The following is a 45767-nucleotide window of genomic DNA, read 5'->3' as shown; positions in this document are numbered from 1 at the left end:
CAGCGCCGACGAGATGAGGCGGAACAGCGGCGGGTCCCAGAACTGTACGCCCGCGCTCGGCAGCCCTTCGACGAATGGCGCGGGCCTGGCGATGGCGAGGCCGATGATAGAGGCCGGCAGCGCGACGGCGAAGCCCGCGAGCGGCCCGGCGATGCCTATGTCAAACAGCGCGCGGCGCGACGTGATGGGCGCTTTGATCTTGATGACCGCGCCGAACGTGCCGAATAGCGTGACGGTCGGCGGCGCGGGCAGGAAGAAGGGCAGCGTCGCGCGAATGCCGTAGTAGCGACACGCGAAGTAATGGCCGAACTCGTGCGCCGCCAGGATCGCGAGCAGCGTCGCGGTGAAGATCAAGCCTTGCGTCAGCGGGAAGAAGTTGCCCGTCAGCGTCTCGTGGATCACCGCGAGCGGCGGCCCGGCGATAATGTCGAACAGAGAGTCATCGGGCGCGCGCACGACCCACGACGCGCCGGTCAGGGTGGTGGTCACGCAGGTGACGAGAAAGAGGAGCGTGTGAATCAGGACGCGCCGCGCCGACAGTTCGCTTTCGGGCGCGGCGATGAAAACCACTTCGCGATCAAACGCGGCGGGCGTGACAGGGACTTCGCTGAGACGATACGGCTCTGAATTTTCCACACATCAAGCATACATCTGTGGAGCGGCGGGATGTCAACAGCCGTGGTCATCTGCCCGCTGTCAGTTGCCAGCATGGGTAACTGGCGACTGACGGGCGGCAACTACGCTTGCAGTTCTTTGCCGGGCTTAAAGCGGATCGTCTTGCCGGGCGGGATGTCTGTGACTTCGCCGGTGCGCGGGTTGCGGCCGACGCCGCGCTTGCGCGGCTTGACGACGAAGACGCCGAAGCCGCGCAGCTCGATGCGCTCGCCGCGCTGCAAGGCGTTCTTCATCGCTTCAAATAGCGACTCGACGGCAACCTCCGCTTTGGTCTTGGGTACACCGGTCTTGTCGGCGACTTGATTCACAATGTCCAGCTTAATCACATTACCCTCCGTTTTGTATGCTGCGATTGAACAACCTTGAGCGAGCTTGAGAAGCGGGCTCATTATAAGTAGGTCGCTGCCGGGTGTCAAGAAACCCTGCGGGCCGTAAACTCATTTCGATTGTTCGAGTTTCCCGCGGCGCGGCGGCTTTGCTAGACTGTCACTTCCGAATTCAACCAATCTAACGGCGCCGCCGCCCGCAAGGATTCGAGGAACACCGATGGCAACCACAGAAGGGAAACTTGAATTGAACGATCACAACGATGGCCTGAAGACGCTCGCCGAAAAAGATGCCTCGGCGATGGCCGGCGGCGGCGCCTCGCGCATCACTCGCCAGCACGCCGCCGGCAAGCTGACCGCCCGCGAGCGCATCGAGTTCCTGCTCGACGACGGCAGCTTCGAAGAGTTCGACCGCTTCAAGAAACACCGCTGCCTGGATTTTGGCATGCAGGATCAACAGTACCCCGGTGATGGCGTGGTCGCCGGGCACGGGTTAATTGATGGGCGGCAGGTCTTCGTCTTCGCGCAGGATTTCACAATCTTCGGCGGCTCGCTCTCAGAAACCAACGCCGAAAAGATCTGCAAGGTCATGGACATGGCGATGAAGGTCGGCGCGCCGGTCATCGGCCTCAACGATTCGGGCGGCGCGCGCATACAGGAAGGCGTCGTCTCGCTCGGCGGTTACGCCGACATCTTCTTGCGCAACACGCTGGCGTCGGGCGTCGTGCCGCAAATCTCGGCCATCATGGGGCCGTGCGCCGGCGGCGCCGTCTATTCGCCGGCCATCACGGACTTCAACGTCATGGTCAAGCAGACTTCTTATATGTTTATCACCGGCCCTGATGTGATCAAGACCGTCACTCACGAAGAAGTCAGCAAAGAAGAGCTTGGCGGCGCGATGACCCATAATTCGGTTTCGGGTGTTGCCCACTTCGCGGCAGAAAATGACGAAGACTGCTTGCGCTTGATTCGCGAGTTGCTGTCGTTCATTCCGTCGAACAATCTCGAAGACGCGCCGCGGCTGGCGAGCGCCGACCCGGCTGACCGCCAGGACGAGCGCTTGAACCAGATCGTGCCCGAGTCGCCGACTCAGCCTTATGACATCCGCGACATCATCCACGCCGTCGTAGACGACGGTCACCTGTTTGAAGTCCACGAGCATTACGCCAAGAACATCGTCGTCGGCTTTGCGCGGCTCGGCGGTCGGCCGGTCGGCATCGTCGCCAATCAGCCGGCGCACCTGGCCGGCGTGCTGGACATTGACGCGTCGGTCAAGGCGGCGCGCTTCGTCCGCTTCTGCGATTGTTTCAACATCCCGCTGATTACTTTTGAAGACGTGCCGGGTTTCCTGCCCGGCGTGTCGCAAGAGCATGGCGGCATCATCCGTCACGGCGCGAAATTGCTGTTCGCGTTTGCCGAAGCGACCGTGCCGAAGCTCACCGTCATCACGCGCAAGGCGTATGGCGGCGCGTACTGTGTCATGGCTTCAAAGCACATTCGCGCCGATGTGAACTTCGCGTATCCGACCGCCGAGATCGCCGTGATGGGCGCAGAGGGCGCCGTCGAGATTCTTTACCGCAAAGAGATCGCGCAATCGGCTAACCCGGCGGTCGAAGCGCGCCGCCGCGCCGACGAGTTCCGCGCCAAGTTCGCTTCGCCTTACATCGCCGCCGAGCGCGGCTTCGTTGACGAAGTGATCGAGCCGAAGACGACGCGGCCCCGTTTGATCCGCGCCTTAGAGCTGCTCGAAACCAAGCGCGACCAGAACCCGCCCAAGAAGCACGGCAATATTCCTTTGTAGGGGCCAATGCTTAGTAGGCAGGAAGCAGGAGGCAGTTATCAGTTGTCAGTTGTCAGTTGCCAGTAGGCAATAGTCCCGTAGGGACGCCATGTTTATAGTAATCGGCATAGAAAAGACACCAAGCCCCGTCGGGGCGAAATGTTAGACATTACGCTCCTACGGAGCTTGCATCATTCATAGCATCGGTGACTATAAACATCACGCTCCTAACGGAGCTAGGGAATCTGCTGACAACTGACAACTGCTTCCTGCCTCCTGCTTACTGGCCCCCGGCCCCCGGCCCCTTGTATAATCAGTTCGCCTCGCGGAGGACGTCATGAAAGAATGCCCCACTTGTAGAACCCTGTACCCCGATGAGATTAGCTTCTGCTCGGCGCATGGCGAGCGGCTGATTCGCTCGGTGCAGAGCACCAGCGACCTTGATGAGAACAAGAGCCGCCGCAAGATTCCGCCGCCGCCCGAGCCTCTGCCTATGCGCATGACGATCATCGATCAGGGCGACGAAGGGCACCGCTCGCGGGTCATCGAAGGCCGCGTGCTGGATGCTGGCCAACAGGGCATGCGGCTTCAGACCGGCACGGTCGAGACCGGCCAGTTGCACATCATCCGCGATCATACGGTGGCGTTTAAGAACAAGCTCGAAGTCGAAGTTGATCTGCCGAACGGCACCGTGCGGCTGACCGGCTTTGCCGCCTGGTACAGGCCCGAAGCCGAGGGCATCTTCTGGGTCGTCGGCCTCTACATCCGCGAGATGCCGGCGGCTGACCGGCGGCTTTATGACGAGTACTTGAAGCGACTCGCCGATTCGCAGGCCGGCCAGCCCGCGCCCGCGTGAGTGTCGGCCACGGCACGAGTTTTTCTGCCGCGCGTGTCAGCCCGACGCTGGGCGTTGCGTCAGAGGCGGCGATTTTTACTTAGGGAGGAAACTGCTAATGAGTGCGAACCAGAGCGACCAGCGCAACTGGCTTGAGCGGCTAACCAGCAAGATTCCCGGCTACAGCGGTTATGTTGACCGCGAAACCCGCCGCGACTTTGATAAGCGCCACCGCGAGCATCTGGCCGACCGCCTGCGTCGCGCCAAAGAGCCGCTGACCGAAGTGATGCGCGAGCTCACGAACGGCGGGCGGCTATTTGAAGTCACGCCGGTCGATTCGGCTATCAAGAAACTCGACAAGCTCGAAAACCGTATACGATTTGCGACCTATGGGTATGCCGGCTTCTTCGATATTCAGAAGATCGAGCAGCCGCAGCTCGACGCCATTTATCGTTTCGATCTGGCGCTCGTCGAGCATGCCGAAAAGATTGAAGCGAAGATTGCGAACCTGCAAGCCCAGGCAGGCACCGCCGCCGGCTTGAAAGCGGCGGCCACGGAAGTCGCCGCGGCGATAGACGAGGCCGACCGCGCTTTTGATAATCGCTATCAGGCGATCAATGGCTTTGGCGAGGGGCAGCCGCCCGGCCAGCCGCTTTTCCAGTGATGCGTGATGAGTGACGAGTAATGGGTAGGCGGCTCTTACTCGTCGCTCATCACTCATCACTCAGCACTTCGTTATGACAGAAATTTGCAAAACGTGTGGCAGCGAGTTGTTTGCGGGGCAGCGATTCTGTCGCGCCTGCGGTAATTCCACCGAAACGCTCGATAGCGGCGAAGCGCCGACGCAGCAGTTCGGGGATGATCCTCTGTCGTCGCGGGGCGAAGCGACGACGCGGCAAATGCAGCCGCCGGACGATTGGGGGGCGCGCTCGGTCGGCAACACCGCCCCGCAGGCACGGCCCAATACTAACCCGGTCGGCAAACCACCCGCCGGCTATCAAGCGCCGAGCGCCTACCAAGCGCCGCCGACTTCATATCAATTGCCGCCACCGCCGCCCGCCTGGCGCCCGCCGCAGTACGCGCCGCCGACGACGACCACGTCGCGCGGTAGCTCAGGGTGGGCGATCTTCCTGGCCATCTTTCTGGCGCTGATGCTCGGCGCGATGGTCGTCGGGCGCGCGGTCTTTCGCCGCGTCCGCGACCGCATGCCTGTCGCCGGTCCACAAATCCCAGGGCCCGCGACTGCCGAAGATTTGAAAACGTTCACGTTGGCCAAAGGCGCGGCGGTGGCCATCCAAACCATCAACGGCAGCATCACGGTGACGGGCTGGGACGGGCCGCAGGCCGAAGTCCACATCCTGGCAAGTAACGGCGCCAACCCTTCTGACGTGAGCATTCGCAGCGATAACAATTCGCTCGCCATCTCGGCCCCGGCCAAAGGCAAGATCAGCTTTGAAGTGAGGCTGCCGCGCGAGCTCGGCAACGTTGTGTTCAACTCGACCAACGGCGGCGTCACGGTCAGCGACGTCAGCGGCCAACTGACGGTCGAAACCGTCAACGGCAGCATCAGGCTCAATCAAGTGTCAGGCATTGACCGCGCCAAGTCGGTCAATGGCGGCATTGAGGCGACCTTGCGGCAGGCCGTGAAAGACCGCCCGATGACCTTCGAGTCGATGAACGGCGGCATCGATCTGAGGTTTCCGGGTGACTTCAACGGCACGCTCGACGCCAGCGCCATGCACGGCGGGATAAAGGTTGACGACTCCTTCCCCGAGGTGAAGTCCGAGAAGACATTCCCGGTAGGGATGCGCGCCGGCGGCCCCATCGGTACGGGCGGCTCGACCGTCACCGCCAGAACGACCAACGGCGGCATCAAGATTGGCAGGTAGCTTAACGACGCAAAGGAGACACAGAGGATGGCCATTGAAGTCCTACAGTATTTCGATAACTCCGGTCAGGAGATCGTCCATCGCATCCCGGAAAGCGGCTCTGCCGACATCAAGCTCGGCGCGCAGTTGATCGTTCAGGAGAATCAAGCGGCGGTCTTCTTCCGCGACGGCAAGGCGCTCGATGTGTTCGGCCCCGGTCGCCACACGCTGACGACGATGAACGTGCCGCTGCTCACCAAGCTGCTGTCGCTGCCGTTCGGCGGCACCTCGCCGTTTACCGCCAGCGTGATGTTTGTGGCGCGGCATACATTTCAGGATTTGAAGTGGGGCACGAAAGAGCCGATCACCTTTCGCGACACCGAGCTGCGCTTTGTGCGGCTGCGGGCGTTCGGCAAGTACAGCTTGCGCGTCGCCGATCCGCAGTTGTTCGTCGCCTCGGTCGTCGGCACGCGCGGCGTCGTTTCGACCGAAGCCGTCGGCTCGTTCCTGCGCGACATCGTCGTGGCGCGGCTCAACGACCTGCTCGGCGAAAACCTGAAGACGATCTTCGACCTGCCGGCTTATTACGACGAGCTGGCCGCCGGTTTGAAATCGCGCGTCGCCGAAGACTTCAGCAAGCAGGGGCTTGAGCTGGTTGACTTCATCATCTCGGCCATCACGCCGCCCGAAGAAGTGCAGAAGATGATCGATGAGCGTTCGAGCATGGGCGCTATCGGCGACATGAGCGCTTACATGCAGTTCAAGGCGGCGCAGGCCATACAGGACGCCGCCAAGCAGGAAGGCGGCGCGGCGGGCCAGGGCATGGGTTTCGGCCTCGGCATGGGTTACGGCCAGGTGATGGCCGGCGCGTTCAGCGGCCAGCAACAGCACCCGCAGCAAGGCGGCGGCGCGGCGCAGCCGCAAGGCATCCCTTGCCCGAAGTGCGGCACGGCGAACGCCCCAGGAACCAAGTTCTGCTCGAACTGCGGCGCGCCGCAGCAAGCGCCACAGGCGGCCACCGCCGAATGCCCATCGTGTCACGGGCCGGTCGTCGCCGGCTCGAAGTTCTGCAACAACTGCGGCCAATCGCTGGTGCCGCAAGCCTGCAAGAACTGCCAGACGCCTGTGCCGCCGGGCTCGAAATTTTGCGCCAGCTGCGGCACGCCCGTGTCCTAATCAGAAGGGAGAGTCAATGTCCGCTTCTCAACAGACCGAGATCAAGGCTCACGACAAGCTTTACATCAATGGCCAGTGGGTCGAGCCCGCCGGGACGGGCCGGCTCGACGTCATCAACTCAACCACCGAAGAAGTCATGGGGCGCATCCCCGAAGGCACGCCGGCAGATGCCGACCGCGCCGTCGCCGCCGCGCGCGCCGCTTTCGACTCATGGTCGCAGCTTGCGGCGGGCGAGCGCGCGGCATACCTTCAGCAGATTGCCGAGCGGCTTCAGGCGCGGCAGTCGGAGATCGCTGCGATCATTGCCAGCGAAGTCGGCATGCCTTTGCCGCTCGCAACCGCCGTGCAGGCGGGGCTGCCGGCGATGGTCTGCGGGTCATATGCACGGCTGCTGGGCGATTATCAATTTGAAGAGCAGATCGGCAACTCGCTGGTCGTCAAAGAACCGGTCGGCGTCGTCGGCTGCATCACGCCGTGGAATTACCCGCTGCATCAGGTCGTCGCCAAAGTCGCGCCGGCGCTCGCCGCCGGCTGCACAGTGGTGCTGAAGCCGAGCGAAGTCGCGCCGCTCACGGCGTTCGTTCTCGCGGAGATTTGCGACGAGGTCGGCTTGCCGGCGGGTGTCTTCAATCTGGTGACCGGCCTCGGCCCGGTCGTCGGCGAAGCGATGGTCGCCAATCCGGACGTCGATATGGTGTCATTCACCGGCTCGACGCGCGCGGGCCGTCGCGTGAGCGAGCTGGCGGCGCATACCGTCAAGCGCGTCGCCCTTGAGCTGGGCGGCAAATCGGCGAGCATCGTGCTTGATGACGCGGACTTTGAGAAGGCGGTGCGCAGCTCTGTGAGTAATTGCTATTTCAATTCGGGGCAAACCTGCTCGGCACACACGCGCCTGCTGGTGCCGAGAGATAAACAGGACGAGGCCGCGCGGATTGCCAAAGAAACGGCTGAAGGCTTCACCGTCGGTGACCCGCGCGAGGGCCGCGCCAAGCTCGGGCCGCTGGTTTCAGAAACCCAGCGCGAGCGGGTTCGCCATTACATCAATAAGGGCATCGAAGAAGGCGCGCGGCTGGTGACCGGCGGCGCGGATGCGCCTGAAGGGTTAGAGAAAGGTTACTTCGTGCGCCCGACCGTCTTCGCAGATGTGCGCGATGATATGACCATCGCGCAGGAAGAGATTTTCGGGCCGGTGTTGTCGATCATTCCTTACGAGGACGAAGACGACGCTGTGCGCATCGCCAACGGCACGATCTATGGATTGGCGGGCGGCGTCTGGTCGAATGATGTCGAGCGCGCCAAGCGCGTCGCGCGGCGCTTGCGCACCGGGCAGGTAGACATCAACGGCGGCAAGTACAACCCGCTGGCACCGTTTGGCGGCTATAAGCAATCGGGCAACGGGCGCGAGCTTGGCCGCTACGGTCTCGAAGAATACCTCGAAGTTAAATCGCTTCAGTTGTAGACCCCGCTTGAGCATTCAATCAGCCGGGCGTGATCTGAACGGACCCGCCCGGCCTGTTTTTAAACCAAAACACAAACCGGATGTTGCCTGAGCGAGAGGCCGTTTCACCTTGTCTTTGTTTGCTCGACTGTGATGTACCCGCCGCCCTCATCACATCAATCTCAACCCTTGAGCGGCAGTGGCGCGCCAGCTCACCGATCAGAGCGCGGTCTTTAGGGCAAGTAAAGCGGCTGCTTGACACGATGAATCGGCCTTTCTAGAATCGTACCCGTCAAAAGCAAGATCACCGCTGTCATTTACCGTTACCTTGAAATCAACCTCAACTCGGACCCTAGCTCTGTCGCTAAGAAACATAGGCAAGCCTTGAGATTGCGCGTTGAAAGCTATCGAATACAAGGAAAATCTATGCTCAAGAAACTTACCCCTTCCCCGACCCCTTCAGCAGAAAGGCAGCCGTTTATCTCTATTCATCAATCGCTTTGCTGGTGGCAATCGTCGGGATTGGCGCGTCAATCAGAACCGGTGGCGCTACGTCGTCGGACCGACGAATGCGCAATATGCCTGCCCTTGAAGGTGAAAAAGCGATAGCGCATCTCAAGCAGCAAGGGCTTTATGCTTCGCTGGCTGAAGCGATGGGCGCGGCGCGGTATTCGATCAATCTGGTCGAGCAACCGGGACAACTCGGCCTTGAGCGCGGCTCGTTCTACGCCAACAATCCGGCGCAGAGTTACCGCGCGTTGTTCACCCGCGACGACGTGCGGCTTGTGTCTCAAGCTGAAAGCCAGGCGTGGCAGGCGGCGATGCGGCTGGCGAGCTACGGTTATGGAGACAGATTGAAGGCCGTCGGCAAAGCGGAGTTGAAAGCGATGGCTACGCGGATTGAATACCAGCGCAAAGACGAATTAGGCGCGGCGATTGTCGAATGGTACGAGAACCGGGCCGAAGGCTTGGAGCAAGGCTTTACGATAGCCGCCGCGCCGATGGAGAAACACGCAGGCGAGCGGCTGGTTGTCGGACTTGAGCTTTCAGGCGACTTGAAGGCGAGGGCGAATGAAACGGGACAATCCCTGACGCTAGAAAAGCAAGACGGCGCGGGCTTGCTGAGTTATGACAGGCTCGTTGCGACGGATGCAACGGGCCGAGTGCTTGAGGCGCGGATGAGCGTTGATGGCAGCAGAGTGCGGCTTGAAGTGGACGACGCGCAGGCAAAGTATCCGGTGACGATAGATCCGATCTTCTTACAGCAACAGAAACTCATCGCCAGCGACGCGGCGATTTTTGATAGTTTCGGCGGTTCGGTCGCCATCAGCGGCGAGACGTTGGTGGTGGGCTCTCCGAACCATGACACCGCGGGCGGCGCCAACGCAGGCGCGGCTTACGTCTTCGTTAGGACGGGAACCACCTGGAGCGAGCAACAGAGGCTGACCGCCAGCGATGGCGCAGCCGAGGATCGTTTCGGCGCTCCAGTCGCAATCAGTGGAGAGACCCTCATCATTGGCGCTCCGCTTAATACTAACGTGAGGGGCTTGTTCGCGGGCGCGGCTTACATCTTCGTCAAGACCATCAGCTGTCTGAGCATCGCCTGCCCCGGCAACATCACGCAGGGCACTGACTCCGACAAGTGTGGCGCGGTCGTCAGCTACGCCTTGCCGAATAACAATCCCGACTGCGGGACGATCACCTGCACGCCGGCGCCCGGCTCGGTCTTCCCTGTCGGCACAACGACGGTGACCTGCGTCAGCTCGGAAGGGCCGACCTGTTCGTTCACCGTCACGATCAAAGACGATGACGCGCCGCTGATTATCTGCCCGGCCAATCTCACCGCCGTTGCGCCATCGCAATGCCCAGACGCGACTAGCACCGTAGTCAATTTCCCGCCGCCCACGGCAACCGATAACTGCGCGGGGGTGACGACGACTTGCACGCCGCCTTCAGGTTCTATGTTCTCCGTCGGCACGACCAGCGTGAGCTGTACGGCGATGGATGCCGCAGGCAACATGGCGAGTTGCGGGTTTGCGGTGACGGTCTGGAGCGGATGTTTGCAGGACGAATCGAGCCCCGCCAATGTCGTGCTGTTCAACTCGCAGACGGGAGATTATCAATTCTGCTGTAACGGCGTGGTGATTGCGACGGGAACCGGCACGGCGACGGTGCGCGGTTGCACGGTGTCGATCTCGCACACGAAGCAGAACCGGAAGGTGCAGTTGACGGCGGATTTAGCGGTGAAACGCGGAACGGCAACCGTGATTATAGCCAATCAGACGACGTGCCAAATTATCGATAAGAATACGGCGAACAACAACTGCCTATGTCCAGCGCCAACGACTAAGCGTTGAACTGCGCATTGCAGCGTTGACGCCTGTGGCGTCGCGTCACGGCTCCGATGCCGGCAAGCCATCAAACATGAAGAGCCGGGCGTGGTGTTGAGAAGGCCGCGCCCGGCTCTTATTATTTGTCTTTGGCAATCCCCACCGTATCCGCTAAAATGGGTCTCAAGATGACGAACGCACGACAGTGTAGACTCACCTCAGTGGCGCAGCGGTCGCTTTGTTGACAGGCTTTTTTCGCCTCCGCTACGATTTGGCGTTCCGCTTAAGGCAACACCGCATTCATTCGACAAGGAGATTCCTATGCTCAGGCTCAGAAACACGCTGACGCGCGCCCTCGAAGAGTTCCGCCCGCTCGACGGCAACCGTGTGCGAATGTACGCCTGCGGCCCAACGGTTTATGATTATGGCCACATCGGCAACTTTCGCACCTTCGTCGCCGTTGACGTGCTGCGCCGTTACCTGAAATACCTCGGCTACGAAGTCCTGCATGTCATGAACATTACGGACGTTGAAGACAAGATCATCCGCAATATGTTGCAGCAGGGCAAGGGCCTCAAAGAGTACACAGAGTTTTACACCGAAGCCTTCTTGGAGGATTGCCAGTCGCTTGCCATCGAGCGCGCTGAAATCATCCCGCGCGCCACCGATCACATCGCCGAGATGATCGATATCATGAACCGTCTGTCGGCGCGCGACTACACTTACCAGAGCGAAGGCTCGCTCTATTTCAGCATCAACTCGTTCGAAGGTTACGGGAAATTGTCGGGACTCAAGCTCGAAGGCAATCTGGCCGGCGCGCGCGTTGACGTTGACGAGTACGAGAAGGCCGACGCCCGCGACTTCGTGCTGTGGAAAGGGCCGAAAGAAGCCGGCGAGCCGCAATGGGATTCACCGTTCGGCGTGGGCCGTCCGGGGTGGCATCTGGAATGCTCGGCGATGTCTATGAAGTACCTCGGCCAATCGTTCGACCTGCATGCCGGCGGCGTTGACCTGATCTTCCCGCATCACGAGAACGAGATCGCGCAATCGGAAGGCGCGACCGGCGAGCCGTTCGTCAAAACATGGTTTCACGTCGAGTTCCTGCTCGTCGAAGGCGAGAAGATGAGCAAGTCGAAGGGCAACTACTACACGGTGCGCAGCCTGATCGAGCAGGGATTTTCGGCCCCGGCCATCCGCTACCTGTTGTTGAGCGTGCCCTATCGCACGCAATTGAACTTCACCCTGGACGGCTTGCGCGGCGCTGAAAGCGCCCTGGAAAAGCTGCACAATTTCCGCCGCCGCGTTAAAGATTTCGCCGGCGCGGCCGGCGCCAACGAGCGTGTCACCGAGATCATCGCCAAAGCCCGCGGCGAGTTTGAATCGAGCATGAACGATGACCTGAACACGGCGGGGGCGCTTGCGGCATTGCACGACCTGCGCCGCGACGTGAACATTGCAATGGATGCCGGCGAATTCGGCGCGGAAGACCGCCAGTCCGTCTTAGATTTTCTTGAGCGCGCCGACAGCGTGCTAGGCGTCTTTGGCGTAGCAGACGAGCAGGTTGATGCGCAGCTCGCCGCCGAAGTCGAATCGCTGATCGCCGAGCGCAACGCGGCGCGCAAGAACCGCGACTTTAAACGCGCCGACGAGATTCGCAACCAGCTTGCCGAGCGCGGCGTGCTGCTCGAAGACACGCCGCAGGGCACCAAGTGGAAGCGCAAGTAACCAACATCTGCCAGCACCGAGGAGACAATCGAATGATATTTATAGATGAAGCTGTTGAACAGTTCGCGCACGATCACACGAAACCGGAATCCGAGCTCTTTAGCCGCCTGCGCGAAGAGACTTACCGCGAGATGCAATCGCCGCAGATGCAGGTCGGGCGAATCGAAGGGCAGTTCTTGAAGATGCTGGTGCGGCTCACAGGCGCGCGGCGCGTGCTGGAAATCGGCATGTTCACCGGCTACAGCGGCTTGATGATGGCCGAGGGCCTGCCCGACGACGGGCGCTTAATCACCTGTGACGTGGACCCGAAGGCCGAAGCCATCGCCAGCCGCTACTTTGCCGAAAGTGAGCATGGCCACAAAATCGAAATTCGCATGGGGCCGGCGCTCGACACCATCAAGTCGCTTGTCGAGCCGCTCGATATGGTCTTCATTGACGCCGACAAGACGAATTACCTGAACTACTATGAAGCGGTCATGCCGCTGGTCAGGCCGGGCGGGCTGATCGTCGCCGACAATGTCTTATGGAGCGGCAGGGTTCTCAACCCCGAAGACGATGACTCGCGCGCCATCGTTGAATTCGATAAGCACGTCAACGAAGACCCGCGCGTTGAAAACGTCTGCCTGACGGTGCGCGACGGCATGATGCTGGCGTGGAAGCGCCCGGCTTGAGCGCCGCGACCGCCTGTCGAAGCTTTGCCTTTTAACATCAAGAGCCGCACCTGCTCAACGCAAGGTGCGGCTCTCCGTCAGTAAAACAGAATTAATCAGCGGCGCGGCTCAGGCCAGTTGCGGCTCGGTCTGGGCGGCGGCTTTCGGTTCTTCGACCGGCGTCAGCCAGCCATACTTATCTTCCGCCTCGCCGTTGATGATGGCGAAGAAGCGCCGCTGAAGCTCTGTCGTCAAGGGGCCGCGCCGGCCCGCGCCGATCTTGATCTTATCAACCGAGCGGATCGGCGTGATCTCTGCCGCCGTGCCGGTGAAGAAGACTTCGTCAGCGATGTAAAGCATCTCGCGCGGAATCGCTCGCTCAAGCACAGGGATGCCCATCTCTTCACATATCTTAATGATCGAATCGCGCGTGATGCCCGGCAGCACCGTCGAGTAAAGCGGCGGCGTCATCACCACGCCTTTCTTGATTAAGAAGACGTTCTCGCCTGAGCCTTCGCTGATGTAGCCTTCCGGGTCCAAGGCGATGCCTTCGGCGTAGCCATTGATCTTGGCTTCCATCTTGATGAGCTGCGAGTTCATGTAGTTGGCGCCGGCTTTGGCCATCGAGGGCAGCGTGTTCGGAGCGATGCGCGTCCAGCTCGACACGCAGACATCGACGCCCTGTTCGAGCGCCTCTTCGCCCAGGTATTTGCCCCACGGCCATGCGCACACATAAGTCTCGATGGGGCAGGGGAACGGGTCAACGCCGAAGGTGCCGTAGCCGCGGAAGATCAGCGGGCGCAGGTAACACTCACGGTAGTGATTGGCGGGCACCAGCTCGCGGCAGGCTTCAAAGATTTCATCGTAGCCGAACGGCGGCTCGATGCGATAGATGTGCGCTGAATTGATCAGCCGCTCAATGTGAGCGTCGAGGCGAAAGATCGCCGGGCCGCGCTGTGTGTGATAACAGCGGATGCCTTCAAAGACCGACGAGCCGTAATTGATGACGTGCGTCATCACGTGAATCGTCGCCTCGCGCCACGGGATCAGCTTGCCGTTGTGCCAGACAATCTCGCCGTGTTCCTGCTCTTTTACCATGTGGATTCTCCCGCCTTACTGAAGTGAATTTTGCCTCGCGCCCCAGGCGGCGCGGCCGCAATCAACGTGACGTGCAAAGGTGTGAATAACAAACAAAATAATACGAAGCCGCGCGCGCGCCGGTCAAGGCGATGGGCTTCTTAACCGCAGAGGGCGCAGAGGGGCGCAGAGGCGGGATCAGTCCTCTGTGTTCCTCTGCGCCCTCTGCGGTTAATTATTCTCCGTCCAAGGTGGCGCGCGGCAGGATGTCCGCCGGCAGGGTTTCGAGAAAGCGCGAGACGCCGGTGAACATCGCCGGGCCGCCGCTCTCGTAGGCGCTCATCGGGCAGATGAAGTAGAGGTGTTGTTTGGCGCGCGTCGCCGCGACGTACAACAGGCGGCGCTCTTCTTCGAGGTCTTCAAAGGCGTCGTAAGCGCGCGACGATGGGAACCAGCCGTCAAGCATCCAGATGATGAACAGCGCCGTCCATTCCAAGCCTTTCGCCGAATGCACGGTGGAAAGCGTCACGAAGCCCTGGCCTTTCGCGGCGGCTTCGGCGGCTGCCGTGTCTATCGGGTCGAGCGCCACGTCGGCAAGCAACTCTTCGCTGGTCTTATAGCGTTTGGCGATGGTCAGCAAATGATCCAGGTCACGCTGGCGGCGCGGGTAATCGTCAAAGGTGGCTTGCAGAATGGGGCGGTAGAATTTCTCGACGACAGTAACCTGGGCGCGCGGCTCGCGATTTTCGGCGAGCGTCAGCAGCAGCCGGGCCATCTTGCCGAGCGGCTTTTCGTAGCTCGCTTTCGCGGGAAACTCCGAGAGCTTCTTAAAGAGCGATTCTTTGGCGCGGGCGGTGCGAAACTCGCGGCCTTCGACGTTGAGGAAGTCGAGAATCTGCTGCACCGTGGCGTCGCCGATGTGGTCTATGAGCTTGAGTGAGCGAAACCACGAAACCGTGTCCGAGGGGTTGGCGACGATGCGCAGGAAGGCAAGCACGTCTTTGACGTGCGCCGATTCGGCAAAGCGTATGCCGCCGAATTTGCGGTAAGCGATGGCGTGCTTGCCCAGCTCGACTTCCAGGTCGAAGGCATGCGAGCTGGCGCGGAATAGCACGGCGATCTCATTCAGGGAGACGCCCTCGTCGCGCAATTCAAGGATGCGCTGCGCGACGAAGCGCGACTGCTCGTTTTCGTCGCCGGCTTCGACCAGCAACGGCTGCGGGCCTTCGGGGGCGCGCGAAAACAATCGCTTGGCGTAACCTTCTTGCGCCTCGCTGATGATGGCATTCGCCACGTCAAGCACCGGTTGGGTGCTGCGAAAATTCTCTTCCAGCTTGATAATGCGAGCGCCAGGGAAAAGCTCAGGGAATTCGAGCATGTTGCGAAACGTCGCGCCGCGGAACGAATAGATCGATTGCGATTCGTCGCCGACGACCGCGACGTTGTCATGCGCCGCCGCCAGCCCGCGAATGATCTGCGCTTGCAGCTTGTTGGTGTCTTGATACTCGTCAACCATCAGGTAGCGGTACTGCTCAGACAATCGCTGCCTGAGCGATTCGTCCGTATCGAGTGCGTCGCGCAGGCGGACGAGCAGGTCATCATAACTGAGCAGGTGACGCGCCCGCTTGAACTCATCGAAGGCTTTGAAGATCGAGGCAATCGCTTCGCGTTCGTGGCTGAACTGTGGGTAGAACTGGTTCAGCACCTCTTCAATCGTCAGCAGCTTGTTGGTCGCCATGCTGAAGATGGCCGCGAGGGTTCGCTTGCGCGGCAACCGGCGATCACGCGCCGCCGCGCCCGCTTGCCGGCGAACGATATCGATCACGTCTTCGGCGTCGTTGGAGTCGAGCACCGTGAAGGTGCGCAGCACGCCCGCCGCTTCCGGATGGCGGCGCAAGACCGAATGCGCCAGCGAATGAAACGTGCCGCCTGACACCCGCTGGCAGCGCTCGTCGGCAAGCCCCGCGGCGCGCGCCAGCATGCTCGACGCCGCGCGCCGCGTGAAGGTAAGCAATAAGATGGACTCCGGGCGGATGCCGGTTTCGACCAATCGCGCGACGCGATAGACGAGCGTGCGCGTCTTGCCGGTTCCAGCACCGGCGACAATCAGCAGTGGCCCGTCAATGCTGGTCACCGCCTGGTACTGCGCGGCGTTCAGCTCGCGCTCGTAATCGATGCGCATGGCGCGGCGCGCGGCGGTCGCAGGCTTCAGCACCAGCTTTTTCGTTACGGGCGCGATGGCGCGGCCCGCTTCAAGGTCACGCTTCAACTGCTTGAGCGCGGCGGCAAATTCCTTGATCGTCTGAAAGCGCTCTTTCGGCGATTTGGCCAGGGCTTTGGCAAGCAAACTGTGCAGGGCACGCGGCACGTCGGCCTTGACGGCGTGCGGCGGCTGCGCTTCTGTGTGCAAGATCGCATGCATCGTGTCAACGTCGTTCTCTTCGGCAAACGGGCAGCAGCCTGTGAGCATTTCGTAGACGACGACGGCGAACGAGAAGATATCGCTGCGCAGGTCAACACGCTTGCCGAGCAACTGCTCCGGCGACATGTACTTGATCGTGCCGAGGATGACGCCGGAGTTGGTCTTCACCTGCACGAGTGTCTTTTCGGTGCTGCCGGCCTGGCGCTCGAAGCGATGCTCGATCAGCTTGGCCAGCCCGAAGTCGAGTATCTTGGCGTAGCCGTCGCGGCTGACCATCAGGTTTTCCGGCTTCAGGTCACGATGGACGATGCCGTGCTCGTGCGCCTTGCGCAAGCCTTCGGCGATTTGCAGCGCGATGTCGAGAGCGTCTTTAGCAGGCAGCGGCTGACTCTTGATCCGGTCGCGCAGGGTCTCGCCTTCGATGTACTCCATCACCATGAAGGGGATGCCGTCGGCTTCGCCGATCTCGTAGACCGTGAGAATGTGCGGGTGGTTCAAGCGCGAGGCGGCGCGGGCTTCCTGAAGAAAGCGGCGGCGGCGCTCGTCGTGCGCGACGTATTCGGCGGGCAAGACTTTGAGCGCCACTTCGCGGTTCAGCTTCTCGTCGAGGGCTTTATAGACCGCGCCCATGCCGCCCTGGCCGAGCGGCTCAAGGATGCGGTAGTGGGCGATGGTCGTGCCTGCGGCGATGGCTTCTGCTTTTGACTGCGCGCTCATTTGATTATCCTTACAACCTGTTGAGAGCTTCGCCAATCAACTGCGCTAAACGCTCTACGCTGCGTCAACCATTCTAGTTCATCCGGCGCGCGAACCCAAACTGTCGGCTCACACCCGCGAACGGTGCAGGACATGGTTCAGGCTGCCGACGCGATACCAGCGATAGCCGTAGGCTTCGAGCGTGATACGATGGATGCCGCGCTCGTCGGCGTGGCTCTCGTTGTTGGCCATCAGGTTGACCAGGACGGCACTGTCGGCGTCGGCTGACTTGATGTGCACCTCGTGAGGCTTCTCGTCAAAATTGTTGACGACGATCAGGCCGTTGCCCCGCCAGTCGTAGCGCATCCCCAGCACGTTCGGCGCCCCTGTGTTGAAGATGCGCCAGTCGCCCCAGCCGATCTCCGGGCACTCTTTGCGCAGCCGGATCATGTCGGTCATCCAGTTGAGCAGCGAGTTCGGGTCGCGGCGCTGCGCTTCGACGTTGACCCCGGCGTAACTATATGGGCCTTTATCGATGACCGGCAGCACCGTCTTCTTTGCGAAAGAAAAGCCGGCGTGGCACCCGTTCGACCACTGCATCGGCGTGCGCACGGCGTCGCGCTCATTCAACGACAGGTCGTCGCCCATGCCGATTTCGTCGCCGTAGCGCAGCACAGGCGTGCCGGGCAGCGAAAACAGCAGGCTGTAGGCAAGCTCGATCTGTGGTCGGTTGCCGAGCATCGGCGCCAGCCGTCGCCGGATGCCGCGATTATAAAGCTGCATCTCGCGGGCCGGCCCGAAGTGCTCGAACACCAGCGAGCGCTGCTTGTCGGTCAAGCGTCCGAGGTCTAGCTCATCATGGTTGCGCAGGAACAGCGCCCACTGCGCCGTCGCCGCCAAGCTCTTGGTGGCGCGCAAGGCTTTAACCAGCGGCGCGATGTCGGCAGTCGCGAGCGCGTAGAAGAGGTGCTGGTTGACGAAGAAGTTGAACATCATGTGGATGCCGTTGCCGCTCGCTCCGAAGTACTTGCGGTTCTCCTGCGGCAGGACATTGGCTTCGCCCAGCATGATCGCATCGCCGCGACGCCACTGTAAGAAGCGGCGCATTTCAGCGAGCCAGTCGAAATTCAGCTTCGGCGTCGCGTGATGCAGGACGTCGCTCTCCAGGACGAAAGGCACGGCATCGACGCGGAACCCGGCGACGCCCAGCTCAAGCCAGTAACCGAGGACGCGGCGAACTTCGGCGCGCACATCCGGGTTGTCCATGTTGAGGTCGGGCTGGAAGTCATAAAAGCGATGATAGAAGTATTCGCGCGCCTCTTTGTCGTACGTCCAGACCGATTTCTGGACGCCCGGAAAGACCATACCTTTATTCCAGTTCGGCGGGCGCTTTTTTGACCAGATGTACCAGTCGCGAAACTTCGACTGTTTATCGCTGCGCGCCATTTTGAACCAGAGGTGCTGGTCAGAGGTGTGATTGACGACAAGATCGATAATGACCTTCAGGCCGCGCTCGTCGGCCTGGTGCATGAACTCGACGAAATCACCGCTCGAACCGTAGCGCGGGTCAACGCCATAGTAATCGGAAATGTCATAACCGTTGTCGCGGTTCGGTGTCGGTTGGAAGGGCGCCAGCCAGAGCGCCCCGACGCCCAACGAGCTCAGGTAATCCAGCCGGCGCATCAGCCCTTCGAAATCGCCGATGCCGTCGCCGTTAGAGTCCATGAAGGTTTTGACGTCGAGGCTGTAGATGACAGTATTCTTGTACCAGAGGTCGTCAATCATATACGCTCACCATTCAGCACTCAGCCTTCCACATAGCGGCTCAGAGCTTCTTCCCACTTGCCTTGCGCCCGCATAATCAGCTCGATCACTTCGCGCACCGCGCCGCGTCCGCCGGCGCGCTCGGTGACCAGGTGCGCGAACTGCTTGACTTCGGCGACTGCGTCGGCGACCGCCACCGCCAGGCCGGCGCGGCGCATCAAGGGAATGTCAACGACATCATCGCCAACGTAGCAGACCGCTTCGTTCGTCAGGCCCTCTTCGGCCAGAATCTGCTCGTAGGCTCCGGTCTTCTCCCACGCCATCTCGTGCAGGTGGGCGATGCCCAGCTCTTTGGCGCGGGCGCGCACGATGGGTGATTGACGGCCACTGATGATGCCGCTGCGGATGCCTGCGCGGTGCAGCATGATGATGGCGTGGCCGTCCTTGACGTCAAAGACTTTGGTTTCGTCGCCCGTCGGCAGCATGATGATGCGCCCATCGGTCAGCACGCCGTCGCAATCGAGAATCAAGATTCGGATGCGCCGCGCCCGCTCGTTGACTTCGCCCATCGTTTCAACCATTGGTGATCCCCGCGCGCCCGATCATTCGATCACCTCTTGCAACTGCTCGAAGTGGTCAATCAAGACGTCCGGCTCCGTAAGCCGCAGTTGTTCGGCGCTGCGATAGCCAAACGTCACGGCGCACGTCTTTGTGCCGGCGTTGCGCCCGGCCAGCACATCGCTTTCGCTGTCGCCGATCATCACCCCTGCGTCGGCGCTGCCCTGCAACAGCCGCAGGGCTTCAAGCACCGGGCGCGGGTCGGGCTTGCGCGCCGGCGTCGTGTCGCCGCCGACGATGGCGTCAAAGTATTTCGCAATGCCAAAGTGATCGAGCATCAAGTGAGTGAAGCGGACTTCTTTGCTGGTCACGACGGCCAACCGCTTGTCGTGAAAGTGTTCGAGCGTTTCGACGACACCCGGAAACAGCCGCGTCGTCTTGAGCATCTCGTCGGCGTAATGCCGATGCACGGTGGCGATGGCCAGTTGATGCAGCTCGGCGTCGGGCGGCTGCTGATTGGGGTGCGTCGCGACAAGGGCGCGGTGAACGGTCGTCGGTATCCCGTGGCCGATGAACGCGCCGACCTGTTCACGAGTAATCGGCGGGCGATCAACGTCGCGCAGCATCAGGTTAATTGTCGCGGCCAGGTCGCCCAGCGAATCGATGAGCGTGCCGTCGAGATCGAATAGCAGCAGATTGGCTTTCATAGGGGTGTCGAGTGTCGGGTGTCGGGTGATGGGGGTTAGGGGTTGGGTGACGGATAGCGCGGCGCTTGCTTCTCCAACACCCAATACCCAACCCCTAACCCCCATCACCTATTCTTCCTCTTTCAGCTTGCTGATGACCGAGAAGTCTTCGAGCGTCGTCACGTCGCCGCGCACTTCGCCGCTCGATGCAATCTCGCGCAGCAGGCGGCGCATGATCTTGCCGCTGCGTGTCTTTGGCAGGGCTTCGGCAAAGCGAATGTCGTCAGGCTTGGCGAGCGCGCCGATCTCGTGCGCCACCCATTTGCGCAGCTCATCTTTGAGCGTGTCGGTCACTTGATGGCCGCCTTCAAGCGTGACGAATGCCGCGATGGCCTGGCCCTTGATCTCGTCGGGGCGCGCCACGACCGCCGCCTCGGCTACCGCGGGATGGGCCACCAGAGCCGATTCTACCTCCATCGTGCTCAGGCGATGGCCGGCGACGTTGATCACGTCGTCAACGCGACCGAGAATCCAGAAGTAGCCGTCTTCGTCTTTGCGCGCGCCGTCGCCGGCGAAGTAATAGCCGGGAATCTCTGTCCAGTATTGCTGCACGTAACGGTCGGGGTCGTTGTAGATCGTGCGCAGCATCGAAGGCCAGGGGCGCTTGATGACCAGATAACCGCCCGCTCCCGGCGGCACCGGCTGGCCTTCGCGGGTCACCACGTCGGCGATGATGCCGGGCAGCGGGCGCGTCGCCGACCCCGGCTTGGTGGCAATGGCGCCGGGCAGCGGCGAGATCATAATCGCGCCGGTTTCGGTCTGCCACCAGGTGTCAACAATCGGGCAGCGCCCGCGGCCTATGACTTCGCGATACCACATCCAGGCTTCGGGGTTGATCGGCTCGCCAACACTGCCGAGCAATCGCAGGCTGTTCATTTCATACTTGCGCGGGTATTGCTCGCCCCACTTCATAAAGGCGCGAATCGCCGTCGGCGCGGTGTAGAAGACCGTCACCTTGTGGCGCTCGATGATCTGCCAGAAACGGTCGGGCGCGGGATGATTCGGCGCCCCTTCGTACATCAGCACCGTCGCGCCATTTTGCAATGGGCCGTAGACGACATAGCTGTGGCCGGTCACCCAGCCGATGTCTGCCGTACACCAGTAGATGTCTTCGTCCTTCAGATCGAAGACCCACTTCGCGGTGATGTAAGTCGCGACCGCATAGCCGCCGGTCGTGTGGACGACGCCCTTCGGTTTGCCGGTGCTGCCCGAAGTGTAGAGGATGTAGAGCGGCTGTTCAGCGTCGAGGGGTTCGGCTTCGCATTGATCCGACGCCTCGGCCATCAGCTCGTGCCACCAGTGATCGCGCCCGGCTTCCATTTTAATTTGGCTGCCGGTGCGCCGGTAGACGATGACCGACTTGACGGTCGGGCAGCCGGGCATGGCTTCGTCAACCGTCGCCTTCAAGGCGATCTCCGCGCCGCGCCGGTACGAGCCGTCCTGTGTAATGACCGCGACCGACTGCGCGTCGTTGATGCGGTCAACCAGCGCCTGCGCCGCGAAACCGCCGAAGATCACCGAATGCGCCGCACCGATGCGCGCGCAGGCGAGCATCGCGATGGCCAGCTCAGGCGTCATGCCCATGTAGATGGCGACCGTGTCGCCTTTCTTGATGCCGCGCGATTTAAGCACGTTGGCGAATCGGCAGACTTCCGCGAGCAGTTGGTTGTAAGTCAGTGTGCGCTGTTCGCCGGGCTCGCCTTCCCAGATGAGCGCCGCCTTGTTCTTGCGCCAGGTCGCGGCGTGCCGGTCGAGGCAATTGTAAGATAAATTCAACTGGCCGCCGACGAACCATTTGGCCCACGGCGCTTGCCAGTCGAGCACCTTCTCCCAGGGCTTGAACCAGTGCAGGTCGCCGGCGATCCCGGCCCAGAAGCCTTCGGGGTCGGCTTCGGCCTGGCGATAAAGCTGCTCGTACTGTTCGAGGCTGCTGATGTGCGCCTGCTCTGAGAAGGCGGCGGCAGGTTTGAAGACGCGCGTTTCTTTGAGAATCGAATCAATGCTCGACGACATGGCGGCTCCCCTCTGTCAGCGATATGAACTGCGGCGTATTGAAATTAGCATAAAGGCGGGGAGGGCTCAAAGAAACCGTAAATGGTGAGCGGTAGCTAAGGGCGAAAGCCCGACCGTCAGCCAGGGCGCGGCCGGACGGCCTGGCGAGAGGCAGCCGGTGAAGGGACGAAATCCAGCCCCCTCTCGCCGTCGTCTTTCGGTTACTTGAGTTCGAGGAAGCCTGCGGAGACCGCCTCGATGTCGCTCACCTCATGCCGGATCAGGCTGCGCTCATCGGCGGGCCGCCGAAAGCCGCGAGCGGCTGTCGCCTTGGGGGCAGAAGACGCGACCGCCGCCACACCGGCGGGGAGGGCTTCCACGAGGCTGCTGAAGGTGGCGATGATCTCGGCGTACGGGGCCGGGCTGGGGACGCCTCGATAATCCATGTATGTCCCGACGCCGAACTGCACCCGGTGAGCGCCTTTCGTTAGCGATTTGGTGACGATGAGGTTCACCCTGCCGTAGTTGACGCCAACCGTGTTGCCGGAGGCATAAAAGGTTTGATAGTCCTCAACGTCGTCCAGGAGGAGAAAGATAGACGTCTCCATGTTGTCCGCGCCGCGCAACAACATCGAGACCGGCCCGACATTGACTAGGGCGCTCAGTGAGTAGATGCCGTCTTGCGTTACCTGGATCGAGCCGCTCAGCCATGCGCCGGACCAGACGCCTTCGGGCTGGCCTTTGGGACCCTGTACGCCGGACTGGAGCACCATTTGTCCGGTGGACGGCGAGACGCGAACCGCCGTCCAGAGCCCCTCGTCGGCTTGCTTGTATAGGGTGTAGCCGTTATACGGTGGACCGATGTACTTGGTTGTCATAACGATTCTCCTTGTCTGTCGCCGTGGCGGCGACGATAGAAAAAATTGACCGGCGCGCTGAACGCCGGATGTGGGCGGGGCCTCGGCTTTCGCCTTCCGACCTCCATATAGACATGCGAAAAACGAAGGTAAAGCAGCTCACAATTTTTTTGGGCCGACTTATCATTGCCGGGGTGGTCGAGTAAACCTGACAGACAGGGAAGGGCGGGAATCAGGGATCAGGGACGCAGCCGCGCAGACTGAACCACTGGCCGTGCGGCTACTGGCTATTCGGCTTGCACTTGTCGTCGATCAGGCGTTTGAGTGCTTGCGCGTCAGGATCGTTGGCGTCAATCTGCAAGGCTTTGGCGTCGGCGGCCTGAGCGCCCGGGCAATCGTTCTTTAGCACGCTGATGCGGCCCAGCAGCACGTGTGCGCCGACCAGCTTCGGGTTCCAGAAGATCGCCGCTTTCAGGGCGTTCGAGGCGCGCTCGAAATCGCCGCGCCGCTCATAGACGCGGCCCATCAACAGGTGGGCTTCAAAGTTCTGCGGCGCCATCTGCAAGAGCTTGCTCAGGTTGGCCAGCGCATCTTCATTGCGCCCTTGTTGAAAGGCGTTGCGCGCCGAATCTAAAAGCTGGTCGGCCTGCGGCGTCAATCCCGACACCGACGCCTGACCATTCAGCCGCTCGTCCTGCTCGCGCTTGTAGCGATAGTAGTTGATTTTACTGAAGGTCGTTTTCATCCGGGCGACCTGCGGCATCCCGCGCGTCTCCCATTGCGCATAGGTCGCGAGCAGCTTCTTCGCCTGATCGCTGGCCGCCGTCGCATCGGCCTGAGCGCCCGCCGCCATTAGCGCCTTGCCCAGCAGGTAAAAGCCTTCGCCGTCACCGGTGCGCAGCCGCGTCTCGTTGCGCAGCGCCTCGATGGCGTTCGGGTAGTCTTTGGCCAGATAGTAGGCGTTGCCGAGGTTGAAGAGCGTATCGGCATCGCGTGGCATGGCGTCAACCGCCGGCTTCAGATGATTGATCGCCGGCAGGTACTGCTTCTGCTTGATCAACAGCGCGCCGATGTTGTTATAGACCTCGTAGAGCGGCAAGCGTTCGGCGAGCTTCTGATGGTCGGCCAGCGACTTGTCTGTCTGTCCGAGCGCGTCTTCGGCAACGGCCATGTAGAACTGCGCTTCATCATAACGCGCCTCTTGCGCGCCGACCTGCGCCAGTTGTTCGAGCGCCGATTTGTAATCGCCGGCCTCGTAGTAGATGCGGCCCAGCTCGAAGATCGCCGCGGTGTACTTCGCCTTGTTCTTCTCGGCGACCTCTTTGATGGCGCGTTCAAGAAAGCCGATGCGCGCCTGCTGGTCGCGCGTCAGCGTCGCTTTGATGAAATTCTCGAAAGCGCCGATGGGGGCAAGCTGCGATTCCGAGATCAGCCGCTCGCGCGAGTAAGGCGACGAGGGGTTGCGCTGTGTAAGTATTTCGTAAGCCAGCTCGCCTTGCAACTTTTGCAGGTCGAGGAGCGGCCCGCCGCGGTTGAACTCTTTGCCGACCAGCCGGCCTTCGCGGATATCGATGACGCGCGCCGTCACCGTGATGCTGCTGTCGCGCCCCTGGCCTTCGATGCGGTAGGTGCCGATGATCATCAAGTTGGCGCCGGCGCGCTCGGCAATCTTGATCATCGTCGCGCGCGTCAGGATAGCGGTCGGCGGCAAGCCTTCCTGCTTATAGGCGACGTTGCGCTCGTCGGAGTGAATGCCGACCAGTCCCGGCTTGTCGAGCAGGTCGGCAAGCGCGGCGGTAAAGCTCTCGCCGACCCAGTTGTACTCGGCGCGGCCCGAAAGATTCTCGAACGGCATGGCAACGATGGTGTCGGTAGCGACCGCCGCCCTTGTGTGGATTGCAAGCGTCAGGGCGATGAGGAGTGCGAATACGGCTTGTTTCTTCATGGATAACAATTCGAGCTAAGGTTTAATAAGTATTCTCGCTTTGCCTACGGGGGGCTGTCAATCTGCCACATCGGCTTCATCCCATCTGCGTAAGCCGCAGCGATTGATGCTTGTCCAATCTTAAGGCATGGTAGGATGACGGGCTTCAGGTAGAGGGGCGGGGGATCAGGCAAAGACCGATGCTCTTGAGTCCGAAGCCGCGCGCCTGTCTTTGAAACGAGCCAATGGCTCAGGTGGGCGGGCGGCAGGTTTCATCTGGCGACTCGGACGACGTTTTCCCAGCCCGCGCCGGCGCAGCTCACACAGACCGGCGAGGCCGAAGCGGGCCGGTTGCGCTCGATGCCGCTGCCCATGCAGTGGCCGCATTTCGTCGCCGGGATCGTCACCAGCACATAGCCGTTGCCGTCACAGGCCGCGCAGTTGATTCCCGTGCCCTGACAGCCGGCGCAAGATTCCAGACTGTATTGCGCGCTGCTGAATGGCGTGATGGGGAGAGTCCTCGCTGACATCTTGCACTTCCTTCCTGATCTGTATCGCTTGCTGAGAATGCCGGGCCATCGGCGCGTCCGTGTACGGATAATGGACTGTTCCGCAGGCTCCAGGTGAAAAGGGACGCCATCCTATCACGAGGACGAACGGGACTCAATTGGGGAGTTCCCCTGAGCGTTTTTCATTCATTGGTCGGTCGGGCTTTGGCCGTCGTCACTGCGCAGAGCGGCTCGCCGCCGAGGTCGGCAAAGCGCAACGCCTTTGCCGGGTCGTTGGGGTTGTTGGGATTGTTGTCCGAGTTGTCGAAGTAGGCGATTACTTCCAGGCGCGTGCCTTTCGGCAGCAAGGCCGGGCGCTTCAGATAATAGGTCGGCTGCCAGTCGGATTGATAGCCGCGCGTCCACAGCAACACTTCTTCAGAGCCATCGGGCCGGTACGCCGTCATCTGTAGCGACGTAATCAAGGGATTGACTATCGGTCGCAACGCCAGCGCGTCAAGGTCTTCCGTTGTCGTGTAGCTCACGCGTAGCGGATGCATCGCGGCGCCCGCGGGGATGATCGCCTCGGCGTCGTTGACGGCAATCTCCTGCAACAGCCGGCGCGGCGGTGTCTTCGCAAAATAGAGCCCCACCTCACTCTGGTCGCGCGTTGCTTCACCCGCGCCGCGATAATGAATCTTCACCGTGAGGCGCGCGCCCGCCGGCAACGCCTGCGCCACGCCTTCATTCCACGCCACCGTCTTCTGACCAGGCATCCATGTCGCCAGACAAGAGCCGCCTTCCAGATAAACCCTGGCGCAATGGACGACGCGCTGATCGCCCGGTCGCAAATCAATGGCCGCCAGCCCGCGGGCCTCTGTCAGGTTCGTCGCAAGCGTCACGGTGCGACGCTCGTCGGCGTCTGCGGCGATGGACGCAGGCGTCGGCGGCTTCAAGATCAAATCGGGCTTGCCGAGCTGCCAGTCGTCGGAATAAAGCGGCGTGGTCGGCAGGTCGCCCTCTTCGCCGCGGGGCGCGCCGCCTTCGACCCAGTTGACCAGCAGGTCAACCTCGCGCTGCGTCAGCACCGGCGCGTTGCGAAAATCGCCAAAGCCTTTGACCGCCGCCCAGGGCGGCATGCGCTTGTTCAATACCTCTTCTTTGATCGCCTTCGCCCACGGGCGCGCGTCGTCATAAGTCGCGAGCGACATCGCCACGCCGCCGGGGTGGTGACAGCTCAGGCAACTGCGCCCGAGGATGCGGACGACCTCTTTGTTGAATCGCACCTTTGTGGTGATCGGCTCATGCGCGCTGACGCGCGCCAAGTAAAAAGTAAAAAGTAAAAAGGCAAAAGGCAAAAGGCGGATCAGCCGCCGCCAGCCGACGGAGAGCGATGAGGCGGCAATCGTCATCGAAGGCAGCGGATGAATTCCCACTTTTGCCTTTTTACTTTTTACTTTTGCCTTCATTTGCTGTCGCCGGTCGCCGCCGTTTTCTTGACGCGTTTGGCTTTGAACGTCCGGCCTCCTTGCTCGACCATCAGCTCGTTGACTTCGCCCTTGTCGTCTTTGACGAAGATGATCTGCACGTCGGCGACTTTGAAGAAGAAACGGGTTTCGGATTCGGGAAAGATCGGCGTGTTCGGCACGCCGCGCATGCCGACCATCAGTTGATCGCCGCTGCGCGCGATGGCGACCGTTCGACCCGGCAGCAATTCGTACTCGCCGACATACGCATCGAGAACCTTCGGATCGATTTTGGCGACCGCGCGCTCGGTGACCTTGGTCACGTAATCCATATAGCCGATCATCATCTCGTCATAAGTCGGGTCGCCCCAGCGCACAGCCTTTGTCGGGTCGGGGTTCCACTTGTTGCGCTCGGAGTTGTCGTAATGCGCCGTGACGATCAACTGCGAGCCGTGCGGCACCAGCACCGGCTCCTTGAAGCGGTACATCGATTGCCATGCGAAATTGTACTTCACCGCCAGCAGCGTTTCACGCCGCCCGTCGGGGTAGACGACTTCGTACTTCATGTCTTTGCCGCGCTTGTGCATATGCGGCATCAAGGTGTAGAGCAGCGTGTCGTTGCTGAACTTGTAACAGGCGGTGACTTCGTGATCGGTCGCGCCCGGCGGAATCTTGAAGAAGTGATTCAGCGCGCCGTTCGACTGCAAGACCTTGTCGGGCGCTTCTTTGGCAAAGAACAAGCCGACCGTGGTGCGGTCTTTTTCCGTCTTGCCGGTGGTCTTCGAATAGTGCATCTCGATGATCAGGTTCGAGCCGGGCCGTATGAATTTCGCGGTCCCGGCGGGGAACAGGTCAACGTCTTTGCCCGGCGCGTAGAAGCCGAGCAGCGGCCCGATGGTCTCCTGGCCGCTGCCACGGGCAAAGCCGCCATCGGGCGCTTTGCAGCCATCGTCATAAACCGGGGCGTCGCCTTTCGTGCGCACCAGCGTGCCGTCTCGATAGAACATCGAAGATTTATCAGGTGTCGGGTTGAGCGCATTGCCGCCCGCGCCTTTGGCCGCGGCGATCATCTCAGGCGTTTGCAGAAAGGCGACAGCGTGATGCACGACGCGCTTGTTGCCTGGATGAATCTCGACGCCCTTGAGCCACTTAATCTCGCTGACGTTGACCGGAATGACGAAGCGTATGTACTCGTCCGGCCCGGTCGCCTCGACCGTGTATTCTTCCTGCATGGTCAGGATCAGGTCGGGCTTGCCGATCTGCCAATCATCGCTGAAGGTCGGCACCGCCGGCAGCTCTTTCGGGTTGCCTTCTTTGGCGCCGCCGTCCACCCAGGCAACGATGGTGTCAATCTCCTGCTGCGAGAGCCGCTTGTCGTTGATGAACTGGCCATAGTGCGGGTCGGCCTGCCACGGCGGCATCTCGCGTGTGAGGACTTTCTCTTTGATCGAACGCGCCCAGGGCCGCGCCTCTTTGTAAGAGAGCAGCGACATCGGCGCGAGATCGTTCGGGCGATGGCAGGCGACACAGTTCTTATACAGGATCGGCGCGACATCGCGGCTGAAGGTGACGGCGCGGGCGCTCTTATTGACGCCCGCTCCCGGGCCTTCGCCGGCGTTCGTGGTTGGCGAAAGGGTCAGGCCAAAGGCGACCAGGAACGCGACTGTAAACAGGAAAGAGAGCGGCTTTCTCATATCGTTCACCTGTGAGGCGCGGCGCCGTGGCGCTGTCGCGAGGCGCTGCGAAATGCGATGCGTTTTGAGTTGACGCAAGCCGTGGTGGCTCGCGCCGCTTAAGGTCGCCCGCTTGGATGCCCTGCCGCTTGCTCGGTTGCTCGGCGCTTGCCGTTTCCTGAAGCACGACGCGCCGGCCACGAATCATCGCAGCCGGCGCCGAGCGTGCTTCAATGTGGTGAAAGCTACTTCTGGCCGCTGCGCGCTGACGCATCGGGTTTGGCCGCTTTGGCCGGGTTTTCTACCATGATGTCGAGCCAGCCGATCATCATCTCGTCATAGGTCGGGTCGCCCCAGCGCACGTCTTTCGACGCGTCGGGGTTGTACTTGTTCTTCTTCGAGTTGTCGTAGTGCGCCGTGACCACGAGCTTCGCTCCCTTGGGGATGGTGATCGGGTTCTTCAGCACGTAGGCCGCCTGCCAGTTGAAGCTGAACTTCGGCACCCACAGCAAAGTCTCGCGCTTGCCATCAGGATAGATGAGCTCGTACTTCATGTCCTTGCCGCGCAGGTGCATATGCGGCATGTAGTTGAGCACCTGAACATCGCGCGGCACCGTCTGGCATGCGGTGACTTCGTGATTGTCGGCGCCCGCCGGAATCTTGAACATGACATTGGCCGCCGCAAACGTCACCGCCATCTTGTCGGGCGGCTCTTTGGCGAAGATCAGGCCGACCTTGGTGCGGTCTTTTTCGGCCTTCGTAAGCGCGCCGCGGAAGCTTGAATAGTGTACCTGGAACATGATGGTCGAGCCGGCGGGCAGCTTCTTGGCAACACCCGCTGGATAGACCGCAGGCTCAAGGCCCGGCGCGTAACCGGCCAGCAGCGCGCCCTCGTTCTCGTCGCCGCCGCCGCCGATGCGCCGTCCGCCCGGTGCTGCCTGCTGGGCGCACGCATCATCAACAACCGGCGCGTCCATCTTGACGCGGCGCAGCGTGCCGTCCAGATAAAACAGCTTGCCGTCAGCGGCGCGCCCGCCGACCCGGCCATTGCCGGCTTTCGCGGCTTCTGCGCGCTTGGCCATCATCTGCGGCGACTGGATGAAAGCGATGACGTGATGCACAACTTTGCGGTTGCCGGGGAGGATTTCGGCAGCCTGGACCCAGCGATCTTCTTTGAAGTTCGTCGGGATGAAAAAGTTGATGTAGTTGTCAGGCGCGTTCGGGTCAATCGTCCACTCTTCGCCCATCTCCAGCACGGCATCGGGCTTGCCGATGGACCAGCCGCCTTTGGCGAACTCGGGCGTCGGCGGCATATCTTTCGGATTGCCTTCCTTGGCGCCGCTGTCTACCCATGCGACGATGGTTTCGACCTCTTTGTCCGTCAACCGCTTCTCGTTAGAGAACTGGCCATAGTGCGGGTCGGGGCTCCAGGGCGGCATCTCGCGGCTGGCGACCTTTTCCTTGATCGAGCGTGCCCACGGGCGCGCTTCTTTGTAGGTCAGCAGCGACATCGGCGCGATGTCGTTGGGCTTGTGACATTCCGCACAGTTCTTGAAAAAGATGGGCGCGACGTCCTTCGAGAAGGTGACATCCTTTTTGCCCGGGCCGCTGGCGCTGGTAGCCGGCGAAAAGACGAAACAGAGCGCGGCGACGGCAGCGACGGCGAACAGTATCGAAATAGCTTTCTTCATTGACTCCTCCCGCTTGGTGACTGGCGGCATCAGGTACAAGCGACCGTCTGTGCGTCACCCGCGATTCCGAATCCACTGAGTTACTCGGAATCGGCTGTCCTCAATCTGGAGCAGCCACCGAGAGCCGCCCCTGTAATTTATCTGCGCGCTTACTTGCGCGACGAGCGCGCCGAAGCGGTGGCCTTGTCAGCCGGTGCCGGCGCATCCACGTAATAATCCATCCAGCCGATCATCATCTCTTCGTAAGTCGGATCGCCCCAGCGAATGTCTTTCGACGCGTCGGGGTTGTACTTGTTCTTCGCCGAGTTGTCGAAGTGCGCCGTGATGATCATCCTGGTGCCTTTCGGCAAGGTCACAGGCTTCTTCAAATAATACATCGTCTGCCAGTTGAAGCTATACTTCGGCACCCACAGCAATGTCTCTTTGCGGCCATCGGGATAGATGACGTCGTACTTCATATCCTTGCCGCGCAGGTGCATATGCGGCATATAGCTCATCAGCTTCACGTCGCCGTCGAAGGTGTAGCAGGCCGTCACTTCGTGACTGCCCGAGCCGGCGGGAATCTTGAAGTAGTGATTCTGAATGCCGATGGTGTTAAGCGAGTGCTGCGGCGGCTGCGTCGAAAAGTGCAGGCCGATGCTCGTCTGATCGGATTCGGGATGCTCGAACTTGCCGCGGAACGCCGAGTAGTGAATCTGGAAGACGATCACCGAGCCGGCGGCAACTTTCTTGGCGGTGCCGGCGGGCCAGACGTCCAAGCCTTTGCCGGGCGCGTAGCCGGCGAGCAACAACCCGAAGGCGTCGCCGCCTTCTGCCGCCGACGGGCGCGGGAAGGCCGAGCCGCCGCTCGCGTCACTGCAACCGTTATCGATGATCGGCGCGTCGGCTTTGGCTTTGATCAAGGTGCCGTCTTTATAAAAGACCTTGCTCATCTCGCCGAGCCGGCGGCGGCCTTCGCTCGATTGCAGCTTGGCCAGCATCGCCGGCGTCTGGATGAAGGCGATGACGTGGTGAACGATCCGCTTGTTGCCCGGCAGAATCTCCGCCGACTGAATCCACTTATCTTCTTTGAAGTTCGTCGGGATGATGAAATTCTGAATCGTGTCCGGCTGACCGGGCTGCACGGTGAAGGCTTCCTTCATCGCAAAAATCTGATCGGGCTTGCCAAGCTGCCAGCCGCCGCTGGTGAAGTCGGGCGCCGGCGGCAGGTCTTTCGGGTCGCCTTCCTTGGCGCCGCCATCCACCCAGGCGACAATCGTCGCGATCTCTTTATCGCTCAGGCGATGATCGTTGGTGAACTGGCCATACTTCGGGTCGGGACTCCACGGCGGCATCTCGCGTGTGAGGACTTTCTCTTTGATCGAACGCGCCCACGGGCGGACTTCTTTGTACGAGATCAATGACATCGGCGCGATGTCGTTGGGCTTGTGACATTCCGCACAGTTCTTGTAGAAGATCGCCGCGACGTCTTTATTAAAGGTGACGTCTTTCGACGTGCCCGAACTGGCGCTGGACGAGGTGACAAAGGCAATGCTAAGGCAAGCCACTGCCGCGAGCAGGAGCAATCGGGTCAACCGTCTTCTGTTCATCACGCGGTCTCCTTCGGTGGGTGTTACGACCACTGCTGAGCCAAAATTCCAAGCGCTACAATGCTAAATTCGCGCGCATACGGTGTCAAGGAAATTCTGAACAGCCGTGCAGAATTTTACGGTAAAACTTGAGTCGGAGTTCAAGATAATTCAAAAATGCCATGACTCGTGGTTTTTCGGCTATTTGGGATAGCCGGGCGCGGCCATGACTTCGGCCATCTGTTTGTTGTGCCGCTCGTTATGCAGCGGGATGTAGATCAGCCAGTCATAGGCATTCAGCGTGTTGAAGACAGGGAAGGGATGCTCGATAGTGTGCGCTTTGAGCGGCGCGTCGGTGGTGCGGGCGAATTCCAGGGCGCGCGCCCGCAGCGCTTTGTAGCGCCGGACGACTTCGTCGCGTGACAGCTTGCCGGTCGGGCGAATCTCGACAGGGGCCTGGGCGCGGACGCCACGATTGGGCAGCGCGCGTGCGATGAAGGCATCTTTGCCGCGGGTCTTCGCCTGCCAGTCGGGATTTTCCGGCGTGCCGAGCGCCCTCTCGACCGCGGCGAAGAGGCGAGCTTCCGTGAGCATGATGTGCTCGGCGACTTCACCGACCGTCCAGCGAAACGGCGCGGGCCGCCAGTTCCATTGCGCCTCGCTTACGTGTTCGAGGCGGTCGAGATACTCCTTCTGCGTGTCGTTCATCCACTTGATGACCTGTGCGCGTTCGTCAGCCGTCATGTGCGGGTCCGCCGCCGCCGTCGCGGCTTGCTGGGCATTGGCATTGAGAAGCGCGCCACCAATCAACATCACCAACAAGGCAAGCGTGAGCTTTCGCATGATCTCCTCCGTAATGGGCCTGGACTTGAATCGATTGGGTTATAAGCGGTCAACGATTCGCCGTCAACTACGGCCGTCCTGCGCGACCGGTTCCATTATCCGGTCGTCGCTTCAGCTGATATGCCGCGATTCCATCGCTGCGTAGCGGCGCACATCTTCCATGATCTCTGCAAACATTTGCGGCGTGACCGACTGCGGCCCATCCGACCATGCTTCGTGCGGGCGCGGGTGGACTTCGATAATCAAGCCGTCGGCGCCAATCGCGATGGCGGCTTTCGCCGCCGGGCGCACCAGGCTGCGCTTGCCTGTGGCGTGTGAAGGGTCAACGACCACCGGCAGGTGGCTCAGCTCGTTGAGCAGCGGCACCGCCGCCAGGTCGAGCGTGTTGCGCGTCGCCGTTTCAAAGGTGCGGATGCCACGTTCGCACAGCATCACCTGATCGTTGCCGTGCGTGACGATGTATTCGGCCGACAGCAGCAGCTCTTTGATCGTCGAGCTCATGCCGCGCTTCAGCAGCACAGGCTTGTTGATGCGTCCGAGCCGCTTGAGCAAGGCGAAGTTCTGCATGTTGCGCGCGCCGACTTGCAGGATGTCGGCGTATTCGGCGACGACTTCGGTGTCTTCGGTCGTCACCACTTCGGTGATGATCTTCAACCCTGTGCGCTCGCGGGCTTCGGCCAGCAGCTTCAAGCCTTCGACTTCGAGCCCTTGAAAATCGTAAGGCGAGGTGCGCGGCTTGTACGCGCCGCCGCGCAAGACCTGCGCGCCGGCGGACTTGACGCCTTCGGCCGTCTCCAGCAACTGCTCGCGAGTTTCGACCGAGCAAGGGCCGGCCATGACGACGAACTGCGAGCCGCCGATCTCCAGGTCGCCGACCTGCACGATGGTCTTTGCCTGTTTCAGCTCGCGGCCGACGACCTTATAAGGCTGGAGAATCGGCACGACGTTTTCGACGCCATCTACGGAGCGCAGCGATTGCAGATGGTCTTTGTTGTCGCCGTGGCCAATCGCGCCGATGACGACGCGCTCTTCGCCGCGAATGACGTGCGGTTTGTAACCATAATGACGGATGCTCTCGCAGACGAATTCGATCTGCTCTTCGGTGGCGTCCGAGCGCATAGCGATAATCATTTCAAACCTCCTCTTTATTCAGTGACAAGTGACAAGTGACAAGTGACAAGAAGGATCAAGAAGCGACGCAACCGTTTCGCGCGTTTCCTTCTTGTCACTTGTCACTCGTCACTTGTCACCGCCTTCGGATAGCTGCCGAGCACGCGGATGCTCTCGATCATCTCGCCGAGGTGCATGAGGGCGCGCTCAATGCGCGGCTCGTGCCGGTCGCCGATCAGGTCGAGATAGAATGAATACTCCCAGGGGCGGCCTTCAATGGGCCGCGATTCGATCTTCGTCAGGTCAATGTCGCGCAGCGCGAAGACGGCCAGCGCCCGAAACAACGAGCCCGGCTGGTTGGCGACGCGGAAGATGATAGTCGTCTTGCGCTCGGCGTCGCGGTTCGTCGTCGCAATCTCGGCGGCGCGCTCCGGCTGCGCTAGCAAGAGAAAGCGCGTGAAGTTAGCCGGGTTGTCTTCAATGCCCGAAGCAATGATCTGCGCGCCATACACTTCAGCGGCGGTGGCGCCGGCGATGGCCGCTTCGTCGCGCCGTCCGCGCTCCATGACCATCTTGACGCTGCCGGCGGTGTCGTAAGCGACTTCGGCGGCCAGTTGCGGCTGAGCCCGCAGGAAGCGTTCGCACTGCGCCAGCGCCACCGGGTGCGAATAGACGTGGCGCACGTCATCGAGGCCGACGCCCGCGGGCGCGATCAGGTTGTGAATGATGCGGACGTTGGTTTCGCCGATGATCGTCAACTCGCGCTCTTCGAGCAGGTCATAGTTGCGGATGACCGAGCCGGCGAGGCTGTTTTCAATCGGCGCGACGGCGCAATCGGCAGCGCCCGCGGAGACGGCGTCGAACATCTCATCAAAGCTGCGATAGGCAAGCGTTTCGACCGCCGGGCCGAGCAGTTGACGCGCCGCGTCTTCGCTAAACGCGCCGCGCTCGCCCTGAAACGCGGCCTTGATTCTCTTGCTTGCGTCGATCATCGGTTGACTCTTTCTTCACTTGCGCTGAAAACGTTTGAAGCCCGCTCCCTCGTCGGAAGGAGCGGGCTTCGTAAACCTTTGCGATCTGCCTGGGATTCAGGCTCGCGCGCTCCCCGCTCCGTGTGCGGTGCTAAAGATAAAGCTAAAGCGGAAAGCAAAGCAGAACCCCGCCACCGAGCGGCGTCGCCAGTTAATAACCGTTTGAGCAGGGCGTGGAATCATTGCGTGATCGGGCTGCACGAGCAGCTTGGCCGGCATTATGAGCAACTCCGGGGGGCTTGTCAAGCATCAGTTTCTGAGGTTTAGCCGATTTCGATTGATTACCGCGCGCCGATGATGTATAAGGTTGGTGTTACGTTAAGTCGATCTTGGAACTCCCGATCACCAAGCTCTGATTCAAGGATACAAGCCGAGAGCCTCTCGGACCGCGGCAGGTGAATTGCTTCCACAACTGACCGACTGATCAACGACTCAGGAAGATTATCGTCTGTCGCTCAATCAAACAGGAGAATTTTATGGATAGGAAATACAAACAGCGGGGCTATCAACAGGATGACGGCCATGAGCAGAAGCCGCGCCCGAGCCCGCAAAAAAGTGACATGCGCGCGCCAAAGCTGCCGGCCTTTCGCGAAGTCACACGCTGCAATCTTTGCGGCCAGATGATCAACATCGAAGTCGGCGGCATTGCCGCTGAGCAACAGTGCCCGAAATGCAACAGCGACCTGCACACTTGCAAGAACTGTGTCAGCTTTGATCCCGGCGCCCGCTTTCAGTGTCGCAAGCCGGTCACCGAGCGCATTGCCAAGAAAGACGAACGCAACGTCTGCGCCATATTCGAGCCGCGCAAGACCATCGAGCGCGAAACCACGACGGCGGCTTCAACCGTGAAAGACCCGCGCTCGGCCTTCGACAAGCTCTTCAAAGTCTAACCGCCGCATGTCCCGTTGCCAGGTTAGTCATCTTAGGAACTGTTCCACCGCCAGGATTCGGACTATTGCCTGATCACTTCTTCGTCGCCGGCAGAAAGCGGCAGACGAGATAACGGTAAGCCGCCGCCCCGAGCGGCCCGCCGATGATCGGTGCGACGATGTAGAGCCACCATTCATTACCCCGCGGGCCGGGAAAAGCAATCTTCCCGAAGCCTGCCGCATAAGCAAACAGTCGCGGCCCGAAATCGCGCACAGGGTTGACCGCGTCCATCGTCAGCGACCCGCCGAGGCCGACAATCGCCGTCACCGTCAGCCCGATGAAGACCGGCCCCAGGCCCGCTTCAGGCAGCCCCGGCTTATCAGGCTCGGTCAAGGCGAAGATCATCATCATCAGGAAAGCCGTCAGCACGACTTCGACGAAGAACGCGCTCGACGTGCTGACTTTCGCCAGCGCGGCGGCGTCCACGCCGACGCCGCCGGGGTTGGGATAGAAGCACGAGAAGATGGCCATCAGTTTTTGGCTCCCCGGCCCGCCGATCTCGACGCCGAGCTTTTCCGCCGTCGGCTGCCAGAAGCCATGCCATAGCCAGTAGACGCAAGCCGACGCCGTAAACGCGCCGGCGATCTGGCTGAGAATGTAAGGCAGAATACGTTTCGCCGGGAAGCCGCGAAACACGGCCATCGTCAGCGTCACCGCCGGGTTGAAGTGCGCTTCTGACACAGGGCTGGCGACGTAGATGGCAAAGGTCACCGCCAACCCCCACATCACCGCCACCGCCCAGCCATCGAGCGCGCCGGTGAAGACCGCCGCGGCGACTGCGCCATCGCCGACCAGGATGACGACGAACGTGCCAAAGAATTCGCCGAGGCAGGCGCCCGCGAGCGGCGAGGCAAGCAAGCTCTTGCCGGGTGGTTCGGTCATTTCAATGTTTCCGGCTGCGGCAACGGCTTTCGACATTCATCCTCCAAGTCGTTACAGGTATTTTTCCATGAACTTCAAGATGCGCCACTCGGCGCGGCGCGCGAAGGTCGGCCAGCTCGCATTCAAGACCGGCGTGGCGCGCGTTACATTCGTCTCGCTCCAGCGATTCGACCAGCCCGACAGGTCCCACACCAGATCGGCCCCCGGTATGCCGCCTTCTTTATATTTTTCCGATGGCGACTTGCCGTTGTCGGCGTAGCGGTTGTCGTGGACGAAGGTGTTTTCCGGCGTCGGCCCGACATCGAACGCCGTGCCTTTCGGGAAGGCGATGTCGAGGCCGCAGACCAGCACGCCATAGCTCTGGTTGCCGCGAATCTCGTTGCCGGTGACTTCGGTGTTGTCCGCCGCCATCACCAGGAGGCCCGATCCGGGCGGCACGTTCGAGACAATCGCGTTCGGGTTGCCGAAGTTCGCGTGGTTGTTTTCAATGATGCGATTGTTGCGGACGAGGCAATCGCGCCCGACCTTCGAAACGTTGTTCGGCAGCACGAAAACCAGCAGGCCGCCGGCGTTGTCATGCACGAAATTGTTTTCGACAACGGCGTTGATCGAGTTTTCAATCTCGATGCCGGTGACGTTGGCATAGGCTTCGCTGTCGTGGACGCGAATGTCGCGCGACTGGCCGACGTAGAGCGCCGCGTCGGCAATGCCTGTGGCAACGCAATGATCGATCTCGACGCCCGTACAGCTCACCGGGTAGACGCCGTAGAGTCCCGTGGTGTTTATCATCAAGTTGCGGAAGGTGACGTTGCGGGCGTGCTGCGCGACGATGCCGTTAGCGATGTAATGCTGTACGTCGAAGTTTTCGATGACGAAATTGCTGCCGGTGTTGATGACCGCATCCGAGAGTTTGCCGTCGCCCTCAAAGACCGGGCGCGACGGCGTCGCTTTCGCGTCCGCGATGCCGCGCAGCGTGATGCTGTCGAGGTCAATCTTGACCTCTTCGCGATAGACGCCGGGCATCACTTCGATGGTGTCGCCCGGTCGCGCGCGATTGACCGCCGCCTGAATCGCCTCGCCGGCTTTGACCGTCAGCGTCTGCGGCGCGCGGCTGGCGACTTCTTCTTTCGGCGAGCCGGTGTTGTACCTGGCAATCAGCGCCCGCGCCGGATTGTCGAGGTGCGGCACGACCGCCATTCCAGACGGCACGCGCTCGGGAATCTGCGGCAGGTTCGACTCGTCCACCAGCGCATAAAGGAAGGCGATCAAGTCTTGCTTCTCTTCCGCGGTGATCGAGTAGGTATGAATCTTGTCGTCAACTTTCGCGGCCTTGAAGCCGACACCGGGCCCGCCGCCCGCGGCGTAGAAGTCCAGCACCTCTTCGAGCGTCTTGAATTTGCCATTGTGCATGTACGGCGCGTTCAAGACGACGTTGCGTAGCGTCGGCACTTTAAAGGCGTACTTGTTGCCTTCGCCTTTGGTCACGTCGAAGCGACCGAAGTCGGGATTGTTGCTGTCGAGATCGGGGACGCCAACAATCTTGAAATCGCGGTTGGCGAACGTCGGCATGCCGTGGCACTCGAAGCAGCGCGTGCGCCCTGAGCGGAAGAGATCGAAGCCGCGCACCTGCGCCGCCGACAGCGCCGAGCGGTCGCCCGCCGCATAACGGTCGAACGGCGCATTGTTGGCCGTCAGGGTGCGCTCGAAAGCGGCGACCGCTTTGGTGACGTTTTCAAAGGTGATCCCCGAACCGCTGGCGCCGCCAAAGGCGGCGTCGAACTTCTGCGCGTATTCGGGAATGTTCTTGAGCTCGCCGACCAGGATGTCGGGGTTCTCGTTCATCTCGACATCGCTCTTGATCGGCCCTTCGGCTTGCGCTTCGAGGTCGCGGGCGCGGCCATCCCAGAATTGCAGGTGATTGTAAGCCGCATTCCAAATGCTCGGCGCGCCGCGCCTCACGTCAGCGCCGCCGGCGCGCTCAGGGCCTAGCCCCTTGCCACCTTTGCCCATCGCCAGGCCGCGCCCGTCACCGAAGCCGAGGTCGGGGTGATGACAGGTCGCGCACGAGACACTGTTATCGCCCGAAAGAATCGGGTCGAAGAAGAGCAGCCGCCCAAGCGCAACACGCTCTTTGAACTTCGCATCGTTGGTGTCGTTATCGCCGCGCACGACCATCGAAGGGAAGGGCCGCAGCAATCCGCCGCCGTTCGGGTTGACGCCGGTGAGCCCTTCGTCGCCGGCAAAATCTTTGGGCGCGGGCCACGCGCCGAGGGCGATGAAGCCGGCGACCAGTAGAAGGATGAGCGTCAGCAAAAACTTGAGCCACAGACGTCGCGGTCGCCGGGCGCGGCGCGGCTGTTCAAGAGAAACCTGGGTTGCCGATGCGGTCATAAGGGCTGCCTCCTGATGCACGATTGATCGAGTTTGCGCTTGCGGGTTAAGCGATTATAGTGAAGCCACGCCGCATGTCAAAGCAGAAACGATGGGCGATGAACGATGACTGATGGAGCGGGCGCGTATTGCCGCGGACTGGTCTTCCTGATTCGGCATTCATCATTTCTCACTCGTCATTTACAATGTGGCTATGAACACGCTGCCAACAACCAACACAGTGGACGGCTTGCAGGCGCGACAGATCGAAACGCCGCTCGGCGCAATGCTGGCGCTGGCCAATCACGAAGGCCTGCACCTGCTTGAGTTCGTAGACCGGCGCGAGCTGGAGAGCGAGATCGCTGCGCTGCGGGCGCGGAGTAAACAGCCCATCGAGCCGGGCACAAACGCGCACCTCGAAACGATCAGCCGGGAATTGCAAGCCTACTTCGCGGGCAGGGAACTGACTTTTACGGTGCCGCTGATTGTAGGCGGCTCGGCGTTTGAGCGCGATGTGTGGGCAAAGCTACAAACGATCCCGCCGGGCGCGACCTGGTCGTACGCCGAGCTGGCCACCTGCCTCGGCAACCCGCGGGCCGTGCGCGCCGTCGGTCGCGCCAATGGCAGGAACTCGCTGGCGGTGGTGATCCCCTGCCATCGCGTGATCCGCTCGGATGGTAACCTGTGCGGCTACGGCGGCGGCATCTGGCGGAAGAAGTGGCTGCTCGAACATGAGCGCAATGTCATCGGGCCGACCGTATCGAGCGGCGAACAGTTGACGCTCAACTATCTATGACCGCTTAACCATGCAGACGGCGATCTGCGCGGCGATGGCAGCATTGTTTATGAGCAGCGCCCGATTCGTGGTGAGCGTCTGGCCGGCGGTCAGCTCTTTCATCTGCGTCAATAGAAACGGCGTCAGCGCCTTGCCGCGAATGCCTTTCTCTTCGGCCATCGTGATTGCGCTTTCGACGGCGCGCTCGGCTTCCTGACGCGGCAGCTCGTAAGCTTCAGGCACCGGCGCGCAGACCAGCACCGCAGACTTTCCGCCTGTGCGCCAGTGATCAAGTGCGAGCTCGGCAGCTTCATCGGGCGAGTTCACCGTGACATCTACACTCAAGCCGCTCTCGCGTGAATAGAAGGCCGGGAACGCCTGTGTGCGATAACCGACAATGGGCACGCCGAGGGTTTCCAGCACCTCGACCGTCTTCGGCAGATCAAGGATCGCTTTAGCGCCGGCGCAGACGCAGACCAGAGGCGTGCGTCCGAGCGCGGTCAAATCCGCCGACACATCAAAGGTCTCGCTGGCGCCGCGATGCACGCCGCCGATGCCGCCGGTCGCAAAGACGCGCAGGCCCGCGAGTGCGGCGATGCGCAGGGTCGCTGCCACGGTCGTTGCTCCCCAGCCGCGTCGCCCGATCACGCCTGCCAGGTTATTCAAGCCGACTTTTTCAATCGCGTCGCCGTCGGGCGCGCGGCCTGCGCCGAAGCGTTCGATCTCCGCCTCGCTCAGGCCGACGGTCAGGCGGCCATCAATGATGCCGATGGTGGCCGGGTGGGCGCCTTCACGAACAACGACAGCTTCACACTCGCGCGCCGTTTCAAGGTTGAGCGGGCGCGGCAAGCCGTGCGCGATCACGGTCGTTTCGAGCGCCACCACCGCGCGCCCATTCGCCTGCGCGTCGCGCACGTCTTCCGAGACATGAAGAAAGTCACTGGTCATCGGTCATTACTTCATCTCAATCTGCTCGCGCAGGTCGTCAAGATGGACGACAGGGGACGAGGATTCGCCGGCCAGCTCGTTGCTCAGCCCGGCGCGCCAGGCGATGATCTCGACGCGCAGGCCGCGGCCTTTGATGTGTTGGACGGTTTCAACGTAGTCGCGATCACCCGAAACCAGGATGGCCGTTTCGTACGCCTGATTGACGGCGAGCATCAGCATCTTGGTCGCCAGCCCAACGTCTACGCCCTTTTCGGCATAGGTCGTATGCTCGTGGCCGCACTCGTTGCAGCGCATGGTCTTTTTGCCGAGCGTGTACAAAACGACCTCCCACCGCAGGTCTTCTTTGAGGAACTGGTAGAAAGCCGTCGCGCCGTCACTCGGCGGGTCGGTCTCGGAAGCGAAGAAGTAGGTCTGCCAGACTTCGCCGTTCTCTTCGAGAAAGCGGGTGAATTTTTGCCAATCGATGCGCCAGCCGTTTTCGATCTGGCCGTGATAGACGTTTGCGTTGTCAATGAAACAGATCGTTTTGCCGCGGGATGCCGCCATTCAATGTCCTTTGTCGAGAAGCTCACACACCGTCGCACGCGAATTGATAGCATAATCGGCGGGCGCTGAAAGCCGCAACCGGCAGGGCGAAAAGCGCGCCGCCTGAGACAGGCTTGTCACAACGCGCGCCCTTGTTGTCGCAATGGCTTTTACGCAATCCTTGCGCGGGGTTTATACTTTCCGCGCAGTTCAGAAAGGCTCTTTGGAGGAGAAACTGACGATGGACATGAACGACGTAGTGGCGATCATTCTGGGCGGCGGCGTCGGCCAACGCCTGTTCCCGTTGACCCGCCTGCGCGCCAAGCCTGCCGTGCCGCTCGGCGGCAAGTATCGCCTCATAGACATCCCCGTGTCGAACTGCATCAACTCGGATGTCATGCGCATCTTCATTTTGACTCAGTACAACTCGGCATCGCTCAATCGCCACATCTCTCGGACGTATCGCTTCAGCCCGTTCACCAACGGCTTTGTCGAAATCATCGCCGCCGAAATCACTCCCGAAAGTCCCGACTGGTTTCAAGGCACCGCCGACGCCGTGCGCCAGTCCTACGGGCACCTGGCCGATAACAAAGGCGACACGGTGCTGATTCTCGCCGGCGACCATCTCTATCGCATGGACTACCGCGACTTCCTGCGCCGCCACGAAGAGACCGGCGCTGACATTACCGTGGCGGTGACGGCGGCGCGCGAAGAAGACGCATCGGGATTTGGCCTGCTGAAGATCGATAACACCGGGCGCATCATCGAGTTCAGCGAGAAGCCGAAAGGCGAGGCGCTCAACCCCATGCGCGTTGACACCTCTGTGCTGGGGTTGTCGCCCGAACAGGCGCAACGCCGCCCGTTTCTGGCTTCGATGGGCATCTACGTCTTTCGCAAGGAGGCGCTCGAACAGTTACTGGTTAGCGAGATGCCGAACGCCATTGACTTCGGCAAAGAGATCCTGCCGCAAGCGCTGGCGCGCTTCAACGTGCAGGCGCACCTGTTCGACGGGTACTGGGAAGACATCGGCACGATTGGCGCCTTCTACCGCGCCAACATCGAGATGACGTTGCCGCTGCCGCCGTTCAACTTCTTCGACGCCCAAGCGCCGATCTACACGCGCCCGCGCTACCTGCCGGGCTCGAAGCTGTTGGATTGCCGCATCCAGAGCTCGATCATTACCGAAGGCTGCATCATCAACGGCGCGACGATCACCGATTCGATCATCGGCATCCGCAGCCGCGTCGAGCATGGCTCGCGCCTGGAAGGCGTGCTGATGATGGGCGCGGACTTTTATCAAACCATCGAAGAGATGCAGGGCGACATCAACAAAGGCTATCCGCGTGTCGGCATCGGCCCGAACTGCTTCATCCGCCGCGCCATCATCGATAAGAACGCCCGCATCGGCGCAGGCGTGCAGATCCTCAACGAGACCCGCCACCAGGAGTATGACGGTGACGGGTATTTCATTCGTGACGGCCTCGTCATTGTGCCGAAGCACGGCGTCATCGCCGACGGCACGGTGATTTAAGGCAAAAGTAAAAAGTAAAAAGGCAAAAGTGAGGAGCCGGATTATCAATAGGCCGGACCTACCTATTGAATCCCTGCCTTACTTTTTACTTTTTACTTTTTACTTTTTACTTCTTTATGCGCCTCTGGTTATCGAAGAACAGTGATGTGCCGCTGCGTGAGCAACTCGCCACGCAGATTCTGCTCGGCATCGTCAGCTTCGACCTCAAGCCCGGCCAGCGATTGCCGAGCACGCGCGAGCTGGCGCAACGCTTTCAAATCCATGCCAACACGGTGAGCGCCGCCTACCGCGACCTGGCGGCGCGCGGCTGGGTCGAGTTTCGCAAAGGCAGCGGCATCTATGTGCGCGGCCCGGTTGCCGAGCAACCTCCGGGCGAGCGACTGGAGTTGGAGCAGATCATCGCGACGCTCTTTCAGATCGCTCGTGATCGCGGCTACACCCTGGCCGACATTCAAGCCGGCGTCCGTGGTTTCTTCGAGGCGCAGCCGCCGGATCATTTTCTGGTCATCGAGCCGGACGCCGAACTCTGCCGCATTCTGGTGGCCGAGATCGAAGAGGCCACGGGCTTTCGCACGCTGGGTGCCGGGCTCGATGACTGCGCGCGACGGCTGGCGGGCGCGGCGGTCGTCGTGATGTTTGCGCATGCGGAAGAGGCGCGCCGGCAGTTGCCGCCGAACACGCCGCTGACGGTGCTGAAGCTGCGCTCTGTGCCACAGTCTATGGCCGGACAGGCGCGCCCGGCTGACGATGCGCTAGTCTCTGTGGTGTCGCGCTGGCCGGAGTTTTTGAAGTGGGCGCACACGATGTTGGTGGCGGCTGGGGTTGATGCCGACGCGCTCGACTTGCGTGACGCGCGGCGGCGCGGCTGGCCGCGCGGACTTGCCGCAAGCGCCCTGGTCATTTGCGATGCGCTGACGGCCCGGCAACTGCCCGCCGGCTGCCGCGCCCGCGTCTTTCGCATTATTGCAGATGCCTCGCTTGATGAGCTGCGGCGCTTGAAAACCTTCGTCGCCGGGCCTGCCTCCTGAAGCGCCTCCTTCCGGCTTGCGCCCGCCTGTGACAGTCGAAAAAAGTGTCACAGCGCCGGCCCACCTCGCCCGCTCCTCGCCGTATGCTCGCAACTGTCAAAGACCGCCACGGGCGGACGCGAAAAGGAGGGACGAGTTATGCGCGCCAAAGTCAGAAACGGCATCGGCCTGCTTATCAATGCCTATCAGCTCGCCGCAATCTTTGTGTTGCTCTGGCTGCTGATCGTCGCCATCTCACTCTTTCTCACCGAGCCGGCGCACGGCGCAACGCTCGCGGCAAATCCCGCCCCACAGGCGACTGACGATGAAGCGGCGCAGCGCCATCAGCTTGCCGCGGCGCGCGCCCATAAAGACCCGCAGGCGATTCTGGCCACGGCGCGTCTGATCTATGTGCGCTCGGACACCGGCTACATGAAGCGCAAGTCGCTTGAAAGCGCGCTGCAACGCCGCCGCGACTTTCAACAGCTCGGTCTGGTAATCACCAAAGACGCCAGCGACGCCGACCTGTGGATTGAGGTCGAGCGTTTGCCGTTCACCATCGAGTTCCCGTTCACCGTGATTGACTCGAAGACCCACATCGTTGTCGCCAGCGGCAAGGTCGGCTCGCTCTTCGGCACCGTCTATGGCAAGATCGCCGACAGCTTCATCAAACAGGCGCGCGCCGCCAGAGCGCCTGTGACACAAAAAGCCAAACTCTAAAAGTTAAACCGCAGAGGGCGCAGAGGCGCGCAGAGGATTGATCCGGCCTCTGCGCGCCTCTGCGCCCTCTGCGGTTAGTCAGCCGAGTCCAGCCAGGATTGCCCGCCGCAACCCGCCGCAATGCCTACGCAAAGCCGCCTTTTTTGTGTTAGCATAGTCTCGCCTCAAACTGATTGTTCAACCAGCGTACAAGACCAGACGAGCGCCCGGGTGACCCATGACGGTTGAAGACTTTCAACAAGCGTTCAAAAAAGAGATCGAAGAAGTCGCCGCGCACATCCGCCAGCCCTATAGCGTCAGCGAGGCGGAACTGGCGGCGGCGCTGCACGCCTCGGCGAAAAAGTATCTTGGGTCACAGATCGAGGAAACGACCGGCAACCCCGGCCCCACCGCCGAAGCCCGCCAGGCGGTCACCGATTATTTCACTTCGCTCAACTCTGACGACCTCTGTCTGGCTGTGGCCTGCGCCAAAGGAGACGATGCCGCGTGGGCGGACTTCTACCGCGATTACCGCTCCTATCTAATCAACATTGCCCGCACCATGACGCAAGACGCCGGCGCCGCCGAACAGCTCGCCGACTCGACCTTCGCCGAGCTATATGGGCTGCGCGAATCGGCGGGCGTGCGGGTCAGCAAGTTCTCGTTCTATTCCGGTCGCGGCTCGCTGCGCGGCTGGCTGCGGGCCGTGGTCTTTCAACTCTCCGCCGATCAGCACCGGCAGACCAGCCGCCTGGTGCAGACCGAAGAGCCGGAAGACATTGAGCGGCTGGCGAGCGCCGAGGCCGCCGAGCGCCACGTCGCGCCCGAAGTCTCGTTCGTCAATGATCGCTATCGCACAGGAGTCGCCGCCGCCCTGCGCCGCGCCATCCAGGAGCTTGAGGCGCGCGAGCGTTTGCTGCTCGCCTACTACTACTATGAAGAGATGACGCTGCGCGAGATCGGCCAATTGTTCGACGTTCACGAAGCGACCATCAGCCGCTGGCTGATGAAAGTGCAGAAGCGCCTGCGCAAGCTCATCGAAAAGAGTCTGGCGCGCGACCACGGCTTCAACCGCCGCGAGGTCGCCGAAGCCATACAGCTTGCCGCCGAAGAGATGAATCACAGCGTGCGCGAGCACCTGTTCGACGCGACGCAGCGTGCCGAAGACCCATCGGCAAAAGGTGCGGGCAATGCGGTCGTCCAGCACGGCATGAAATAAACTCGCAAGCGGGTCGCCCACCGCCGTTCTTTAGTATCGGAGCGACCCTGAAGGATAGAAGATGTTCACCAAAACGCAGGATAAAACGATTGACCGGCTGCTCGGCGCGCAAGGCGGCAGACCGGGCAACGCCGCGTCGCTCTGTGCGGAGTTTGACGCCGACCTGGCCAGC

Annotated in this window: 38 protein-coding genes (1 of these 38 only partly in view); 16 read left to right on the top strand and 22 right to left on the bottom strand. The window is 61.3% G+C overall.

What is annotated here, in order from left to right; genetic code table 11:
* Together VJ464_16295 and VJ464_16290 are read right to left on the bottom strand one after the other, a co-directional pair.
* The coding region (locus VJ464_16295) for a site-2 protease family protein (GenBank protein HKQ06695.1) at window positions 1-636 on the bottom strand (636 nt) is incomplete at its 3' end.
* A 101-nt stretch (window positions 637-737) separates the two neighbouring features.
* Window positions 738-1064, bottom strand: coding sequence for an HU family DNA-binding protein (locus tag VJ464_16290; protein ID HKQ06694.1), 327 nt, complete (start codon window positions 1062-1064; stop codon window positions 738-740).
* Window positions 1065-1302: 238 nt separating this feature from the next.
* Here VJ464_16290 and VJ464_16285 point away from each other — a divergent pair, with 238 nt between their 5' ends.
* The 9 genes from VJ464_16285 to VJ464_16245 all read left to right on the top strand — a co-directional run bounded on the left by VJ464_16285 (window position 1303) and on the right by VJ464_16245 (window position 12824).
* On the top strand, window positions 1303-2802 hold the full coding sequence (locus VJ464_16285) for a carboxyl transferase domain-containing protein (protein ID HKQ06693.1): 1500 nt from the start codon (window positions 1303-1305) through the stop codon (window positions 2800-2802).
* A 316-nt stretch (window positions 2803-3118) separates the two neighbouring features.
* A complete protein-coding gene (locus VJ464_16280) occupies window positions 3119-3637 on the top strand; it encodes a hypothetical protein (protein ID HKQ06692.1) in 519 nt (172 codons plus the stop codon).
* 97 nt (window positions 3638-3734) lie between these two features.
* Window positions 3735-4280 (top strand): hypothetical protein, encoded by a 546-nt coding sequence (locus VJ464_16275; GenBank protein ID HKQ06691.1) that lies wholly within the window; start codon window positions 3735-3737, stop codon window positions 4278-4280.
* Window positions 4281-4353: 73 nt separating this feature from the next.
* Window positions 4354-5505: a DUF4097 family beta strand repeat-containing protein gene (locus tag VJ464_16270; GenBank protein ID HKQ06690.1), complete on the top strand. Its 1152-nt coding sequence runs from the start codon at window positions 4354-4356 to the stop codon at window positions 5503-5505.
* Window positions 5506-5532: 27 nt separating this feature from the next.
* A complete protein-coding gene (locus VJ464_16265) occupies window positions 5533-6660 on the top strand; it encodes an SPFH domain-containing protein (protein HKQ06689.1) in 1128 nt (375 codons plus the stop codon).
* Window positions 6661-6700: 40 nt separating this feature from the next.
* Entirely contained in the window at window positions 6701-8119 is a 1419-nt protein-coding gene (locus tag VJ464_16260; GenBank protein ID HKQ06688.1) for an aldehyde dehydrogenase family protein, read from the top strand.
* A 557-nt stretch (window positions 8120-8676) separates the two neighbouring features.
* Window positions 8677-10455, top strand: coding sequence for an HYR domain-containing protein (locus VJ464_16255; GenBank protein HKQ06687.1), 1779 nt, complete (start codon window positions 8677-8679; stop codon window positions 10453-10455).
* A 294-nt stretch (window positions 10456-10749) separates the two neighbouring features.
* Window positions 10750-12153, top strand: a complete 1404-nt coding sequence (cysS, locus tag VJ464_16250; protein ID HKQ06686.1) for a cysteine--tRNA ligase — start codon at window positions 10750-10752, stop codon at window positions 12151-12153.
* Between the two features lie 32 nt (window positions 12154-12185).
* Window positions 12186-12824, top strand: a complete 639-nt coding sequence (locus VJ464_16245; protein HKQ06685.1) for a class I SAM-dependent methyltransferase — start codon at window positions 12186-12188, stop codon at window positions 12822-12824.
* Between the two features lie 108 nt (window positions 12825-12932).
* Here the strand turns inward: VJ464_16245 and VJ464_16240 are convergent, their stop codons facing one another.
* The 16 genes from VJ464_16240 to pheA all read right to left on the bottom strand — a co-directional run bounded on the left by VJ464_16240 (window position 12933) and on the right by pheA (window position 34670).
* Window positions 12933-13901: a branched-chain amino acid transaminase gene (locus tag VJ464_16240; protein ID HKQ06684.1), complete on the bottom strand. Its 969-nt coding sequence runs from the start codon at window positions 13899-13901 to the stop codon at window positions 12933-12935.
* 214 nt (window positions 13902-14115) lie between these two features.
* Window positions 14116-17019, bottom strand: a complete 2904-nt coding sequence (locus tag VJ464_16235) for a UvrD-helicase domain-containing protein (GenBank protein ID HKQ06683.1) — start codon at window positions 17017-17019, stop codon at window positions 14116-14118.
* 108 nt (window positions 17020-17127) lie between these two features.
* Complete coding sequence (locus VJ464_16230) at window positions 17128-18783, bottom strand: alpha-amylase family protein (protein HKQ06682.1); 1656 nt, start codon at window positions 18781-18783, stop codon at window positions 17128-17130.
* Window positions 18784-18803: 20 nt separating this feature from the next.
* On the bottom strand, window positions 18804-19343 hold the full coding sequence (locus VJ464_16225) for an HAD-IIIA family hydrolase (GenBank protein HKQ06681.1): 540 nt from the start codon (window positions 19341-19343) through the stop codon (window positions 18804-18806).
* A gap of 21 nt (window positions 19344-19364) precedes the next feature.
* A complete protein-coding gene (gene gph, locus VJ464_16220; GenBank protein ID HKQ06680.1) occupies window positions 19365-20027 on the bottom strand; it encodes a phosphoglycolate phosphatase in 663 nt (220 codons plus the stop codon).
* A gap of 108 nt (window positions 20028-20135) precedes the next feature.
* The gene (gene acs, locus VJ464_16215) at window positions 20136-22079 is read right to left on the bottom strand and encodes an acetate--CoA ligase (protein ID HKQ06679.1); all 1944 of its coding nucleotides are present in this window, start codon (window positions 22077-22079) and stop codon (window positions 20136-20138) included.
* A gap of 200 nt (window positions 22080-22279) precedes the next feature.
* Window positions 22280-22936, bottom strand: a complete 657-nt coding sequence (locus tag VJ464_16210) for a hypothetical protein (protein ID HKQ06678.1) — start codon at window positions 22934-22936, stop codon at window positions 22280-22282.
* Window positions 22937-23195: 259 nt separating this feature from the next.
* Entirely contained in the window at window positions 23196-24860 is a 1665-nt protein-coding gene (locus tag VJ464_16205; protein ID HKQ06677.1) for a tetratricopeptide repeat protein, read from the bottom strand.
* 251 nt (window positions 24861-25111) lie between these two features.
* Complete coding sequence (locus VJ464_16200) at window positions 25112-25369, bottom strand: hypothetical protein (GenBank protein ID HKQ06676.1); 258 nt, start codon at window positions 25367-25369, stop codon at window positions 25112-25114.
* A gap of 161 nt (window positions 25370-25530) precedes the next feature.
* Window positions 25531-26796 (bottom strand): cytochrome c, encoded by a 1266-nt coding sequence (locus VJ464_16195; GenBank protein ID HKQ06675.1) that lies wholly within the window; start codon window positions 26794-26796, stop codon window positions 25531-25533.
* Window positions 26793-28487 carry a DUF3471 domain-containing protein gene (locus VJ464_16190; protein ID HKQ06674.1) on the bottom strand — a complete coding sequence of 565 codons (1695 nt, stop codon included), beginning with the start codon at window positions 28485-28487 and terminating at the stop codon, window positions 26793-26795. Before VJ464_16190 ends, VJ464_16195 begins: the two co-directional genes overlap by 4 nt.
* A 224-nt stretch (window positions 28488-28711) precedes the next feature.
* Window positions 28712-30157, bottom strand: a complete 1446-nt coding sequence (locus VJ464_16185; protein HKQ06673.1) for a c-type cytochrome — start codon at window positions 30155-30157, stop codon at window positions 28712-28714.
* A 149-nt stretch (window positions 30158-30306) separates the two neighbouring features.
* The gene (locus VJ464_16180) at window positions 30307-31746 is read right to left on the bottom strand and encodes a cytochrome c (GenBank protein ID HKQ06672.1); all 1440 of its coding nucleotides are present in this window, start codon (window positions 31744-31746) and stop codon (window positions 30307-30309) included.
* A gap of 180 nt (window positions 31747-31926) precedes the next feature.
* Window positions 31927-32568, bottom strand: coding sequence for a DinB family protein (locus tag VJ464_16175; protein ID HKQ06671.1), 642 nt, complete (start codon window positions 32566-32568; stop codon window positions 31927-31929).
* A 111-nt stretch (window positions 32569-32679) separates the two neighbouring features.
* Complete coding sequence (gene aroF, locus VJ464_16170; protein ID HKQ06670.1) at window positions 32680-33699, bottom strand: 3-deoxy-7-phosphoheptulonate synthase; 1020 nt, start codon at window positions 33697-33699, stop codon at window positions 32680-32682.
* A 101-nt stretch (window positions 33700-33800) separates the two neighbouring features.
* Window positions 33801-34670 (bottom strand): prephenate dehydratase, encoded by an 870-nt coding sequence (gene pheA / locus VJ464_16165; protein ID HKQ06669.1) that lies wholly within the window; start codon window positions 34668-34670, stop codon window positions 33801-33803.
* Between the two features lie 515 nt (window positions 34671-35185).
* Here pheA and VJ464_16160 point away from each other — a divergent pair.
* A complete protein-coding gene (locus VJ464_16160; protein HKQ06668.1) occupies window positions 35186-35599 on the top strand; it encodes a hypothetical protein in 414 nt (137 codons plus the stop codon).
* 73 nt (window positions 35600-35672) lie between these two features.
* On the opposite strand, the gene VJ464_16155 is transcribed toward VJ464_16160, so the two are convergent.
* Together VJ464_16155 and VJ464_16150 are read right to left on the bottom strand one after the other, a co-directional pair.
* On the bottom strand, window positions 35673-36557 hold the full coding sequence (locus VJ464_16155) for an MIP/aquaporin family protein (protein ID HKQ06667.1): 885 nt from the start codon (window positions 36555-36557) through the stop codon (window positions 35673-35675).
* A 15-nt stretch (window positions 36558-36572) separates the two neighbouring features.
* On the bottom strand, window positions 36573-38912 hold the full coding sequence (locus tag VJ464_16150) for a parallel beta-helix domain-containing protein (GenBank protein ID HKQ06666.1): 2340 nt from the start codon (window positions 38910-38912) through the stop codon (window positions 36573-36575).
* Window positions 38913-39105: 193 nt separating this feature from the next.
* Here VJ464_16150 and VJ464_16145 point away from each other — a divergent pair, with 193 nt between their 5' ends.
* Window positions 39106-39687: a methylated-DNA--[protein]-cysteine S-methyltransferase gene (locus VJ464_16145; protein HKQ06665.1), complete on the top strand. Its 582-nt coding sequence runs from the start codon at window positions 39106-39108 to the stop codon at window positions 39685-39687.
* Here the strand turns inward: VJ464_16145 and VJ464_16140 are convergent.
* The gene (locus tag VJ464_16140; GenBank protein HKQ06664.1) at window positions 39682-40614 is read right to left on the bottom strand and encodes a pseudouridine-5'-phosphate glycosidase; all 933 of its coding nucleotides are present in this window, start codon (window positions 40612-40614) and stop codon (window positions 39682-39684) included. The genes VJ464_16145 and VJ464_16140 overlap by 6 nt on opposite strands.
* A 6-nt stretch (window positions 40615-40620) precedes the next feature.
* Window positions 40621-41160, bottom strand: a complete 540-nt coding sequence (locus tag VJ464_16135) for an NYN domain-containing protein (GenBank protein ID HKQ06663.1) — start codon at window positions 41158-41160, stop codon at window positions 40621-40623.
* A 226-nt stretch (window positions 41161-41386) separates the two neighbouring features.
* On the opposite strand from VJ464_16135, the gene VJ464_16130 reads away from it, so the two are divergent.
* From VJ464_16130 to VJ464_16110, 5 genes are all read left to right on the top strand, one after another.
* Window positions 41387-42670 (top strand): glucose-1-phosphate adenylyltransferase, encoded by a 1284-nt coding sequence (locus tag VJ464_16130; GenBank protein HKQ06662.1) that lies wholly within the window; start codon window positions 41387-41389, stop codon window positions 42668-42670.
* 146 nt (window positions 42671-42816) lie between these two features.
* Window positions 42817-43698 (top strand): GntR family transcriptional regulator, encoded by an 882-nt coding sequence (locus VJ464_16125; GenBank protein HKQ06661.1) that lies wholly within the window; start codon window positions 42817-42819, stop codon window positions 43696-43698.
* Between the two features lie 138 nt (window positions 43699-43836).
* Window positions 43837-44397 (top strand): hypothetical protein, encoded by a 561-nt coding sequence (locus VJ464_16120; GenBank protein ID HKQ06660.1) that lies wholly within the window; start codon window positions 43837-43839, stop codon window positions 44395-44397.
* Between the two features lie 217 nt (window positions 44398-44614).
* Window positions 44615-45595 (top strand): sigma-70 family RNA polymerase sigma factor, encoded by a 981-nt coding sequence (locus VJ464_16115; protein ID HKQ06659.1) that lies wholly within the window; start codon window positions 44615-44617, stop codon window positions 45593-45595.
* A gap of 61 nt (window positions 45596-45656) precedes the next feature.
* On the top strand, window positions 45657-45767 hold the beginning of the coding sequence (locus VJ464_16110) for a hypothetical protein (GenBank protein ID HKQ06658.1). Its footprint extends 1131 nt past the window's final position; only the first 111 of its 1242 coding nucleotides appear in the window; it begins with the start codon at window positions 45657-45659; the stop codon falls past the right edge of the window.

The sequence above is a fragment of the Blastocatellia bacterium genome, from assembly GCA_035275065.1.
In the GTDB taxonomy this organism is placed as follows: domain Bacteria; phylum Acidobacteriota; class Blastocatellia; order UBA7656; family UBA7656; genus DATENM01.
Note: the sequence above shows the minus strand (reverse complement) of the source record. Positions and strands in the feature narration are given on the sequence as shown.

Bases quoted from the DNA above. Each gene is read 5' to 3' on its own strand.
- VJ464_16290 (HKQ06694.1), bottom strand. From the start codon at position 1,064: ATGAGCCCGCTTCTCAAGCTCGCTCAAGGTTGTTCAATCGCAGCATAC.
- VJ464_16285 (HKQ06693.1), top strand. From the start codon at position 1,303: ATGGCCGGCGGCGGCGCCTCGCGCATCACTCGCCAGCACGCCGCCGGC.
- VJ464_16280 (HKQ06692.1), top strand. From the start codon at position 3,119: ATGAAAGAATGCCCCACTTGTAGAACCCTGTACCCCGATGAGATTAGC.
- VJ464_16275 (HKQ06691.1), top strand. From the start codon at position 3,735: ATGAGTGCGAACCAGAGCGACCAGCGCAACTGGCTTGAGCGGCTAACC.
- VJ464_16270 (HKQ06690.1), top strand. From the start codon at position 4,354: ATGACAGAAATTTGCAAAACGTGTGGCAGCGAGTTGTTTGCGGGGCAG.
- VJ464_16265 (HKQ06689.1), top strand. From the start codon at position 5,533: ATGGCCATTGAAGTCCTACAGTATTTCGATAACTCCGGTCAGGAGATC.
- VJ464_16255 (HKQ06687.1), top strand. From the start codon at position 8,677: ATGCCTGCCCTTGAAGGTGAAAAAGCGATAGCGCATCTCAAGCAGCAA.
- cysS (HKQ06686.1), top strand. From the start codon at position 10,750: ATGCTCAGGCTCAGAAACACGCTGACGCGCGCCCTCGAAGAGTTCCGC.
- VJ464_16245 (HKQ06685.1), top strand. From the start codon at position 12,186: ATGATATTTATAGATGAAGCTGTTGAACAGTTCGCGCACGATCACACG.
- VJ464_16240 (HKQ06684.1), bottom strand. From the start codon at position 13,901: ATGGTAAAAGAGCAGGAACACGGCGAGATTGTCTGGCACAACGGCAAG.
- VJ464_16235 (HKQ06683.1), bottom strand. From the start codon at position 17,019: ATGAGCGCGCAGTCAAAAGCAGAAGCCATCGCCGCAGGCACGACCATC.
- VJ464_16230 (HKQ06682.1), bottom strand. From the start codon at position 18,783: ATGATTGACGACCTCTGGTACAAGAATACTGTCATCTACAGCCTCGAC.
- VJ464_16225 (HKQ06681.1), bottom strand. From the start codon at position 19,343: ATGGTTGAAACGATGGGCGAAGTCAACGAGCGGGCGCGGCGCATCCGA.
- gph (HKQ06680.1), bottom strand. From the start codon at position 20,027: ATGAAAGCCAATCTGCTGCTATTCGATCTCGACGGCACGCTCATCGAT.
- acs (HKQ06679.1), bottom strand. From the start codon at position 22,079: ATGTCGTCGAGCATTGATTCGATTCTCAAAGAAACGCGCGTCTTCAAA.
- VJ464_16210 (HKQ06678.1), bottom strand. From the start codon at position 22,936: ATGACAACCAAGTACATCGGTCCACCGTATAACGGCTACACCCTATAC.
- VJ464_16205 (HKQ06677.1), bottom strand. From the start codon at position 24,860: ATGAAGAAACAAGCCGTATTCGCACTCCTCATCGCCCTGACGCTTGCA.
- VJ464_16200 (HKQ06676.1), bottom strand. From the start codon at position 25,369: ATGTCAGCGAGGACTCTCCCCATCACGCCATTCAGCAGCGCGCAATAC.
- VJ464_16195 (HKQ06675.1), bottom strand. From the start codon at position 26,796: ATGAAGGCAAAAGTAAAAAGTAAAAAGGCAAAAGTGGGAATTCATCCG.
- VJ464_16190 (HKQ06674.1), bottom strand. From the start codon at position 28,487: ATGAGAAAGCCGCTCTCTTTCCTGTTTACAGTCGCGTTCCTGGTCGCC.
- VJ464_16185 (HKQ06673.1), bottom strand. From the start codon at position 30,157: ATGAAGAAAGCTATTTCGATACTGTTCGCCGTCGCTGCCGTCGCCGCG.
- VJ464_16180 (HKQ06672.1), bottom strand. From the start codon at position 31,746: ATGAACAGAAGACGGTTGACCCGATTGCTCCTGCTCGCGGCAGTGGCT.
- VJ464_16175 (HKQ06671.1), bottom strand. From the start codon at position 32,568: ATGCGAAAGCTCACGCTTGCCTTGTTGGTGATGTTGATTGGTGGCGCG.
- aroF (HKQ06670.1), bottom strand. From the start codon at position 33,699: ATGATTATCGCTATGCGCTCGGACGCCACCGAAGAGCAGATCGAATTC.
- pheA (HKQ06669.1), bottom strand. From the start codon at position 34,670: ATGATCGACGCAAGCAAGAGAATCAAGGCCGCGTTTCAGGGCGAGCGC.
- VJ464_16160 (HKQ06668.1), top strand. From the start codon at position 35,186: ATGGATAGGAAATACAAACAGCGGGGCTATCAACAGGATGACGGCCAT.
- VJ464_16155 (HKQ06667.1), bottom strand. From the start codon at position 36,557: ATGTCGAAAGCCGTTGCCGCAGCCGGAAACATTGAAATGACCGAACCA.
- VJ464_16150 (HKQ06666.1), bottom strand. From the start codon at position 38,912: ATGACCGCATCGGCAACCCAGGTTTCTCTTGAACAGCCGCGCCGCGCC.
- VJ464_16145 (HKQ06665.1), top strand. From the start codon at position 39,106: ATGAACACGCTGCCAACAACCAACACAGTGGACGGCTTGCAGGCGCGA.
- VJ464_16140 (HKQ06664.1), bottom strand. From the start codon at position 40,614: ATGACCAGTGACTTTCTTCATGTCTCGGAAGACGTGCGCGACGCGCAG.
- VJ464_16135 (HKQ06663.1), bottom strand. From the start codon at position 41,160: ATGGCGGCATCCCGCGGCAAAACGATCTGTTTCATTGACAACGCAAAC.
- VJ464_16130 (HKQ06662.1), top strand. From the start codon at position 41,387: ATGAACGACGTAGTGGCGATCATTCTGGGCGGCGGCGTCGGCCAACGC.
- VJ464_16120 (HKQ06660.1), top strand. From the start codon at position 43,837: ATGCGCGCCAAAGTCAGAAACGGCATCGGCCTGCTTATCAATGCCTAT.
- VJ464_16115 (HKQ06659.1), top strand. From the start codon at position 44,615: ATGACGGTTGAAGACTTTCAACAAGCGTTCAAAAAAGAGATCGAAGAA.